The 57671-nt window shown below is 47.3% G+C and carries 41 protein-coding genes and 1 pseudogene (1 of these 42 running past the window's edge); 21 read left to right on the top strand and 21 right to left on the bottom strand.

Annotated elements, in window-relative coordinates; translation table 11 throughout:
- The 3 genes from RIC07_RS23525 to RIC07_RS23515 form a co-directional block, all read right to left on the bottom strand.
- Positions 1-334: the 5' portion of a Uma2 family endonuclease gene (locus RIC07_RS23525; protein WP_446396627.1), read on the bottom strand. The gene continues 242 nt to the left of window position 1, outside the view; the window shows 334 of its 576 coding nt (coding positions 1-334); the start codon lies at positions 332-334; its stop codon lies off the left edge, out of view.
- A gap of 125 nt (positions 335-459) precedes the next feature.
- Positions 460-1152: a potassium channel family protein gene (locus RIC07_RS23520; protein WP_446396647.1), complete on the bottom strand. Its 693-nt coding sequence runs from the start codon at positions 1150-1152 to the stop codon at positions 460-462.
- A gap of 52 nt (positions 1153-1204) precedes the next feature.
- Complete coding sequence (locus RIC07_RS23515; protein ID WP_446396626.1) at positions 1205-1402, bottom strand: hypothetical protein; 198 nt, start codon at positions 1400-1402, stop codon at positions 1205-1207.
- Positions 1403-1500: 98 nt separating this feature from the next.
- On the opposite strand from RIC07_RS23515, the gene glgA reads away from it, so the two are divergent.
- From glgA to RIC07_RS23490, 5 genes are all read left to right on the top strand, one after another.
- Positions 1501-2976: a glycogen synthase GlgA gene (gene glgA / locus RIC07_RS23510; protein ID WP_446396625.1), complete on the top strand. Its 1476-nt coding sequence runs from the start codon at positions 1501-1503 to the stop codon at positions 2974-2976.
- A gap of 637 nt (positions 2977-3613) precedes the next feature.
- Positions 3614-3781 (top strand): hypothetical protein, encoded by a 168-nt coding sequence (locus tag RIC07_RS23505; protein WP_446396624.1) that lies wholly within the window; start codon positions 3614-3616, stop codon positions 3779-3781.
- Between the two features lie 25 nt (positions 3782-3806).
- Positions 3807-6620 (top strand): tetratricopeptide repeat protein, encoded by a 2814-nt coding sequence (locus tag RIC07_RS23500; protein WP_446396623.1) that lies wholly within the window; start codon positions 3807-3809, stop codon positions 6618-6620.
- A 187-nt stretch (positions 6621-6807) separates the two neighbouring features.
- Entirely contained in the window at positions 6808-7200 is a 393-nt protein-coding gene (locus RIC07_RS23495) for a hypothetical protein (protein WP_446396622.1), read from the top strand.
- A gap of 33 nt (positions 7201-7233) precedes the next feature.
- Positions 7234-8655 carry a hypothetical protein gene (locus tag RIC07_RS23490; protein WP_446396621.1) on the top strand — a complete coding sequence of 474 codons (1422 nt, stop codon included), beginning with the start codon at positions 7234-7236 and terminating at the stop codon, positions 8653-8655.
- A gap of 99 nt (positions 8656-8754) precedes the next feature.
- On the opposite strand, the gene RIC07_RS23485 is transcribed toward RIC07_RS23490, so the two are convergent.
- Positions 8755-10389, bottom strand: a complete 1635-nt coding sequence (locus tag RIC07_RS23485; protein ID WP_446396620.1) for a ShlB/FhaC/HecB family hemolysin secretion/activation protein — start codon at positions 10387-10389, stop codon at positions 8755-8757.
- Positions 10390-10868: 479 nt separating this feature from the next.
- Here RIC07_RS23485 and RIC07_RS23480 point away from each other — a divergent pair, with 479 nt between their 5' ends.
- Positions 10869-13487, top strand: a complete 2619-nt coding sequence (locus RIC07_RS23480; protein WP_446396619.1) for a CHAT domain-containing protein — start codon at positions 10869-10871, stop codon at positions 13485-13487.
- A 203-nt stretch (positions 13488-13690) separates the two neighbouring features.
- On the opposite strand, the gene RIC07_RS23475 is transcribed toward RIC07_RS23480, so the two are convergent.
- The 5 genes from RIC07_RS23475 to RIC07_RS23455 all read right to left on the bottom strand — a co-directional run bounded on the left by RIC07_RS23475 (position 13691) and on the right by RIC07_RS23455 (position 20093).
- The gene (locus RIC07_RS23475) at positions 13691-13870 is read right to left on the bottom strand and encodes a hypothetical protein (RefSeq protein WP_446396618.1); all 180 of its coding nucleotides are present in this window, start codon (positions 13868-13870) and stop codon (positions 13691-13693) included.
- A gap of 103 nt (positions 13871-13973) precedes the next feature.
- Positions 13974-14834, bottom strand: a complete 861-nt coding sequence (locus RIC07_RS23470; protein ID WP_446396617.1) for a DUF928 domain-containing protein — start codon at positions 14832-14834, stop codon at positions 13974-13976.
- A 155-nt stretch (positions 14835-14989) separates the two neighbouring features.
- Positions 14990-16921 (bottom strand): CHASE2 domain-containing protein, encoded by a 1932-nt coding sequence (locus RIC07_RS23465; protein WP_446396616.1) that lies wholly within the window; start codon positions 16919-16921, stop codon positions 14990-14992.
- Positions 16922-17258: 337 nt separating this feature from the next.
- On the bottom strand, positions 17259-19757 hold the full coding sequence (locus RIC07_RS23460; RefSeq protein ID WP_446396615.1) for a two-partner secretion domain-containing protein: 2499 nt from the start codon (positions 19755-19757) through the stop codon (positions 17259-17261).
- 126 nt (positions 19758-19883) lie between these two features.
- Positions 19884-20093: a hypothetical protein gene (locus RIC07_RS23455; protein ID WP_446396614.1), complete on the bottom strand. Its 210-nt coding sequence runs from the start codon at positions 20091-20093 to the stop codon at positions 19884-19886.
- An 830-nt stretch (positions 20094-20923) separates the two neighbouring features.
- Between RIC07_RS23455 and RIC07_RS23450 the strand changes: the two genes are divergently transcribed.
- On the top strand, positions 20924-21124 hold the full coding sequence (locus tag RIC07_RS23450; protein ID WP_446365367.1) for a hypothetical protein: 201 nt from the start codon (positions 20924-20926) through the stop codon (positions 21122-21124).
- 218 nt (positions 21125-21342) lie between these two features.
- Here RIC07_RS23450 and RIC07_RS23445 read toward each other — a convergent pair whose 3' ends face one another.
- The 3 genes from RIC07_RS23445 to RIC07_RS23435 all read right to left on the bottom strand — a co-directional run bounded on the left by RIC07_RS23445 (position 21343) and on the right by RIC07_RS23435 (position 29377).
- Positions 21343-22338, bottom strand: a complete 996-nt coding sequence (locus tag RIC07_RS23445; protein ID WP_446396613.1) for a glycerophosphodiester phosphodiesterase — start codon at positions 22336-22338, stop codon at positions 21343-21345.
- 215 nt (positions 22339-22553) lie between these two features.
- On the bottom strand, positions 22554-23213 hold the full coding sequence (locus RIC07_RS23440) for an SDR family oxidoreductase (RefSeq protein ID WP_446396612.1): 660 nt from the start codon (positions 23211-23213) through the stop codon (positions 22554-22556).
- Positions 23214-23605: 392 nt separating this feature from the next.
- Positions 23606-29377, bottom strand: coding sequence for a translocation/assembly module TamB domain-containing protein (locus RIC07_RS23435; protein WP_446396611.1), 5772 nt, complete (start codon positions 29375-29377; stop codon positions 23606-23608).
- A 145-nt stretch (positions 29378-29522) separates the two neighbouring features.
- Here RIC07_RS23435 and RIC07_RS23430 point away from each other — a divergent pair, with 145 nt between their 5' ends.
- The 3 genes from RIC07_RS23430 to RIC07_RS23420 all read left to right on the top strand — a co-directional run bounded on the left by RIC07_RS23430 (position 29523) and on the right by RIC07_RS23420 (position 30397).
- Positions 29523-29684: a hypothetical protein gene (locus RIC07_RS23430; RefSeq protein WP_446396610.1), complete on the top strand. Its 162-nt coding sequence runs from the start codon at positions 29523-29525 to the stop codon at positions 29682-29684.
- Between the two features lie 255 nt (positions 29685-29939).
- The gene (locus RIC07_RS23425) at positions 29940-30170 is read left to right on the top strand and encodes a hypothetical protein (RefSeq protein ID WP_446396609.1); all 231 of its coding nucleotides are present in this window, start codon (positions 29940-29942) and stop codon (positions 30168-30170) included.
- A gap of 14 nt (positions 30171-30184) precedes the next feature.
- Positions 30185-30397: a hypothetical protein gene (locus RIC07_RS23420; RefSeq protein WP_446396608.1), complete on the top strand. Its 213-nt coding sequence runs from the start codon at positions 30185-30187 to the stop codon at positions 30395-30397.
- Here the strand turns inward: RIC07_RS23420 and RIC07_RS23415 are convergent, their stop codons facing one another.
- From RIC07_RS23415 to RIC07_RS23405, 3 genes are read right to left on the bottom strand one after another with little or no spacing between them, the layout of a single operon-like run.
- On the bottom strand, positions 30398-35044 hold the full coding sequence (locus tag RIC07_RS23415) for an nSTAND1 domain-containing NTPase (protein WP_446396607.1): 4647 nt from the start codon (positions 35042-35044) through the stop codon (positions 30398-30400). It lies immediately after the preceding gene.
- A 41-nt stretch (positions 35045-35085) separates the two neighbouring features.
- Positions 35086-35994: a DUF1822 family protein gene (locus RIC07_RS23410; protein WP_446396606.1), complete on the bottom strand. Its 909-nt coding sequence runs from the start codon at positions 35992-35994 to the stop codon at positions 35086-35088.
- Between the two features lie 16 nt (positions 35995-36010).
- Positions 36011-36742 carry a hypothetical protein gene (locus RIC07_RS23405; RefSeq protein WP_446396605.1) on the bottom strand — a complete coding sequence of 244 codons (732 nt, stop codon included), beginning with the start codon at positions 36740-36742 and terminating at the stop codon, positions 36011-36013.
- Between the two features lie 210 nt (positions 36743-36952).
- On the opposite strand from RIC07_RS23405, the gene RIC07_RS23400 reads away from it, so the two are divergent.
- A complete protein-coding gene (locus RIC07_RS23400) occupies positions 36953-37630 on the top strand; it encodes an actin-binding WH2 domain-containing protein (protein WP_446396604.1) in 678 nt (225 codons plus the stop codon).
- 176 nt (positions 37631-37806) lie between these two features.
- Entirely contained in the window at positions 37807-38505 is a 699-nt protein-coding gene (locus tag RIC07_RS23395) for a hypothetical protein (protein ID WP_446396603.1), read from the top strand.
- A 400-nt stretch (positions 38506-38905) separates the two neighbouring features.
- Here the strand turns inward: RIC07_RS23395 and RIC07_RS23390 are convergent, their stop codons facing one another.
- The gene (locus tag RIC07_RS23390) at positions 38906-39481 is read right to left on the bottom strand and encodes a Uma2 family endonuclease (RefSeq protein WP_446396602.1); all 576 of its coding nucleotides are present in this window, start codon (positions 39479-39481) and stop codon (positions 38906-38908) included.
- Between the two features lie 519 nt (positions 39482-40000).
- Between RIC07_RS23390 and RIC07_RS23385 the strand changes: the two genes are divergently transcribed.
- Both RIC07_RS23385 and RIC07_RS23380 read left to right on the top strand, forming a co-directional pair.
- Positions 40001-45109, top strand: a complete 5109-nt coding sequence (locus RIC07_RS23385) for a WD40 domain-containing protein (protein ID WP_446396601.1) — start codon at positions 40001-40003, stop codon at positions 45107-45109.
- A gap of 294 nt (positions 45110-45403) precedes the next feature.
- The gene (locus RIC07_RS23380; protein ID WP_446396600.1) at positions 45404-46489 is read left to right on the top strand and encodes a DUF3616 domain-containing protein; all 1086 of its coding nucleotides are present in this window, start codon (positions 45404-45406) and stop codon (positions 46487-46489) included.
- 81 nt (positions 46490-46570) lie between these two features.
- Here the strand turns inward: RIC07_RS23380 and RIC07_RS23375 are convergent, their stop codons facing one another.
- From RIC07_RS23375 to RIC07_RS23365, 3 genes are all read right to left on the bottom strand, one after another.
- Complete coding sequence (locus RIC07_RS23375) at positions 46571-46873, bottom strand: DUF1830 domain-containing protein (RefSeq protein WP_446396599.1); 303 nt, start codon at positions 46871-46873, stop codon at positions 46571-46573.
- 218 nt (positions 46874-47091) lie between these two features.
- The gene (locus tag RIC07_RS23370) at positions 47092-47481 is read right to left on the bottom strand and encodes a hypothetical protein (RefSeq protein WP_446396598.1); all 390 of its coding nucleotides are present in this window, start codon (positions 47479-47481) and stop codon (positions 47092-47094) included.
- Positions 47482-47688: 207 nt separating this feature from the next.
- Positions 47689-48366 (bottom strand): response regulator transcription factor, encoded by a 678-nt coding sequence (locus RIC07_RS23365; RefSeq protein ID WP_446380136.1) that lies wholly within the window; start codon positions 48364-48366, stop codon positions 47689-47691.
- Positions 48367-48580: 214 nt separating this feature from the next.
- On the opposite strand from RIC07_RS23365, the gene RIC07_RS23360 reads away from it, so the two are divergent.
- The 4 genes from RIC07_RS23360 (at position 48581) to RIC07_RS23345 (ending at position 54252) form a co-directional block, all read left to right on the top strand.
- A complete protein-coding gene (locus RIC07_RS23360; RefSeq protein ID WP_446396597.1) occupies positions 48581-49963 on the top strand; it encodes a PAS domain-containing sensor histidine kinase in 1383 nt (460 codons plus the stop codon).
- A gap of 479 nt (positions 49964-50442) precedes the next feature.
- The gene (locus tag RIC07_RS23355; protein ID WP_446396596.1) at positions 50443-50997 is read left to right on the top strand and encodes a GAF domain-containing protein; all 555 of its coding nucleotides are present in this window, start codon (positions 50443-50445) and stop codon (positions 50995-50997) included.
- Positions 50998-51121: 124 nt separating this feature from the next.
- Complete coding sequence (locus RIC07_RS23350) at positions 51122-53005, top strand: hypothetical protein (RefSeq protein WP_446396595.1); 1884 nt, start codon at positions 51122-51124, stop codon at positions 53003-53005.
- Positions 53006-53526: 521 nt separating this feature from the next.
- Entirely contained in the window at positions 53527-54252 is a 726-nt protein-coding gene (locus tag RIC07_RS23345; RefSeq protein ID WP_446396594.1) for a phosphate/phosphite/phosphonate ABC transporter substrate-binding protein, read from the top strand.
- Between the two features lie 144 nt (positions 54253-54396).
- On the opposite strand, the gene nrtS is transcribed toward RIC07_RS23345, so the two are convergent.
- Positions 54397-54627, bottom strand: coding sequence for a nitrate/nitrite transporter NrtS (gene nrtS / locus RIC07_RS23340; RefSeq protein ID WP_446396646.1), 231 nt, complete (start codon positions 54625-54627; stop codon positions 54397-54399).
- Positions 54628-54778: 151 nt separating this feature from the next.
- On the opposite strand from nrtS, the gene RIC07_RS23335 reads away from it, so the two are divergent.
- Both RIC07_RS23335 and hpf read left to right on the top strand, forming a co-directional pair.
- On the top strand, positions 54779-56248 hold the full coding sequence (locus RIC07_RS23335; RefSeq protein WP_446396593.1) for a glycoside hydrolase family 13 protein: 1470 nt from the start codon (positions 54779-54781) through the stop codon (positions 56246-56248).
- 233 nt (positions 56249-56481) lie between these two features.
- Positions 56482-57129, top strand: a complete 648-nt coding sequence (gene hpf, locus RIC07_RS23330) for a ribosome hibernation-promoting factor, HPF/YfiA family (RefSeq protein WP_446380128.1) — start codon at positions 56482-56484, stop codon at positions 57127-57129.
- Positions 57130-57220: 91 nt separating this feature from the next.
- On the opposite strand, the gene RIC07_RS23325 is transcribed toward hpf, so the two are convergent.
- The gene (locus RIC07_RS23325; RefSeq protein WP_446396592.1) at positions 57221-57421 is read right to left on the bottom strand and encodes a hypothetical protein; all 201 of its coding nucleotides are present in this window, start codon (positions 57419-57421) and stop codon (positions 57221-57223) included.
- 37 nt (positions 57422-57458) lie between these two features.
- Between RIC07_RS23325 and RIC07_RS23320 the strand changes: the two are divergent.
- A pseudogene (locus tag RIC07_RS23320) lies at positions 57459-57671 on the top strand (anhydro-N-acetylmuramic acid kinase); the annotation flags it as partial.

Genomic DNA, 57671 nt, shown 5'->3' with positions numbered 1-57671 from the left:
CTTCAATCACCAGCAGGGGAGGAAGCATAGATAGCCGGATTGTATTGCGGGGCTGTAGTTGGGGGATATGTTCGTCTCGAATAATCGTTAAATCTGGGTAGCGATTTCTGGGTTCTCCGCGCACTTCAAGTTCCAATCCATGACTTCTCAGCCGCAAGTAACCGACGATAGGAACAAACTGCAAGAGTAAAAAGGTGGCGATGCTAACGTTTTCTCCTGATTCTGGTGGCACTTCGATCAGCTTTCCGTTATACAATTCATATAGCTTGTCTGTCCCGTCACTATATGACAGATAGTCATCAAAGCTAGAAAATCTTACTTGAGCTTGAGTCATTTGTTCACTGTTGATTGTTCATGGTTCATTATTGATTGTTTATCTCCCCCATCTTCCTCATCTTCCCCATCTCCCTCATCTCCCTTCCCTGTTCCCTGTTCCCTGTTCCCTGTTCCCTCGATCAATTAGAGTGGTGCAAGTTTAAAACCAACGCCTAAAAAATCGATAACTTGGTGCAACAATTCTGCTTTTGTCACCACGAGTATCGTTGATCCGGGTTCAAGTACCGTATTGTCATTGGGAATCACTAAATCTGCATGGGGATGGTGTTGATAGCCAATGATTAAGGAACCCTCTGGAAACCGAGAATCCTGAATCACTTGAGCCACAGTACGCCCTGCAACATCTGATTCCCCCGGTACTCCCAGTTTAAACACTTCCACTTGACCCTGTTCATAGTGCATAATCGATTCCACTTCTGGATATTCGATCGCGTTGACCATGCGATTGACGGCTAGGTCAACCGTGCTAATAATATGATGAGCGCCAGCAATCCGTAGAGGCTCCTTAAAATCCCGTTGGCGGATGCGAGTAATAATATGGGGAACGCCATAGTGTTTAGCCAGGGTAACCATTGCCAGATTCAAGGCATCATCTCGCAGCACCGCCGCCATCGCATCGGCTTTGCGAATCCCGGCTTCGAGTAACACTTGGGTGGTGACAGCACTCCCTTCAAATGCCATAACTCCCACTTGTTCGCGAGCATACCGACAAGCCGCAGGGTCTTTATCAATAATCGCGATCGTATGTCCTAATTCCACTAACTGCTGGGCTAAACTTAACCCCACTAATCCCGCGCCGCCGATTAATACGTACATGATTCCTTGGTCATTTGTCATTGGTCATTGGTCATTTGTCATTTGTCATTGGTCATTTGTCATTTGTCATTTGCTCCCCCTGCTCCCCCAGCTTCCCCAGCTCCCAGACGTGCCATGGCACGTCTCTACATTGTTCCCCCATCTTCCCCATCTTCCCCAGCTCCCCCTGCTCCCCCAGCTTCCCCAGCTCCCTCAGCTCCCTCAGCTCCCTCTGCTCCCCCAGCTCCCTCAGCTCCCCCAGCTCCCTCATCTTCCCCAGCTTCCCCTGCCTAGCGGATGACAGAGGCTGACTAAAAATGGTACAACATCTTAGTTTAAATAAACGGGATAATTAAGTGAGGAAGCGGAATGTATATTATCCAGGTTGCCTCTGAATGCGCCCCTGTAATCAAAGCCGGCGGCTTAGGGGATGTGGTGTATGGTCTGAGTCGGGAGTTAGAGATTCAGGGGCATTGCGTCGAACTGATTCTGCCCAAATATGACAACATGCGCTATGACCACATCTGGGGACTCCATGATGCCTATATTAATCTATGGGTGCCCTGGTACGGTGCGGCGATTCACTGTTCTGTCTATTGTGGTTGGGTGCATGGACGAGTCTGTTTCTTTATCGAACCTCATTCCCAGGATAATTTCTTCAATCGGGGCTGCTACTACGGTTGTGATGACGATAACGTGCGGTTTGCTTTCTTCTGTAAAGCCACGTTAGAGTTTCTGCTTCAGAGTAATAAGCGTCCTGATGTGATCCACTGTCACGATTGGCAGACGGGTTTACTCCCAGTCATGCTGTTTGAGATCTACAAATATCATGGCATGGAAAGTCAACGGATATGCTACACCATCCACAACTTTAAACACCAAGGAATGGGGGGAAGTGAAATCCTGTGGGCAACCGGGTTGAATCGAGAAGGCTATTATTTTCAGGATGATCGCCTGAAAGATAATTTTAATCCCTTTGCCTTAAACTTTATGAAAGGCGGTATTGTTTACGCCAATGCGATAACGACGGTTTCGCCTCATCATGCCTGGGAAGCTCGGTTCACGCCCATCGGATGTGGGTTAGGTCATACATTACATTTACATCAGGATAAGTTTACCGGAATTCTCAACGGCATTAACGATGATTTTTGGAATCCAGAACAAGACCGCTATATTCCCTGTCACTACGCCCCGGATAGTTTTGAAGACAAAGCGAAAAATAAAAAAGCGTTGCGGGAACAGCTATTAATTCAGGATGTTGATAAACCAATTGTGGCGTTTATTGGTCGTTTAGATGATCAAAAAGGCGTGCATTTGGTTCATCATGCCATCTATTACTCCCTGCATAAGGGCGCTCAATTCGTTTTATTAGGATCAGCAACAGCGGCGGCAATTAATTCCTGGTTTTGGCACGAGAAATACTACTTAAATGATAATCCTGATGTTCACTTGGAACTGGGCTTTAATGAAGAGTTATCTCATTTGATTTATGCTGGAGCCGATTTTATGCTGGTTCCAAGTAATTACGAACCCTGCGGACTGACTCAGATCATTGGGTTAAAGTATGGAACCGTGCCAATTGTGCGGAGTGTGGGGGGACTGGTCAATACTGTATTTGACCGCGATCACCACCCGAATCACCCCATGGAAAAACGCAATGGCTATGTATTTAATCATACCGATTATTATGCGCTGGAATCTACCATGGATCGAGCGTTGGGATTGTGGTATGACTATCCAGAAGAGTTCCGGAAACTGGCGATTCAAGGTATGGCGTATGATTATTCGTGGAGTGCTTCGGCATCTAAGTATGTGAAAATCTATGACATGATCCGACATCAATAGGGGTTGCTGAATCAGTGGTGAGGTGAGGGGGAGATGAGGGAGATGGCAAAATATATTTTTTAGTTGGAGGGGATTTCAGCCTACAGTCGGCAACTATTTAAACAGGATTGAACAAACACAAGCCGACGATGCTGTAGGGGCGATTCGCCTGCATCAATGAACGCCACCCATCCACTCAATTGGATCGGGTCGCCCTTTACTAAAATGGCGTATGAATAGAAAACGCATCTGATGAGAAAGCGATTTAATTTAAACCGGATTGCCAATTAGTCTGGTAAAACTGGGGTGTGGCGTTGGATAAATTAAAAGAAAAAGAAAGCGCTATATCACCGATTGAATTGTCAAAAGACGCCAAGGGTGTTCGTGATATTGATGTTAACTAAAACCCCTCACCCCCAGCCCCTCTCCCACTCCGGGGAGAGGGGAGCAAGAGGTATGTAAGAGGAAGTAGTTTAGAGACTTATCATAGTATATTGAACAGTCTGGTTCCCCTTCTCCCTCGATGGGAGAAGGGGTTAGGGGATGAGGGTGACAAGTTCGAGAGACCCAATTAATCAATTATCAATTATCAATTATTAATTGTCCATTGATAAAATAACGATATACACTAAAACAATACCCCCTTTCCCACAAGCCAATGGTGAAGCAGTTTTGGCGGTGGCTAATCCGGCTAATTCAGCCCATATTACCCCCCTTCCCCAAACAGAAACGACACAGGCGGGTGAAACCTCAACGCCTCAGTGATGCAGACTATCAGCAGCTATTTCGGCAACTGCTAACTGGGGTAAGTCAGGGATGGAACTGATTTGACAGAAGGAGAACTTTGTTAAATGACACCACCAGAAGGACGGGATATCAATGAATATTTAGTGCAGCAATGGTTTAATCAGGGATGTGAATATTTTGAGTTAGGAAAATATGAATTAGCGATCGCATCTTGGAACAAAGCCATTCAAATCAAACCTGATTTCCACGAAGCTTGGAACAGTCGGGGCATGGCTCTGGATAACCTAGGGCAATATGAAGCAGCACTCACTTGCTATGATCAAGCCTTGAAAATCCAACCCGATTGCCACCAAATTTGGTGCAATCGCGGCTTACCCCTGTTTAACTTAGGACGATATGAAGAAGCGTTTGTCTCTTCTGAAAAAGCCCTTCACATTCAATCCGATTGTGTCAATGCTTGGAACACACGAGGTCAAGCACTAGCTAACTTAGGAAAGTATAAAGAGGCGATCGCATCTTTTGACAAAGTCCTTCAATTCAAACCTGATAAACACGTAGCTTGGCACAACCGGGGTGGGGTTCTGGCTGATTTAGGAGAATATGAAGAGGCGATCTCATCTTTTGACAAAGCCCTTCAAATTAAGCCTGATTTCCACTTAGCTTGGTACAACCGGGGTGTGGCGCTGGCTAATTTAGGAGAATATGAAAAAGCGATCGCATCTTTTGACAAAGTTCTTCAATTCAAACCTGATTCCCACGACACTTGGCACAACCGGGGTGGGGTGCTGGCTGATTTAGGAGAATATGAAAAGGCAATCGCATCTTTTGACAAAGCCCTTCAATTCAAACCTGATTCCCACAACGCTTGGAACAACCGGGGTACTTTACTTTCCAATAATTTACAACGACATGAAGAGGCAATCGCATCTTTTGATAAAGCCCTTCAATTCAAACCTGATTCCCACGAAACTTGGATAAACCGAGGGATTGCGGCTGGAAAAGCCCCACACTATAATCCCGAAGCGGCGACTTTTTTACAGTTCCAATTTCCCAATGTTTTCCCAATCTTGCCTAATCCTACTTTGACTCAACGGGGTTATCAAGGTCAGTTGTTATCGTATCAGGAAGGCTTAAAGCATTGTCCCCAAGACACTCATCCCGAAGGTTGGGGACTATTGCATCGAGAAATAGGATACGCCCACTATCAGCAAGGAAAGTACCAGCGCAATTACCGCGACTATTGGCATCAAGCCGTAACCGAATATCACCAAGCCTTGATTACCCTCACCCCAGACGCCTATCCTGAACAGCATTTACAGGTTCTCCAAAACCTGATTCGCGTTTTATTGGGCTTAAACCAAGACACAGAAGCCAAGCAATGGCGCAACCAAGGCTTAAAGGTATTCCAAAGGCTATTAAATAGTCAAAAATCCACGTTCCAGAAACGCCAACTCCTGGCTAAATTTATCTCCTTCTCTCAAATGCGGGTTGATGATTTAGTCAAAGAGGGTGAACCCATCTCGGCATTAGAAGCCGCCGAGATGAATAAAAATCTCTATCTCACCTGGATACTTGACGCCCGAAATGAAACCACGCTGAGTCCCGATTATCGCCAGATTCAATCCCTCACTAATCCTACAACCGCGATTGTTTATTGGTATCTGAGTTTGAATGCCCTGACGACATTTATTATTAAACACAATCGCGAAAATCCGATTATTATTGATGCGCCTCTCCCCGCGTCGGGGGAAGTCAGGGGGATTAAACCCTTAGAGGATTGGATTAAAACCTGGGATGAATATTATCAGGATTATCGGAAGAATCTCCCCCAGCCCCCCTTTGAAAGGGGGGAGCAAGAACAACGCTATTTGGAAAAGGGGAAGCAAGAATTGGGGCAATCTTGGCAGGATAATTTACCTAACTTACTCGAAGAATTACGGCATATCCTGGATATTCCCGCTATTTTAACTCAACTGAATCCCGAATCCATCACCAATCCCAGCACTCCCATTCAAAATCTAATTCTAATTCCCCACCGCGACTTACACCGCTTTCCTATCCATGCATTATTTCCCGATATATTCACGATTACCTATCTTCCCAGCGCCCAAATTGGACTCAATTTAAATAACCGTGAAGAGACACCACATATTTTGCCCCTACAGGTAGACTATCCGCCTCACAAAGACTGTGAACCGCTTCCCTACGCAGAAATTGAATCGGCAGCGATTGCTCAATTGTTCCCCAATTCTCAGCGCCTGTCGGGTAAAAAGGCGACTAAAACAGCCGTTACCGATGCGATTAACGGAAATTACACTATCTTCCACTTTACCGGACATGGAACATATAATAATGAGAGACCACAAAACTCAGCATTGCTGCTCAATGATCAGGATAAACTAACGATTAACGATATCCGTCAGCTTTGCTTAAATCACTATCAACTTGTCACCCTCGCCGCCTGTGAAACGGCGCTTACTGGAAGAGAAACCATCGAAAAGGATTATGTGGGATTAGTCAGTGCGTTTGTTTATCAAGGCGTTTCTCATGTTTTGAGTACCCTGTGGACGATTCCCGATAATATTAGTAGTTTCCTGTTCATGGTTTATTTTTACTGGCAACTGAAAAAGGGTAAACCGCCTGCGGTGGCGTTGGTGAAAGCGCAAAAGTGGTTAAGGAATCTCACGAATAAGAAGCTGGCGCGATATTATCAGGTTATTTTTCAACAATTACCAAGAGAGGAGAAGCCGCTGCGTCCTTTTATTAAAAATGAGTTATGGAAAATTGACAAAATGGAACGGGATCAATTACAAGAGAAAATCTTTGAGCATCCCTATTATTGGGCGGCGTTTACGATTACAGGTTCCCTCTTGCTCCCCTCTCCCAAGCTTGGGAGAGGGGCTGGGGGTGAGGGCTGATGGTGCGTTAGCGAAGCGTAACGCACCCTACAATTTTGCGGCAATTTGGTTATAATTTGTCTGGTTGAGCATTGTATTTTTCAACGCAGAGGACGCAGAGGTTAACGCAGAGGTTCGCAGAGGGAGTGGGTGGTTGGGAGTCTGATTTAATGGGAAAATAAGGTAAGGTGAATGGAGAGGTGTAGAGATGGATTCTAGTGACCAACGATTACTAACGGCTTGCTTGAATGCTTTGGCGCAGTTAGATAATCCTTTACCGCCGGATGTACAGTCTCAATTCAATGATTTGGCGGAAACGATGAAAGCCAATCCTGATACTATCGGGAATCTGGATATTATTGTTGAAGACTATCCTCCTTTAAATGAACTTTACCAAGCAGAACAGAGACGGCTAGATCAAAATGCAGGTATTCGCAACAAAGGATTACCACCACTCCCTTTATCGAATGAACCAACGCAAGAATTGACCAATTCGGCTATTGATACTTTTAACGCTTCGGATTCTGTCACCAAAGCGAAGACAAAAAATCAGCCCAATCTTCTCAAACGCCTTTGGCAAGGGATTCGGGGTAAAGACTGAACAATTTAGGTGGACAATGCCCACCCTACTAATATGTCTAATTTTATTATCTATCCTAGCATTAACCTTTTCCTCTATGACCTCAAAGAAGGATTAGGACAAAGTTCTGATAAAATTAACCAAAACCGCTACAACTTTTGGCATAAAGTTTACGGCAATTTAGATGAACATGATTTTAACGAAAAATACGCCCAACTTCCGCATCACCAAACCCCAGATACCGATCCGATTCAACTCCTCAATACTCAAAATGCCATTGAGAAATTCCCCTCACCCTTAGATGGCTGGTACTATCCTCTACAACTGGGTGACACTTACGCGCTTCAGGTGAATTATTCCGGTAAACTGAATGCCAATCATCAATTTAATGATGACCCCCAAAACCTTGATGATCAACCCTTCTATTCCCTAAAACAAGACCTAATTCAACGCCTATCCCAACAAACCGGAACCCTCGGACAAACCTGGTTACTCTGGGGTCAACTGACTACCCCAAAAACTGATACCGAGATTGAGGAAATCGCCCAAGATTGCTACACTCAACTCCTCAGCAATTATAACTGGACACGAGACATTATCGGCAAAGGACAGTTAAACGGTGCAACTCTATTTGAACTCTGGTATCGTCCCGCAAATCCCGGTTTATCCCCTGCCGAATTTTGGCAAGTCTATCGCCAAGAAAGCCATCACCTGTTAATCTGGCTTTTTCCCCACGACTCCACCCCCAACGCCATGCGAACCCAGGTACAAGCCAGCTATTATGACTGGTTGTGCTTGTTTCAATACCGCCATAAAATTGTCTGGTCGTATTACCAAAGCCAAGCCCAGAAATCTCGCCTTAAACGGGAATATGTGGAGATTCAACCCGCGATCCAAAAAATTAAACAGATGACTGAACAATGTGAAAAAAACCGGATCAGGTTGGGACATTTGCAACAAACGATGAAAGATCACTTGATTAATTTATCGGATTATGCTATTGCCTTAAACGCCCTACAAAACCAAAGCCGCACCCTAACCATTAACCTGGAAAACTATCAGTATCGGCTGCAAAGTATGCAGGAAGAGTATTCAGGGTGTGACTTAAAGGTTCTGGAAAAATTCAGCAGTGAACTCTACGCCCAAAAATACCAGCGTCAAGTTGCCTCCGACTGTGAGAACTTCCAACCGGGACTCACGTTACTAGAGAACCTGAATAGTACGCTACAAGGGATTATCGACGTTGAGCAAACCAAGAGCGATCGCGCTCTCGATAATACCATCGCCTTAGCTGGAATTGGACTGGCAATTAGCGGCTTAACCGCCACGGCGATTTCCGTACAACAACCCCAACCGAAATCCTACACCGATTTTTCGTTTTTATCCTCACCCATTTTCTTCTGGAGTCTGCTGTTTAGTTCACCCTTTCTCTTTGCTCTCCTCTATCGCCTCATCGCCCATTGGCGGCGACGTTAATGATACTAAATTCGGGTCACTTGCCCCCGTTTGAGTTGGGATAAGGCAGAAGGCAGAAGGCAGAAGGCAGAAGGGATAGCAGGAAAAAGTAGCTAAGGGTTAAAAGGGTTGAAAAATAATAGAAAAAGTAATCCCATTATCTTGTAGAGAACCGCCTTCATCCTCAACGCTATTCAGGGGAATTCCCCAATACAGTTGTGCGGACCACGAGGGATCACGTTGCCACAACAGTCCTAACCCAAGACTGGCTAAGGTGTTAGGGTTAGTCACCTCATCTTCGTGATTCCAAACGGTGCCAATATCGAAAAACGGAGCAATTTGCACAATTCCAATTCCCTCCGGTTGGCTGATAATCGGCAAACGAACTTCCACAGAACCAATAATTCCATTGTCAGCCACGCGCTGATTTTGGCGATACCCTCGCACGGTATCAATTCCGCCCATACTGAACTGTTCTAGCGGTAAGAGAGAATCATTCGATAATTGCGCTCCCGCACGAGCGATAATAATACTATCAGCCCCTAAAGCCTGCACCCACTGAAATTGTCCCACCCAACTCATAAACCGTCCATCCGTACCCGTGTCATTGAGGGTGGCGTCAAACGCATCCAAGCCAAAACTAAACTGCGATCGCGCGGCTAAGACGCGATCAGTAGAACGGTTAAGCCAGTCTTGACTAAACCGCACCACAGTTACTTTCGATTCCCCATCTTCGGGTCCCAGGGAAAAGGAAAAGGGGATATCATCTAGGACAAAGGTTTGGCTTTGACGCAAATCCAGGGACAAGGAAAGGGCAAAGTCACTCGTTGGCGTATGGACAATCGGTTGGCGAAACCCAACAGAAAAGGTTTCTGAGTTAGAGGTAATATCTAAGACCGAAAACGGATCTTCAACAATATCACTATCGCTACGGTTATAGCTGAGACTTAACGTACCATCCCTGGGATTCAGGGGAATTTCATAGCTCAGACTATACTGATCCACCCCTTCGGTTATGCCATAATCGGCACTGATGCGATCGCCTAATCCCAAGAGATTCCGATTCTCGACTCTCACGGTTCCCCCCAAGGAACCCACACTGGGAGAGTCTCGATTCTCGACAATTACCGCACTTGTCCAAGGTTTTGCTTCTTCTATCTCTAGGGTTAACACACTGGTTCCAGCCATCGTTCCCGCTGATAACTCGGCTTGAATTTGATCGAGTACCGGATCAAGTTGCAGCAGTTGCAACGCTTCCTCCAAGCGACGAATATTCACCGGGGTTTGCGTCGCTAACTGAATCCGCGATCGCACGTAATCATCCCGCAAACGCTCTAATCCTTGAATATCAATGCGTTCAATGCCCCCTTCAACCACCTGAATACTCACCACACCATCGGTAATATCCTGAGACGGCAGAAAAGCACCTGAGGTAGTGTAGCCATTGTCTGTATATAACTCGGTAATCGCCGTGCGAATTGCTAAGAGTTCTTCAAAGGAAGCATTTTGACCAATAAAGGGCGCAACAGCATCTTGCAATTCAGCCGGGGAAAAAACCGTACTCCCTAATACCTCAACTCGTTCAACCGTGACATTAACCTCCAAATCGGGTACTGGCGTCAGAAAGGGTTCTGGGGTAGGTGTGAGGGGGGGAAGTGATGGAGGCGTCTCTGGGGGCGTCGTCGGCAAAGAAGGCAGATTGGGACGAGTGGGTTCCAGGATACCCGGTGGAATCTCTGGAGTCGTTTGGCTCATCGATGGTAAACCCTGAGCGAAGGCGATACCACTCCAGCTCAAATACACCAAATTTAAAGCCCAAAGAAAGCATTTAAACATAAAACAGTAGCGCCCAGCTCATCAGTTGACAAGGATGCAGAGAAACCCCGGACTGTTGATCGCAAAAGGGAGAGGGTAAGCAGCAGAGAATAAACGGTTGATTCGAGTATCTCAGAGCCGTTAATCCTGTCCTAATTATTCTGACGATCGCTATCAAGCATTTAGTGAGCCAAAACCTCAATTGATCCCCCATAGCATTCATACTCGGTAATATTCTTTTATTTCTTGTTCTACTTTCAGCATCAGTGACCGGAAGAAATACAATATAGTAGCAGCTTAGGAGACGCTTTGTCCCCTGTTTTTATCCGTTGAGAAACCCAAAAACTCTCAAATTCAGATCACCCAGTTCAGATAAAAATTTTATAAAATAGAGTTAATTGTTATCATTGTTCCGAAAAATGTCCCACGGTTGGCAGTTTTGGCGTCGATTTATTGGATTATCTTTAGCCAGCCTTGTCTTTTGTATCAGCTTTCATCCCTGGTCCACTGGGCAAGCCGAACCCGCCACAGAAATTCAACAGCAGCAATTGCTCACACCGGCTTCTGAAAAACAGCTCGTGTCCAAGGGAATTGCATCCTATCAAATCGGAGAATTTTCCCAAGCCATTAACTTATGGGAACAAGCCTTACCTCAAATTACCGACGAAAATGATCGAGCAATTGTTCACAATAACCTGGCTTTAGCCTATCGGCAAACGGGGGAACTGGCTCAGGCGATCGCGCACTGGGAAAAGGCGATTCAAATTTACCAGGCTTCACCGGATGCCGAAAACCAGAAACGGATAGCTGGGCTATTAACGGAACAAGCCCAAGCTTACAATGATTTGGGACAACATCCGCGAGCGATTACTATCTTAGAGTCAGCCATTGAACTCGCCACTGAATACCAAGATTCCTTAGCAGAAGCTGCCGCTCAAGGTGCTTTAGGTAATGCCCACTGGAGTTTAGGCAACTATGATCAGGCGATTTCTGCCCACAAACAGAGCCTAAAAATTGCCCGCGCCTTGAATAATAACAGTTTTATCGCCACGGCTTTAAATAACGTGGGAAATGTTTATGTCAGCAGAGCCAGCCGATCCAGTTATCAGGCGCAGGTGGCTGAGTTAGAAGGAGATGTGCAACAGGCGACACGCTTAACCCAAGAGGCGCTTCAGGATTGGACGCAAGCCAGACTATTCTTTGAGCAAAGTCTGGAAACGGCGCAAGCTTTAGGCAGTTTGACCGAAATTAAAGCTTTAATGAATTTAAATCGCTGGGTGATTAGTCGTCATTCAGCCAATATTGCAGACAATTCAGCCCAACCCTTGAGTGATGCTGATCAGGAATTTCTCCAGAGCAATTGGCAACGAGTCAGAGAACTCCTCCCTGGAATACCTGATTCACGACAGAAAGCCTATACCTTGATTCACCTAGCCGAAAGTTTTCAACAGATCAAGTCAGAGGCTTCAATTCAGGAGTCGATCCAGCTTTTAACCCAAGCGTTAACAGTAGCCCAAAAAATAGGCGATGCCAAAGCCCAATCCTTTGCCCTAGGGAGCTTAGGACAGGTGTATGAATCAGCCGGAGACTACAGCACAGCGATGAATTTAACCCGCCAAGCTGAATTTAGCGCCCAGCAAATTCAATCCTCTGATAGTTTATATCGCTGGCAATGGCAAGCGGGGCGGATGCTGAAAGCCAGAGGTAACATCGCCTCCGCCATTTCTGCTTATGAAGGGGCGATCGCGACGTTGCAAAATATTCGCGGCGATTTAGTCACCAATAAAGAATTACAACTAGATTTCCGGGAACAGGTTGAACCCATTTATCGGGAATTAATTGATTTGCTCCTCAATGCTTCCAGTAGCGATTTGAGCGAAGTCAACTCCCAGGAAACGGTTAACCCTGAGCGAAGTCGAAGGGTTTCACCTCTCAAAGAGGTAATTGATATCGTCGAACTGCTCAAACTGGCAGAATTGGAAAACTTTTTCGGCGATGAATGCGTGCAAGTCGCCAAAGACAAAGCGCAAAATGAGGAAGGGTTAGCGGATGCCAATGCTGCTGTCATCTATTCCATCATTTTGAACGATCGCACCGAAATGATCCTGCGATCGCCTGATGGTTCCCTGCAAAACTATCCTATCCCGATCAGCAAGGAAGAGATGGAAGTTGAGATCGAGCAGCTCCGCTACTTTCTGGAACTACGCACCACAGAGCAGTATATCCCTCAAGCGCAGAAAATTTATAATCGGCTGATTCGTCCCATGGAAGCTGATTTAGCCATTATGCAACCCAAGACGTTAGTCTTCATCAACGATGGCGTCTTACGTCAGATACCCATGAGTGCGCTGCATGATGGTCAAACGTTTTTGATTGAGAAATATCCCATTGCGATTACTCCCAGTCTGTCATTAACCACCAGCCAACCGTTAGATCACAATCAGTTAAGAGCGCTGAGCCTGGGTTTAACCGTTGCCAAACCTCCCTTTGCCCCCCTGACGAATGTAGAAGCTGAGTTAAATGTGGTTGAAGAAATCTTAGGCGGGACAGAGTTAATTGATCAGGAATTTACATTCTCGAACTTGCAAGCCAAACTACGACGCAACAATTTTCCCGTGGTTCACATGGCAACCCATGGAAAATTTGGTGTTGATTCCCAGAGTACCTTTATACTGGGTTATGATCAACAAATTAGTATTGAAGAACTCGACAATCTATTGCGTTCTCGCGGTCGTCGAGAAGCGGTGAAATTGCTCACCTTGAGTGCTTGCCAAACGGCGACAGGGAACAATCGTTCCGCTTTAGGAATTGCGGGTGTCGCTGTTCGAGCAGGTGTAGAGAGTGCGGTAGCGACGCTGTGGTATATCAATGATGAAGCAACTGTACCGCTGATTGCCGAATTTTATCGCCAACTGCGCCAACCGGATATTACCCGGGCAGAAGCGTTAAGACAGGCGCAGCTAAAGATGATTTCTAATGTCAACTATAATCATCCAGGGGTTTGGTCGCCGTTTATTCTGATTGGGAATTGGAGTTAGTTAGGGGCTGCTGAATAAGTTTTATGGTGAGGGGAGGGAACAGGGAACAGGGAACAGGGAACAGTTTCAACCCTCTGTTGGGGGAAGATTTTGCAATCGCGGAGGTGAAAATCCAAGGATGCAAGAGCGTAAGGGTGTAAAAACGAAAGCACATGTTGGGTGAAAAAATGGCTTAAAACCCTTATCTGGTCTATCTTACACACTCATGCAGCAAGCCCTAGTGCAAGAAGGCAGAAATAACTGAACAGCTCCCTCAGCTCCCCCAGCTCCCTCAGCTCCCCCAGCTTCCCCAGCTCCCCCAGCTTCCCCAGCTTCCCCAGCTCCCCCAGCTCCCCCAGCTTCCCCAGCTCCCCCAGCTCCCCCAGCTCCCTACCCCACCACAAGACTTATTCAGCAGCCCCTAAAATAGGGAGCAGGGTTACATGGTGTATCCCTACTCCCGGTATTGCACTAATGTTCACGCTTTATCCGCTTTCTCTTCGACAGTCACGGTCTTTTGGCAATGTTAAGCCGTTCTTGCTGCGTCACTTGAGTCAAGCCAACTTGCTCCAGCAGAGCCAGAAAATCATCGTTGGTGGCTAGCTCATTAGAATTCGCGGTTTCAACTTTGGACATTGCGGCTAAAGCATCGTACCAAAGCCCAGCCTCAGCATAACTCCAAGCGCGATCGCGCCACACCTGTGTTGGCATATTATTCTTAGCCGGAGGAGTAGATAGCCGTTGTGGTTCTAAAGCGGTTGGTGTGGATACCCGCTCAATCCAGCTAATGAATACGGGATTAGCCGATGGATGCTTGGAATTACAAACCAGAGTGACTGACCATTTGTAGGTTCGTCCAGTTTGCAATTCGGGTCGGTCTTTCGGCACTTGCAACTGTATCATCCCGACTTTGGGAGAGTCTATCTGTTTCTCAAAGAGCGGTTCTGGAACTCCAGGTTCCACGAGAGCAAACCGCATCGGTACACCTTCAGGTACAGGCTGCGATAAGTACCAGAAAAAGGTAGGATGACCGGATGTGGTTTGTCCCGCATACTCTTCGGATGGAATCAACAATGTGACTAAATCGTTGGTTAACGATTGGCGACAGCCGCGTGAACCCGAGCCTATTGTCCGCCGTGGATTACTTGCCACGGGTGGTATATATTGTTTAGACGAACGATGGGTTGACGTTTTGTTTAACTCTGCGTTGGCAGGTAAATCGTTCCAAATCGAGGTCAGAATTTCTAAATTCTTCGATGACGAAAAAATCCGGGGTTCAGGTAGGTCTAAAAAGCCGAACATTTGCAGGGAAACAATTGAAGCTGTCCCGGCAATGATGGTTACTAATTTTTGCCGAGTGGTGTTCATGAGATTAAGTCCTTCGTTTCATAAGGGTCTTTTACAAAGGGTTGGGATGTGATGCACCTACTCCAGCTGTGGAAAAATTTTGCCTGAAGACTTTTGGACTCAATAGCGCTATTGGCTGACAAAATCTAAATCATTATACATGGCATTTTGAACAACTACAGCAAAATTTGATAAACGGCAGTTAACTGTTCGCGCCCTTTGAGTCTCACCTGACCGATTTGTTTTGTGGGGAATTGATTGTGTAGATGCTGGTATGTTTCTTCATTGATTAAAATCCGGCAAATTCCTCCATCGAGAGTTTTATCGTAACTTTCTAATCGAGCCGCTACATTTACGCTATCTCCTAGGGTGGTGTAGTCAAGCCGTTGAGCATTCCCCAAGCTACCTGTGACGACATCTCCGGTGGCAATTCCCACGCGCATTGCTGTTTGCGGATAGCCTTGACGTTGCCATTCTTGATTCAGGGTTTGCAGTTTTTGTGCCATGGCTAACGCACAGTTTACCGCCGCGATCGCATCCTGGTCAATTTCCTCGGATGTCGTGCGTTTAATCGGTACACCAAACACAGCCATAACTGCATCTCCGATAAACTTATCCACAACACCGCCATGATCTAGCACCGTTCCCGCCATGGCATCCATATATTGATTCAGCCAAGCCATCAGCACTTCCGAACCCATATTTTCTGCTACTGTACTAAACCCTTTCAGGTCTGAGAACAGAACCGTGGCAGTCATCTTCTGACCACGTAGACGTCCTTCTTTGAGAAGTTGTTCGCGATCGCGCCAAATTGCTTCGGCGATTTGCTTGGTGACATGGCGACCGAATAAATTCATAACGGTGTGTCGCTCTTCACGCTCGAAGTTACCGATGTACCCTGTCGTTGCTGTAGCGGCACCCAATAACGCCAAAGCTGGGGGAATCACAGGAATCCACCAACTGCTGATGATAAAGGCTAAGTAGCTGCTCCCGACCAGACCGACAAGTGCGAACAAAAGGCTAATTACTGTCCAACGAGGGAGTAATTTAGCTAAACCTCCTGCATCTCGCAACACCCAACACAGGGTTGCACCCGTCAAAGACCAGAGAAAAATCCAGATCCCTTCGATTGGTTCCGACCAAGTTTTCAGTCCAGAACGCCCTTCTAGGGCTGAACTCAGCAATTGACTAATCATGTTAGCCTGAACTTCTATCCCAGGTGTGCGCTCTTGGGTGGCAATTTTATCACCACTATAGGGGGTGTAGAAGAAATCATTCAGGCTAGTTGCCGTTGCCCCAATTAAAACGAGGCGATCGCGCATTAAGTCTGGTGGTATCCGGTCTTCGAGTACCTCTGTCAATGACACCCTGGGAAAGGTACGAGCCGGACCCTTATAGTTTAACAAAATCTGGTATCCCCCGTCATCAGCACTCACATAACCACCATCATTGGCTGAAAAAGGTTGAAACGTCCCCTTTCCTAAATGAATCATTAGGGGATTTGTTTGGGAGGGTTGAGATATGATGTCTTGCTCTGCTAAATACATCAATGCCAATCTCATACTAAAAGAGAAGCTGACTTGATCGTTGTCTAGCATATAAAGCAATGATCGACGCAGTTTACCATCCGCATCAATCACCACGTTATTAAACCCAACTTGTTCGCGTTGATCTAGCACGGGTGGAGGAGCTACACTAGCGCTAGGATCTTGCTGATTAATTTTTTCTATCCCGATTAAATTGGGAGTCGTTTCAAAAACATTGACTAATTCGTCATGACCGGGCAAAACCGGTAAATCTCGATACAGGTCAAGACCAATCACTCTCGGGTTTTGCGCTTTAATTTTTTTGAGGAGTTCAGCTAGCACATTATCCGGAATGGGCCACTGTCCGACCTTTTTTAGATCCGCCTCACTAATTCCCACAATCAGAATTCGTTCATCCACAGGTCCTTGAGGACGCCAACGAAAATATTGGTCAAGAGCTGCCCATTCCCAAGTCTGTAAAAAGCCGAGAAGTCGCAATAGAATAACGAGTCCAGCCACACCAGGAGCAACCGTCCAGACGCCTCGCCCTGCCCAAATTTTTTGTTTAAGGTCTTTCCACATCTTATTTTTTTAGCGCTCCTTGATGGTTAGAAAGCTAGCTCTCTCTACCTTATTCAAGGGCAAGTAATTGGAACCGAAAAATTAGGTTTAAAGGAATCAATTTTTACTAAAACTTTAAATTTGCGCTCTCTGGAATACCATTTTCGGAAAATTATCCCTGATCAAGGCGCATCGCTATCATTGGTGTCAACTTACGCTGAAAGCCGAGGGTGTAGGGGCAGGTTTTACCGATAACATTTTTTCACCAACCGATAACTTGACTAAACCCGCCCCGACTTCGGGAGCCTGTCAGTTTTGCCCATAAGTTCCAGTCGATTGGGTAAAACGATCGCGCAGCCTATTCCTCTTGTGATGCAGCCTGATAGCAGATTAAATCATCAGCATTCGCGATCGCTACCAGTTCCGGAGCCGTACCCACGACGACACGTCCATCAGACGTTACCATCATACCCTGAGCTTCTTGAATTGGGTCGCCCGGTTTCCAGAAACTGGGGGTTGAGGATGGGGAATTGACTGTTGGCGCAGTAGCTTGTTGTCCAGCATCGCCACTAATTCCCTGAACCTGAGTAACGGAATAGTTACCCTGTAACGGATCATAGGGGTTATTCGGTAAACCCCCCGTACCTGTAACGATAAAGCTACCTTGCTCCTTATTGCGGTGAGTGAGACAACTATCAGCAATCACTTGTTCTGGCGGCAGAAAATTGGTTGATAGTGGCGAGAGGGAATCTTGATTCAAATTCAGCGAGGATATAAATAAATTACCTGTATCACCGCTACCCAATGCCTCAACTGAAATATCCACTCGGTCATTACCCCGAAATGGCTCGAACGAACCTGGGTTGCGACCTACGGCTGTTCCTTGACCACTGGAGAAAAAGTCCGCCAGAAATACGGGAGAGATAATGGTGATATCACCGCCCCTGCCATCAACCGCATTTGCCAGAATATCACTATCTTCTAGAGCGATAAAAACATCGGAGTTAATGGTAATATTGCCACCGCCACCGACACTCTCAAAAACACTGGCACTAATCAAGCTACCGTCGCGTAGACGAATATCGTCGTCAGCCGTGATGTCAATGTTACCTCCCCCTGCTTGAGTTGAGGTCGCCCTGATCTCGCCTCCGTCTCGGAGTCTCAAGTTATTGGCAGTAATAGCTAAATTTCCTGCATCACCCGTTCCTTCACTGGAAACTTCCAATCGGCTAGGCAGAAGCTGACCATCTTCTCCTAAACCATTACCAAGAACTTCTACAGTATCTGAGGCGCTTACCGTTAACGTTCCACCCTGACCTGCACCAGAGGTAGCTGCTGATACCTTTCCTCCATCTCGGAGTCTCAAGTTATTGGTGGTAATTGTTAAGTTTCCTGCATCGCCTGTTCCTTGACTTGAAGCTTCTAAAGCACTGGAATTAATCTGATTCTCTCTACCAACACCTGTACCAATGATTTCTACCGAATCTGAGGCATTGACCGTTATCATTCCACCCTGACCTGCACCAGAGGTAGCTGCTGACACCTTCCCGCCGTCCTCAATAATCAGTCGTCCTGTAGTAATCTCTAAATTTCCAGCATCTCCATTGGTTTCGGTATCAACCCTTAATTCACTCGCATCAACGATTGGGGAACTGCCACTTATTTGTACCGATTCAGAGGCTGTTACAGTTAAGTTTCCACTGCGACCTGTATTAACCGGACCGATTCTGGATGGAAACGAACTAGTAGATATTCCTGCTCCATCCTGGAGAATTAATCGCCGAGTAGTAATTTTTATGTTTCCTGCATCTGCGTTATTGAACGTGATAGTGTTTATGTTACTAGACCTCTCACGCAAATCAGAAAATCCAATCAGTTCTACTGATTCTGAGCCAGTTACGACTATAGTGCCGGCTGAAACTGACCCAAACGTGACAGAAGAAATTTGTGAGCCATCAGTGAGTGTTATATGTCTGCCCTGTATCTGAATATCACCACTGCCAATATCTCCACTATTAAACAAAGGAAAAGGACCCAGATCCGTTACATCGATAATAGCTGCTTGAGATAGGTGAATATCTTGGAAATTCTCAACCTTCTCATAACTTAGAGCCAAACCTTGATTTGTTAGATTCAACTGAACCAGACTGTTGCCACCAACGCTTCCTACTTCAATCCGCCCACTTGGTGCTGTTAGATTCCCGCCTTCTAAGATAATTTCACCACCTACAAGTGCTAAACTTTTATCTGGATCTACTCTCAAACCCGCAGAAGTTAAACTACCATTCAATTGCTCCTGCGGCTCACCCCGACTTGCTTGAGAGCGGTTGATAATCCGTCCTGGAGAGTTTCCAAATTGTAGTCCGACAGGAACACTGACAGTAAGTACCGATGAGGCTGAAGGATTAGTGGCACTGAACTCTGTGCCATCGGCAAATTTGACGCTATTGGCTGTGCTAGCAATAAAAGAACCACCCAAATCTAGCGCTGCTTCAGTACCAAAGATAATGCCATTAGGATTGAGGAGAAATAAATTGGCATTACCTTGCGCTTTGAGTAAACCATCAATGTTCGAGATTGAATTTCCGGTCACACGGCTGATAATGTTTTGAACGGTAGAAGTGTTGTCAAACCAAGCCGCTCCACCTGTCGGCACAGAAAACTCATGAAAGCTATGGAAAAGGTTTTCTCCGGCTTGGCTGCCTCCAGTAATCGTGAATTGAAGATTGTCTGAACTATTAACATTTGTGGGTAATGTTCCATCTGGGACAACTTGCCCTTGAACAGAGCTGACTGAAATTAGAAAGCAATAGGGAAGAGTTGCCAAGAACCAGAATGGATAGCATCGTCGTTCCATATAATTACCTCAGGGGTCAATAGTAAGAGTCTAACAACTTACACCCCATTCAGGTTTGAATTACCTCTGCGCCTGAAGTATAATTATTCTCCAAAGAGGGTATTTCGTGAAGTTTAAATAGTTGTTTTATCCACAATAAGGAAACCAGAAGCGGAGCATAGGAGTACAATAACTACCATCAGCACTTGTCGCATCCTCTATCTGCTGTTGAGGACTCACAGGCTGGTCTTGCCTAACTCTATTCTCCATGCTGGCATTGGCGGAAACAGGAGCTGCGCCAACTTGAGTAGAAAATGTTAGACTGAGAGCGATCGCGGTAGATGCAACGAGTTTCATTTTTCTTTTCTCCGAGTAGATGTACGAACCTGTGAGCTTGGTGCTGATTCACCTAGCCCTAAAATTTGATTTTGAGAGATAAATTGCTCTTATTAGAGACTTTTTATTCAGTTGTTGGAGTTACCCTGTCAGTGACGCACCCGATTAGTAGAAGTTTTAGAGAAATCTTTTTCTGTCACTGCTCTATAATTAAACTATAGCAAGAGAAAATCCCAAATCAATGAACTTTACCAAAGCTTCATTTAGAGTTCATACACGCTTAATAAGCACATCTTATGCCTTAAGTTTTCTTTACAGAAGTTCTGGAGTAAGGAGTACACCGAAGTTACGGCGTTAGAGGCAATTAAACGTAATACCCAAAACTGTAGACTATAGGCTATGACTGTAGTTGAACCGAAATACATTTGAAATACATCCTGGGTTTAGTGGTGTTTGAGTTACGGTTATCCATTGAATGGGATTAAATTATTCGTCGAGCCGGATGGGACTTCTCTTTTCCGTCCAAGTGAGATATATCGATTCTTCGCTGGAGGGTTGCAACCGTGAAATCCTTATGGTACATGGGTTGCTTTTTATTCTTTTGTCAGAGTTTTTTAACAAAGTAAGTTTATGTTAAGAGTTGTAATGTAAGATTTGCTTATATTAAGGATTATGACGCAATAATTCGTAACTTTAAACTTACTATAGAATTACTGACATGGTTTCGCTTCACATCTCCCACCATACTGAGTTACAAGTAAGTAATTTTACTCAGCCTCCTGAAGATAGAACTCTTTCCCTCGCAGGTTGTTCCAGACATACCCCTCACATCTGTATAGCGGGAAATTCCCATGAATCTTGCCTTTAAGTTTATTTTGGGCGGAAAGATACTTAACTCCATTGCCTTGATTGAGCAACACGCTTACCTTGAACTCACATCCACCCGCATTAAAGATCTCAATCGTGAAAATTCGGTGAAAGGGAAGTCAACTCAGTCTCATCTGATCAAGTGGGCAGCCATCTCAAGAGACTATTTTCCCAATGAGCCTTGAACCATAAATCGCTACAATCCAACTCTAGTAAGCATTTCAGTTACAGCAGGTCGCGCTGGTCTATTTACAAATCAAAAGGCTGAATAACGGCTAAAAGCCCTATATAATCAGTATTTCTCCCCCCTATTGCCTATGACACACCGAGCGAAGCGTTCGACTGAACTTCGACAGGCTCAGGGGTCCGCGCTCACGCCGAAGTCCGAGGTGTTGCCTATTGCCTATTGCCCAGCGCGAAGCGCCGTGTCTGGGAAATCGCTGAAAAGTCCATCAATTCCCAGCCGATAGAATTGCTGATACTCCAATTCAGGATTACCTTGATAGTCGGGGGCGAGAAAAACCTCTTCATTGCGGAATGTCCAGCCATGAACCTGCAAACCCTGAGCATGAGCGTCATCGAGTAACGAGGTGGGGGGTAATAAGTAACCATCCGCCCCCGTGGGTACAATTAAACGTTTGTTAACTCCGATCGCATCTGCATAATCAGCAATTTCCCTTAACCCCTGAGGCGTTACCAGATCTCGATACGTCCGATTGCTATTGTCATGGTGTTGAGGATGAGCAATAAAATCGTAGGGTTGACCTGTGTTATTTAATAACTGTACCAAGGATACATCCGTTATCTGCTTGAGCGCTTTCAAGTTCGCCGTTTCAAAGGATTGGATGAACACAGGGGAAGTGCGATCGCACAATCCGTACTGGTTGAGGATATTTACCAACGGTTCTTCTAACGAGAGTCCGATCGCGGTAAAGTAGGTGGGATGCTTGGTTTCTGGATAAATGCCAATCATGCGTCCAGTTGCAGCACTTTGGCGTTGAACTAGCTCAATAATATCTACCAGAGTAGGGATATCAAACAACCCATCGAATTCTGGCGAACGCAGGTGAGGTAATCGTTCTTTGACTCGTAAGGTTTTTAGTTCTGCCAGAGTAAAGTCCTCAGTAAACCAACCCGTGACAGTTTGCCCATCAATCATTTTAGTGGTTTGGCGATCGCGAAATTCTGGACGAGTCGCCACATCGGTAGTACCCGAAATTTCGTTCTCGTGACGCGCCACCAATACCCCATCCTGTGTCATCACCAAATCGGGTTCAATGTAATCCGCCCCCATCTGAATCGCTAACTCATAAGCCGCGAGGGTATGTTCGGGACGATAGCCACTTGCGCCTCGGTGAGCAATCACCAAAGGACGGGATTTTTGGTCACGCGATCGCATCCTTATATATATGCCCCATATATATGCCCCTCTTTTTATTGTCTTCTCCCCAGACGCACCATGGCGCATTTGGAACATCCATCCCCTGCTCTCACAGAAGGGCGGGTTTAGTTCATTTAGAGGTTGTCTCCAAAATGCTATCGGTAAAACCCGCCCCTACAACCCGGCTCCTGGAGCGATCTCAACCGAAAACTTTTCGAGCGACTGAACTGAGCTTACCACGGTAATACTTCCCCCTTCGCGTGCCAAAACGTACCAGAATTTTCCAAGTTGAGCTGATCAATGCGGGCTAAAAGTCCCTGAACGGCTTCTTGGGGAGAAATACCATTATGACCTGTCATATCTGTACTCACCATACCCGGATGGAGAATAGCCACGGCAATTTGACGGGGTTTTAAATCAATCGACAGAGATTTACCCGCCATGGAAACGGCGACTTTCGACATACGGTAGCCGTAAGAATTACCTGAGGTGTTGTCTTCAATAGAACCCATGCGGCTAGTCATGATCGCAATCTTAGCACCCGCACCCAAATTGGGGAGTAACGCTTGGGTGACACGCAACGCGCCCAACGCATTGACCTCAAACTGCTGCCGGATAGCATCAAAGTCAAGCTGGGGGAGAGTATTTTTCCGCAAAATTCCGGCATTGTTAATCAATACATCGAGAGGAGTATTCTTTAAACGTGATGCTAAGTCAGCAACAGAGTCATCTGAGGTGATATCAATCCCCGTCTCCACCCGGATACCCAAGCTGTCGAGGGCTTCAGACGTTTTTCGACAAACTGCGATCGCGGTTTCTCCTCGTTCGGTTAGCTGTCGGCAATACTCTAAGCCGATACCTCGATTTGCGCCTGTTACTAAATAAGTTGCCATGCTATATTGATGTAAATTTAATCCCTACTGGTGTGGCACACCTTATTTGATGAATTAGAATTACGCCCGGAAACCGTAGGGGCGCATGGCGTGCGCCCAGTTTAAACGTCAAATCTATTCCACAATTTTAGCTGTGTCAGTCCACTACGCTATTGTGCCAGATACGGTTGAGATATTACAGCACTCTTTATACATCCCCTGCTCCCCCTGCTTCCCCTGCTCCCCCTGCTTCCCCTGCTCCCCCTGCTTCCCCTGCTCCCCCTGCTTCCCCTGCTTCCCCTGCTTCCCCTGCTTCCCCTGCTCCCCCTGCTCCCCCTGCTTCCCCTGCTCCCCCTGCTTCCCCTGCTTCCCCTGCTCCCCCCGCTCGTAAAACCCGCCCCTACACCCCCGCGCTAAAATCGCCGCCTGTATTCAATAATCGCCCGACTATCCCCAGAAAAATCAGTTCCCCCTCGCAATAAAACATTATCATTCAGCCGATAACGCAGATTGTATTGAAATGGTTCCCCAGTGGTTAACTCCTTCAACACCGACACCGAGAAATTTTGCGTGATATCAACCCCCGCCTCAGCCGCAAATCCCAAACTCGAAGCCCGTTCTTCATCATCAGGAATAATCGTCGGAAATAGGCGAAACTCACTCAACGGTAACGCATCCGCAATAAAATTACCCACCGGTCCCAACACCGCTGAACCCGCCAGATTCGCCAACCCCAACGTACTATCCCCTCGCCCTAAGGTATCCACAAATCCCCCACCCAACATCGCCACAATTTCCGCTTCGCTGCGTGCCGGTGTACTCGTCAATTCCAACCGATCCTCCAGTTGAGACGCTGGTCCTTCCACCTGGGCGACAACCCGAACCGTTTGCACTGCGCCCAACTCAAAATCAGGCACATCGGCAATTTCGGCGGACTCAGCGTCTGTAGGTAGTCGCCGTTGGGTGGCTTCGGCAACTGATGTGACTAAACGCACATCTAAATAAGGATCAAGTCCTTGACCGGAAATAAATTCCGCTGTATTTTCATACCCCCGCGCCAACCGGAATTGAGTGGTAAATAAATTCACCTGACCCCGGGTTAACTGAATCACCCCATTGGGTCTCAAATCTTCTAAGGTTCCATTCACTATTAGAGTCCCTTCGGCAAGGAAATTCAAAATCGGTGCCTTTCTAATTTGAATATCTTCCACCAGGGTAATTTTTAAGTCATTAAACTCGAAAACAATACCCTCCTCCGTATTACCCCCAGTTCCTACAGCAGTTCCCGCACCGCCATCTTGCTCAGGTAGTGGTACAGTACCATCAACTAAGTTAATTTCACCACCAATCGTGGGATTCAATGCTGTCCCAGTCAACACCACCTGACTTTGTTGAATCTGACCTCGATATAGGGCTTTCAGGTTAATTGCCAGTTGCCCAATATTCACAGTTAGTGGATTTGGCTGAGGAATGGGCTGAGAGATGGGCAGGGTTCCGGCTGCCGTAATTTGACCGCCACCATAGTTCGCCGTCAAGCTATTCACATCAACCCGGTCAAAGTTGAACTCAATTTCCCCCGTCACATCAGTCAGCGGTTCAGGTAGGGTTTGCGAGGCAATCGTCGCCCCTTCTACGATCGCAGTTCCCTGTGCCCTCACTCCTCTGGGACGACCTTCTTCTTGATCAAAGCTGCCTTGAATATCCAAATTCACGCTTCCGCTTCCCCCCCTCCAGACAACTTGCTGGCGGGTAAGGATATTTAATAAAGCCAACCCCTCGTCTTCCACATTCACACTCAGGCGGAGTACCTCACTCTCAGGGGCGATCGCGTCTGGAACAGGTAACTGGTAAGGGATACTCCCCTGAACCACCAATTGAGGTTCACCCTCGTCTGTGGGTATACTTTCGGCTAAGAACCGCAATCGGGCATCACTGTAACTGAAACTCCCCTGCAAGGTTTCAATCGCTTCTTGATTCAGCGTCGCATCGGTTACCGTCACTGATCCTCTGGCTTGGGGATTCTCTAAACTCCCCGAAAGCGTGGCCGTGGCGTCCAGATTGCCAGTAAAAAAGCCGATCGCAGGCGGTAAATCCACCACGTCTCGGATTAGGGCGATGGGGAAGTTTTCTAGGCGTAACTGACCCGATTGGGTTTCACCACCAATTGTCCCGGAAAATGTAGCAAAACTCTCTCCCGATCGCAAGGTAACCGGAAGCAGCGTCAGTACTCCGTTTTGGAAGCTGCCTTGAATTGTTGCTTGGTTAACCTGATAATCACCCCATTCCCAGTCTTGTCCCTCGATATCAAATTTGGCATTAATTCCCGATGCCAACGAGCCACTAATTCGTACCGTACCACTAAATGTGCCATCTAACTCCTCTAAATCAGGCAGAATCTCTGCTTCTTCCTCCGCCTGTTGCTGCTGTCGCAGCAGGGTTTCAATTTCCGAGAGACGGCGCAGCTGGGTGTGTAATTTGGCTTGGGGCATTCCCACTTGGGCGATATCCAAGGGTGCGGTGGGGGTGGTGGGTGGTGTTGTGGTCAAGTCGATTAACTGTAGGCCCCCCACCAGGGTTTCCAGTTGTCCCTGTTCAATATTCAGCGTCCCTTGAAACTGAGGTCCCGTGGGTGTTTGTTGAATTCGACCTGATAGGCTATACAGATTTTCCCCTGGTGTCGCTTCCCCGGGCAAACGACTGCCAAAAATTGGACCGGTTAATTCCACTTGGTCTAACGCCACGTCAAAGGTATTCAAATTAATTGCTACTTCCCCAGAAATATCACCCACCAAGGGTTGAGTCTGCAGGGCGGCAGGCACCGGGGCGATATCTTTAATCAAGGCGATGGGAATATTTTCTGTATTCACCCGTAGCACATTACCCTGGCGTGTCCCCGTTGCGATCGCATCCCCGCGACGAATGTTAAAGGAAACAGGAAGATAATCCGATCCCAGGGCTACTTCAATCTGATCGGTCTCACCTTGGAGATCGAGTTCCACACCCTCTCCGGGTATCACCCTAACTGGACCAGCGAGTTCCTCTTCAAACGTCAACCCACTGACGGCAAAGTCCTCCAGTTCCAAATTCCCCTGAACACGAGGATTTGTCACTGTCCCGGCAATTGTACCCGTAAAATCTGCCAATCCCGCCACATCCACATCCGCTGCGGCTGGGGGTAAATACGCCGAGAGTTCGGTTAACTCTAAGTTATTTGCTGCCACATCCAGGTTAAAATTCCCCACCGCCCCAATTCCTTGATCCAACTGGGCAGGATTCACGCCAATAAACCCACTAGCAGAGAGTCCCTCGGCGGTTAACTGTTGTAGGTCTATCCCTTGACCTGTCCAGCGAAATGTGGTATTGACAGGACGGTCGATCAGGGCAAATCCTTGACTAAATCGCAGTTGACCCGCCGCCGTTAGCGATCGCGCGATCGCTTCTGGGGTTAATGTCTCTAAACTGGTGGAGACATCCACATTGCCGCTTAAGGTTCCTGTCAACTGTTCCCCAAACCTTGCCAATGCAATCCCTTCCGGGTTTAACTGGGCTTGTAGCGTCCCATTATTTAACTGTACCCCCGTCGCCCTCACCGTACCTCCCGCCACGGCTAATCTGCCCTGACCTTGGGCTTGAATCTGATCCAGTGCCACCTTCTCAAGAGACCCCGACAGGTCAAAATTCCCGGCAAACACCCCAGCAAACTGCGGCGGTAATTCCGGCGCTAACCTCGCCAACTCCAGCCCCGCCGCTTGCACATCTGCCTGCCAACGTCCGGCGGCGAGATTAATCTCCCTTGCCCGGACAACACCCCCTGCCAGGTTAATTAAAGCATTTCCATCCCCCCGAATCCTTTCCAGCGCTAACTGATCCAGACTCCCGGACAGATTCATAATTCCGGTTAAATTCCCCGACAATTGCGACGGTAGCTGAGGCACAACCCCCGCCAATCCCACCCGATTCGCCGCCACCGTAGCTTGCCAACGACCAGCATTTACATCCAAATTCGACACTTGAACGGTTCCCCCACCCACATTCAGTTGTCCCTCACCGGCTACATTAATCGCTGATGGGGAAAACTCATCCAAGGAACCCGACGCCACAAACGTACCACTAAACGGCGACTCCAATTGAGGCGGTAATTGAGGCACAAATTCTGCCAACTGAATCCGATTCGCGTCTATTCGGGCTTGCCAACGCCCCTTGTCTAGAGTCACCTCCTCCAGATTAATCCGTCCCCCAGCCGCTGTCAGCGTCACTTGACCAATGCCGCTAATCCCGGAAACCGAGGGATCTGCCAGAGAACCAGACAGGGCAAACGTGGCGTTGATCGGTTCTTGTAGGGCGTCCGGAATTTGCGGGGCTAACTCTCCCAACTGCACCCCATTGGCATCAACATTAGCCCGCCAGCGCCCTTGGGACAGTTGGATATTCTCGACGCCAATCGTTCCTCCTGCCAGATTTAGGCGTCCCCTACCCTGGGCGCGAATCTGGGATAAGGCAAACTGATCCAAAGGGGTTGATAGGGTAAACTGACCGGCTACCGTCCCCTGAAATTGCGATGGCACATCAGCCAGTTGAGACAGTTCCACCCCTTGGGCTTGGACTAAGGCGGTGAGACGATTATCCAGAACTTGCAGATTTGTCGCCGTGACTGTACCCCCAGCCGCTTGCACCGTTGCCCTTCCCGTGGCGCGGATGTTTTGGGGATTATCCAAGGGACCGAAAATTCGGGCAGTTCCGGAGAGATTACCGACGGGAATCGGTAGGGTGGTGTTGTAGGTTTTTGCCAGTGCCGTGGTTGGCAGGTTATTAGCTTGCAAGTTAAATTGTAATCCTCCCTTTTCCCCCAGTTCAATGACACCTTCTCCAGTAATTTTGCCACCGATGGCGGGTTGGGCTTGCAGGTTGCGAACGGCGAGGCGGGTGGGATCTTGCGGTTGGGCGGGTGTGGTGAGGGTAAAATCGGTACTGATCGTGCTGAAGGTGACGCGATCAATCTGAGTCGGTTTCGTGGTGACGGCTTCTCCCTTAACCACAGGTTGAGTCAAAGATCCCGTTACTAGCAGGGCGGCTTTGACTTCTCCGGACAGGGGAACGGGCGTGTCTTCCAGATTAAAGGTTTGCAAAACAGGCTTAATCTGTATCGCTTGGATTTGGGCGGTGAGATTAAATCCTGTCTCTAGATCAACGCTACCATTGGCAGTGGCGGGAATTTGCCCGAATTGGGTGGTTACATCTTCTAAGCGAATGGTTGTTTCTTTGAAGCGTAGTCGTCCATTGGTATTGGCAAAGGCTTGGGGAAGTTGGGGAACTTGGGCGGTTACGTTGTTGAGGGTGGCGTTTCCCAGAAACTGGAGGGGTTGATCGGGTTTAACCGTGATTTCTAAGTCCCCGCCGACGTTACCTGCTTTTACGTCTAGAGGGAGGGGAATTAGGCGATTTAAGGTACTGGCATTGACATTCTGCCCATTAACCTGTAAATGAGTGGTGCTAGTCGGGAAAAGCTGTTCCCCTTTCAGGTTAAAGGTTCCGCCACTAGCGATTTCACCTTGGACATCGAAGCGAATAATCTCATTATCCTGTAAGAATTGACTACTTCCTTGGGGAATTGCGATCGCGACGGGGGATTGCTGTTTGCCTTCCGTGGATCGAGGCACAAGCTGTACATCAGCATTCCGTACCCCTAACTGTTGCAAATCTACCTCAATTGGACCCGGTTCTCCTTGCTCTTTAAGTTCCAAGGGCATCCATGATCCATCGACGGCTTGTTCGATATAGACATCAGGTTCAATTAGGGTAACCTTTAATTCTAACCGACGGTCGAATATCAGGGGGAGTAAATCATACTGAACTTCCACCGCTTCAATCGAGGCGCGATCGGGTTCGGTATCCGTAGGGGGTAAGGCGGCGCTATCAAAGCGCAACCCATTCAGGGAAAAGCGTTCAACCTCGCCAATTTCCACGGGGCGTTGTAGAAGTTGGGTGAGGTTTCTTGCCACCAAGGGTGCCAACATCTGTTGGATAAAATACCACGCAAAACCCATCCCCCCAGCGATTCCCACCAGCAGGATGATACTGATCCCAATTAACCAACGCCGACGTCGCGATCGCCTGGGAGGTGGAGATTCTGGTTGTTCATTGGAATTGGATTCCGGTTCGTTATTGGGAGGGGGTACATTGGTCATAGTCCTTAATTCACGCCGGGAAAGAGAAGGCGGTTAGGTTGCTGGGTGAGTGCGATCGCTAGCTAATTTCAGTCAGGGAAGGCTTAGTTTTTTACTTTTACTATAGACGGATACTAGAATACGCCAATTCCCCCCATAGGGGTAGATGACTAAGTTCGTTTGGTCAAGGGAAGCTGGGGAAGCTGGGGAAGCTGGGGGAGCTGGGGGAGCTGGGGGAGCTGGGGAAGCTGGGGGAGCTGGGGAAGCTGGGGGAGCTGGGGGAGCTGGGGGAGCTGGGGGAGCTGGGGGAGCTGGGGGAGCAATATAGAAACGTAACAGGCTACGTCTGGAAGATGGGGGAGATGTTAGCTGTTGGCGTTATTTCTGCCTTACGTCAGTTCTGCTGTCTTGTCATCAAAACCTGATAATGTCAGGATTTGTAAATTTATTCCTCCAGAAATAGACTAGCATTACCGCAAAAAAGTATCATTAGCTACAGAAATAGAATCTACCTGAGAGTTTTGACTCAGATCAGTGCAGTGGATCGGTGGGTAGGTTGCGGTAATCACATTGATATAATCTTATGGATGTCGAGACAGCGATCGATTGGGATGAAGCCTTTGAATATCTACCGGGTTCTCTGGTGGAATTGAAAGCACAACCAGGAACCACACATTGTATTGACTTTTATGAACCCATGATGGTTCCCCCGATTTGGTTAGTGGATGATCCACGTCCCCGCTATCCCCACGAGTTAAGGATCGTATCACGCCTGAATGAGCGGGTTTGTTCATTAGAGTCTCAAGCCGTTTAAGCGCCTGTTGGGGATTGGCAAGCACGACGGCGTTGGTGGAAATGCGGGGGAATTTTGTGCAGAATGTGTCGCGGATGGTGCAACGTCATGATTTACTGAGACTCACGGCAAGTACCCATCCCAGTTACCTTTTGGCGATTCCCACCTTGGGGGGAGAACCAGAGGCGATCGCCCGAACCCAGCAAGACACCTCTATCATTGTCGTACATTTTCCCAGCAGTAGCTGATCAATCCAATTTAACCGAGGAATTGAGGGGGCAAACCCGGCGATCGCTTGGAGTTAAGGTAGAGTTAGTCCACAGATAGTCTTGACTCCAAACACAACCTTGTTCGAGTAACTCATCTAAATTCAGATTCCAGAGAATAGCGGTGCGATCACGACTCGCAGACGCTAAGGTTTGCCCATCCGGGTGATAATCTAGACTCAAGACCTGATTATCATGTCCTTTCAGGGTTTGCAATAGCGTTCCCTGGAGACTCCAAAACTTGATCGTGCGATCGCTACTGGCAGAGGCGAGGGTTTGACCATCGGGACTAAAGGCTACCTGCTTGACTTGGTCTCGATGTCCCGTTAACGTTGCCTGTAACCTGCCATCCCGTCGCCACAGTTTCACACGACTGTCAGCACTAGCCGAAGCCAACAGTTGACCATTGGGACTGAAGCTGACACTATCGATCCAACTGGAGTGTCCTGTGAGGGTTTGCTCAAGATGCCAACTCGGATTCTCCCCGTTGTCCCATCGCCACAACTTCACCGTTTCATCCTTGCCACCCGATGCTAAACGTTGACCATCCGGACTAAACGCCACCGATAAAACTTGCCCCTGATGTTCTCGGAGAAAGTGGTGAACCGTAAACTGACCCGTCGGACGTTGACGCCAGAGTCCAATCCGGGCATCATCCCCAGCCGTGGCTAACCATTGTCCATCCGGACTAAACGCCACATCCCGCACCCCAGCGTGATGGGGCAGCGTTTGCTGAAGTTGTCCCTGAATCGTCCAGAGTTTAACCGTACCATCCGCGCTGGCTGTAGCGATCAGCCGACCATCTAAGCTAAACTCCAGGCGGTGAATCGATTGCTGATGACCCCTTAGAGTTGCCAAATGTTTGCCATGCCTACGCCATAGCCTCAAGGTGCGGTCATCGCTAACGGTCGCCAGGATCTCTCCATCCGGGCTAAAGCGAATATGATTCACTGCCGCTAAATGCCCCTGTAAATGAGGGCGCTGGCGCTGATGAGTATACCACAGGCGAATGGTTGTATCTGCACTCGCCGAGGCGAGAATTTGACTATCTGGGCTAAAACTCACATCATAGACTGAAGCGGTATGCCCGTCCAACGTCGTCACCAACGTCCCATCGCGACGCCATAGCTTCACAGACCTATCCGCACCAGCCGAAGCCAAGAACTGACCATCAGGACTAAAACGCACCCGCCAAACTCTTTTGCGGTGTCCGGTGAGAACCTGGGGGGAACTAAACTTACCCTGGTGATTCCGTTGCCACAGGACTATTTCACCTTGGTTGGTGGCGGCGGCTAAAGACTGACCATCAGGGCTAAAGCTAATACTACGAATCGAACCCTGTTGTGCCTGCAAAACATCAACAGGTGTACCATCCCGTTGCCATAACCTCACCGTGCCATCACTCCCTGCCGAAGCCAGAATTTGGCTATCGGGGCTAAAGCTGACGGCTAACACCCAACTGGGATGAGCGTTCAGGGCGATCGCCCCCGACTGAGGAATACCATTGACATCGGTTTGCCATACCCTCACCGTGCGGTCAGCACTCGCAGAGGCAAACAGTTGTCCATCGGGACTGAAGCTAACACTATTCACTTTGTCAGTATGTCCCGTCAGCACCGCCACAGGCGTCCCATCCGGTTGCCAGAGGCGAATCGTGTGGTCATAGCTAGCCGATGCCAGAATTTTACCATTAGGACTGAAACTGACACTTCTGACCAAATCCTCATGTCCCCTAAGCGTTGCCAAGAGTTCACCATCACGCCGCCACAGCCTTACAGTCCGGTCATCGCTAGCCGATGCCAGCATTTGCCCATCGGGACTAAAGCAGGTGGCAATTACTGTGCGGGTATGACCATCGAGGCGGTTAAATTCGCGACTCTCATAAAGCAATTGCTGTAACGAAGTAATCACTTGGGTACGGGTATGAGGATGAGCCGCGAGTAACTGTTTAAGCTGCCAACCCGTGTGGATACTAGCAACCAGGGCTTCTAACTCTAAACCCACAGCCGATAGTTCTGCCACCGATGTACTCGCTGCATCCAGTTGGGCATTGACTTGGGCGAACTGAATCCGTTGCCACTGCCAGATGGCTAGGCTTGCTAACACCACAACAGTGACACAACCGCTGGTGAGACTCGCCACAGAGCGACGACGTTGGCGATCGCGCTGGCGACGGATTTGGGTTTGGTGGGTGAAACTGGCGTGAATAAAGTCCTGTTCCTGCCGACTCAGTGAGGATTGCCGTTGCTCATACCAATGCTGTGCTTCTAACAGCAGTACCCCTTGCCACAGGGCATCAGGAGAGCGATGATTGGCGTGCCATTGGCGCATCGCCACCCGCAATCGTTCCTGCCATAGGCGAAAGCTGCGATCGGCGGCTAGCCATTGCTGTAATCTTCCCCAGTGTTGGATCAGGGCTTCATGGACGATTTCTACGACGGCTGATTCTCTACCGTCAGCTTGGCGAATCACAATTAACCGGGCAGCCACTAAGTCGCAGACAACCTGCCAATTCGCCGCCCCGATTTCTGTGGCTGTGGCAAAGCGGCGGGTATCAGCCGTACCCTCTCCCAAATGCACCAGTTGAGTAAAGATGTGCTGGGTGCGGTTTTGGGCATCGGCGTCCAGTTTACCATACACCTGCTCGGCATACTGAGCTAACGCCTGCTCGACGCCCCCCAGATGATCATAAGCCTCATGGGTGAGACTGCCATCGTTTTGCTGTTCCCAGAGTCGGGTTAGGGTAAATTCCAGTAACGGCAGATTCCCCGTTGCCACACCGACGGCATCCAGGAGTCGTTCAGTTAAACCGTCAGCCATTTGCAAACCTGAGTGCTGTGCCGGTTGGGTAATTGCCGCCGCCAGTTCGGTGCGGCTCATCGGAGTGAGCAATTCGGGTGGGTTGGCGCTCAAGGCGTCTGCCATGGGACGGTAGGAGAGGGCAGATTCCAGGAAATCAGCTCGGAGAGTGGCGACTAGGGTAAAGTTGGTGTGGGAGTGCAGGGCGGCGAGTAGGGTATCTTGAAACTGTTGGCGTTCTGCGGTTGAGGGACACAGGGTATACAACTCCTCCAGTTGATCCACGACCAGTAGGAGTTGGCAAGGGGCTGGGGATCTCGACTGGATACGGTCAATAATATCAGCGAGGATAATGTCTCCCTGGTGTAGGGCTGTCGCTAGCTTCTGCGTTTCGACAAGCTGGTCAGTCGTTCCCCCACAGGGTTCGAGCCAAGGGAGCAAGGCAGCCGCCAAGCGCCAGAAAGGGCGATCGCCGGGACGTAAGCTGGCAATCAGCCAGTTGCCCTGTTGCCGTAGCTGGGGAATTAATCCGGCAAAGACTAGGGAGGATTTGCCACTACCAGAGGCACCGATTAGCGTGACTAGGGGACGCTGCTGTACCGCTTGGTGCAGTTTGGCAGTGACGGTTTCCCGCCCAAAGAAAAAGGGGGCGTCGGCTTCCTGGAAAGCCGCTAATCCGCGATAGGGACAAGGGTGTTGGCGTAGGGCAGTTGGGATGAACTGTGCAGTCTGCCAAAAATCGGGATGGGCGGTGGGATTTTGACACAGGATCGGTAGCCACGTTGCGCCGGGACAGTGGGTTTCTAAACTCTGCAACTGTTCTCTGGCTTGCCGCACCGCTAAATAGAGGGCTTCTCCTCTTGCCAAAGCGGTCAAAAAATGCTGAAGAAATGCCTGGGCAACGGTGTCGGGTACAGGTTCGCGCATGACAATGGTTTGCGGCAGATGCAGGCGTTCTAATGACCGGGCTAACCCCAGACCATCACAGGAATTGAAGATTGCCAAACGCAGTCCTCGGGCGATCGCTTGTTTGAGGGCATAGCTGAGGGATTCTAACCCGATGCACTGGTGGGAGTTCAGGGCAATTTGTCCCGTTGTGCCGTCGGCGTGGCTGGCACTATGTCCGGCAAAAAAGAAAATATCCCAGCCTTGGGGTTGCCACAGATACTGGGTTAACTGTTGCGGGGAGGGTTCGACCAGAAATACCGTCTCTATGGGGTGGGGAAGGCTCTCGAACAGGCGGCGATCGCCATCGACATCAATGTCGGCACGGTGACCAAAAACGGCTAAAACTCTGAGCTGTTGTCGGGAAGAAACGATAGGTTCAATACGATCATAAATCGGGGGACTCAAGGCAACTTCGGCTTGAGGATAGGGGGCTAAAACCTCCCACAAATGCCAAGGCAATCGGCGTAAGGTGTCATTTGGCACTTGCAGCAGCAACCAAACGGGTTCCCTGGGGTCTAGTTCGGCTAACAGTTGCTCACGCAGGGGACGGAAGGGTTCAGCTTGCAGCCAATGGTTAAAGGTTTGGGTTAAGAGTTGGGCTTCCTGCTGGCAAGTGGTAACGGCGGTAGTGCGTGAACCATTGGTGACGGGGTTGGCACGCTCTTCTAAGCGATACAGCAGCAGTAATTGGCGATAGAGGGTTTGCCAGTGACGATACTGTTGACTCAGTTGGGGACAAGGGGGTAACTTACCTTGGCGGCGAGTTTTCAACAATAACCCAGCGCGATCGCGTCTCGTCTCCCAGGCTGAACGAATTTCCAGCGTCACGTTTACGCCTTGGTCTAAGTCGCCGTCGAGGTCAAAGATGACAAGCTGTCCCATGTCCCTGATGCTGATTTATTGTTAATCATAAACAAACCGGATTAGATAGTAAACAGTTCTGTGATATAGGCATCTTGCCAAACCAGTTCCACTTGAAATTGCTCTCCCAACTCCCCGGTAAACTCAAACTGGATAAAGGTGTCGGCGTCTTTGGCTGTCACCTGGCGAAATAGGCTTCCGGTTCCGGTTAGCACTCTTAATTGCAGATTGGGTGGTAATGAGGTTTGAGCCTCTAGGGGACAAACTTGCAGGTGAATCCCCAGTTGCGTTTCACTAGCGGGTATCAGGGTGACAATTAAGGCGACGGATTCAGTGCTGACGGCAGTTTTCAGCCGCATTGGTTTGGCACGTCTGACCAAAAATTGCCGTACCGATAAGCTGGGAGATGTCCCCAAAACTTGGGCGACGGTTTGCCAACTCGAGTCAAAGACTTGTTGCCGCCAGCGACTCAGATGCACAGGAGTAGTCGTCTGAGTTTCCCGGTTGCTGATAGATTCCAGGAGTGTTTCTAAGGGGCGCAATGCGGTTAAGGGTAGGTTTTCTGATGCAACGTTCCTAACCGGAATAAAGCCGACAAGTTTCACGTCCGATAGATCATTGTCAAACTGCACAGCCACGTAGCCGATTAAGTCTGAGTAAGGGGTTGGCGGCACAGTAATTTCAGTGTCTTTTGCCATGACAGGACGACATTCGAGACGCCCTAACTGGGGTAGGACTAAATCTGCCACATCCATTAACGCCCGCATTCCGGGATGCCAACTATTACTCTGTTCCCAGTCTGTGGGAATTTGAAGCCAGTTTAACCATTGCTGTACTGCCCAAACCGCCAGGGTATTCACATAGACTTGTTTCGCTTTGGCTGGGGTTGTCTGTTCTAAAGCAAATTGTCGCGCCCGATGATGGGCGGTGGTGGTGAGGGGGACGCTGAGATGGGCAGCAGTGGGATTCATGGGCGTTTTGTCTCAATCATTCTGGTTCAGCTTCGGACGAATAACCAAAGTTGTGAGCAATTTTTTGCAACAGTGGTAGCCCTTTGCGCTTCCAGTGCCAGTAAAGCGCGTGATAATCGATGTTAAATTCCCGGGCAATTTCGGCAATTCGGTCAGGGGGTTGCTTGAGTAACAATCGTTGACTCAGCAGTTGGCAATGACAGTGGGGAAACGCTTGGGGATGACACTGGCGCAGTCGTCCTTCTGGGTCTTGATTGATGTAATGTTGCAGTTTCATGCCCACGGTAGACCGTTTTTGCTGGTTGATTTGGTCGGTGAGGACGGCGTCTAGTTCCTCTAGTGTACTGGGAGTGCGATCGCCGATTTTTTCGCTCAAGGTGATATGACTTTCTCCCAGAGGCGCATCTAAAGACAGGGGCGGTGGTTGGGGTGAGGAATGTAAGTCAAGAATTTTGTAGCGCAATCGCAGTTTCAGGTTGATCCAGTTGGTCAAGCTGTCGGTTATGGAAGCAGATTGAGGGTGAAAGTCCCTGATTTGTTCAGCGATGTGTTTGAGTGTATCATTCAAAACTTCACCATAGTCGGGATGATTGGATTTGGCTAGTCTTGGAAGCTGTTGAATTTCCCGGAGTAGCCGATACATCGCCAGACGCCAAGCCAGACTCTCTTGGGGGTGTTGCTGCACGATGGTAATAAGCTGGCGAAGTTGCTCATCCTGATTATTGCTTGAAAATGCTGGGTCAGCCATGGACGTTCAATACTGTGCGCTTTTGTGCCTTCGCTAGGGGGATAAATTCCTGGGAACCTTTTGCCATCACGTTGAAGCCTTGCTGCGGTCAACTTGAGTTTTCGTTCAGTTTTGTAAAGTTTTGTAAAAATTACGCCCCGATTTCCCCAAAATTTTAGCCCGATTGTCGAGAGGGGAGTAGAGGTTCTACGTGCATACCTGGAGGATAGGATGAATCACCTTTCCAGTTTGATGTATTTTTTACGCGATCGCAAGGCATTTCTGATCGAGGTTGATAAGGGAATCGGACTCGATAGCAAAATTGTTGCATTATTAGTGTGTAGCGCTTCCTTTCTGGCTTTATACGGATTAGTGATTGGCGCGTCTAGTAGTTGGCTTCAGGCGATTAGTTCAGCGATTAAGTTACCGGGTCTTTATTTAATTACGCTGCTGGTTTGTCTGCCCAGTTTATATATTTTTGAGGTGGTAACGGGTTCAACGCGCAACTTTCGCCAATACTTAGTGTTACTTTTAGCTGCCACTTCAGTTATCAGTGTCATGCTGTTGGCGTTCGTTCCCGTGGTTTTGTTTTTTCTACTGTCGGTCAATGATTACGAGTTTTTCAAATTACTCAATGTGGTCATTTTTGCCTTGACCGGAATTATCGGCATCCAGTTTTTCTACCACGGCATGAAATCTCTACACAGCCAAGATACGGAGAAAGCGCGTAATCTCAAGGTTGTGCAAGCCTGGTTATTTCTATACGGCTTTGTTGGCAGTCAGTTGGGTTGGTCACTGCGACCCTTTTTTGGCACACCCGGAAAAGAGTTTTCTCTATTTCGTCCCTTAGAGAGTAATTTTTATGTGCATATTGTTAAAACAGTGATTCAAGCGCTAGGACTCAACTAAGTAGGTAGCGCAGTTTTAACAGAACGGTTGGGATTGTCCTTTGTCATTGGTTTTGATTACCAGTCCGTCTAAACCAATCATTATCCCCTTTTGCCCTCTGGCTTCTAAAGGGAGAATTAACCCGGATTTCATGACCCACTCAAGCCGCAATAATTAATCATCAAGGAAATAATTTCATGCTAAATTATGTAGCAAAATTGCCGATTACGCCAGCCGAATTAGAGCAAAGTGCAGGCTTAGATATGAGTACAGGGCTAGCCATTACCGTTTACCGTGCCTTAATTTGGCGAAACCCGCAACAGATGCGATCGCTGCTGCTAATTGAGGCATTTATTTTTTGCTTAATTTTGATTTTTATGATGCCTTTGGGATTTTTGGCAATGAAAAGGTCGGGGTTTTTGCCGAGTAATGAAGCAGGAATTGCCAAGTTTATTTTATTATTTCTTGCTGGATCATTCTTAATTTTAGCAATCTGGAATTTTTGGGTGATGAATCAGGCAAAGCGCTGGAAATCAGTCGCCAAGTTATTGCGGCAAGTAGACAAGTACAATCGCGCTGTTCAATCTCTAGTCATGCTAGGTAAACTGAGTCGGACTGAAAGAAATCGGCAAGGAGATAACTCGTTAGCATATGAAAAAGTTATAACGGCTTTGCGGGTGACTAAAAACAGTTTGCTGCAAGCGATTAAGATAGAAATTATTCACACAAAACAAGGGAGAATGGTAAGACCGGATGAATTGATAGTTACACTAGAAAATAATTTAACCAGTTTAGTAGCGGGAGAACTTGAACCACCAACAGATCAGTATGGTTATTTGCTCGATGAAGCGCTGCAAATTGCGATAAGTGTGGAACAACAAATGCGAGATTTATAAGTTTATATCAAATCTGCCTTTATTACTTATCCGTAGGGGAAGCCAAAGGAACTTCGATATAAAGCTGGTTTGCCCGAAGTATTACGGGACATTTTAACACCAGAGGATTGGGAACGGATTGCAGTAACGGCGGGAAACTATGTGCGCGAAAAAGTAATTGAGAGAGTGCAAAGGGTGAAGACGGCTTGAGCCGCGTTATGATAATCAAATGAACTTGTAGGGGCGGGTTTTACCGTTACCTGGGGCGACAAAACCCTTAATTCAATAAACCCGCCCTGCTCCCAACCATTAATGTTTATAATCCAGTTGTTGTAGGCTCTAGGTGAGTGGGTCGAGTTCCGTGAATTCTCTTCGCCTAGGCTTGTTGAGGGCTAAAGCCCTTACTACGAACTACGAATTTTCACCAAAGAGGGCGTAAATCCAGGGTAAATCCGGGTAACACCTCTTCTCCCGAAAGAGTATCTGGAGCCTCTAAAATTTCAACAGCTTGCTGGGGACGATAAATTTCTACTCGTCTCTGTTCCGGCGCAATTAACCAGCCCAAACGGACGCCATTTTCCCTATATTCCTTCATTTTATCTTGGGTGGCTTTTAACGTATCGGAAGGAGACATCAGTTCCACAACAAAATCGGGGCAAATTGGCGGAAACTTGGTGCGTTGTTCTGGAGACAAAGCATCCCACCGTTCCTGTCTCACCCAAGCCAGATCAGGAGAACGATTGGCACCATTAGGAAGTTTAAAACAGGTAGAGGAGTCAAACCCAACCCCTAATCGAGTTTGGCGATTCCATAACCCAAAATCAATGACAAGTTCAAAGTTTTGATTCCCGGTTTCTCCGCCAGTGGGGGGCATAATAATTAATTCTCCGTGGGAATTGCGTTCAAATTTCAGATCAGGATTAGCCCGACATAACTGATAAAATTGGTCATCAGTTAACTGAATAACTGGGTTAAAATCTATGGTATAAGCCGTCATTTTAGTTTTACCTGTTAACTCCACTTAATTGGATTCATCCCCTATCTTCGGTCATTCTCTGACACCGCCTACATTTAGATTGGGGCGAGTCGAGTTAGGTTAATTCTCATACCTCCACATTTAAGCAGCGACTCGCCCCTACAATTGTGATCATGTCAATTTCTCTGATCATCCGTTTGGTCAAATTAATAATCGGTAGTGGCGACGTCCTTGCATTACTTAATAATACCCGTCTATTCAATTTACTCGGGTCGCCCTTACTCAGGTCGCCCATTGCACATTTGCATATATTTTAAATGGGTTAGGTTATAGTCGCCCAAGGAACCTCGATCGCACCTTTACCCTCAATACATCTAACGCCAAGATATCCCCTATTCGGATAACCCACCGAAGCAAACGTTGTTCTTTCCGGTCGTGATGTATCACACTAAAAAAAGAAAGTCAAGTTCACTGCTGTTTTACCCTGTCGTCCAGTTGCCATCAATCCCACGCAGGACGAACCAGGAACAACGTTTCCCAATGATTGAAACCAAACAACCCGAAGACGTAGCCGACTATAACCAGAGTTCATTGAACGCCCTCGATCGCGCGATCGCCTTTTCTCAGGGTGAGTTCTCCCTTGTCTTAGTGCGCTGTAATTACAAGCGTTTGCAAAAGCGTATATTACACCAACTGCACGAACGCGCTCAAGGTCGATATCAAATTCAGGAATTAGTTCTCCCCGAATCCGTCACCACCCTTTACACCACGATTCAGAATTATGTGGACAGGAATCATAGAGAAGCAGGGGGAGCTGGGGGAGCAGAGGGAGCAGAGGGAGCAGAGGGAGCTGGGGGAGCTGGGGGAGCTGGGGAAGCAGAGGGAGCTGGGGAAGCAGAGGAAGCTGGGGGAGCAGAAATTAAAATTAGAGCTGATTCGAGCCGTATTGATCCCCCTCCCGCTCTAATTATCCTGGGACTTGAATCCGTGGAAGCACTGGATGATGTACTCACCTCCACCAATCAAGTGCGGGATGAATTTCGCAAACGCTTACCCTTCCCCCTAGTCTTATGGGTGAATGACGAAGTATTGCACAAACTCGTCCGCTCTGCTCCCGATTTTAGCAGTTGGGCGGCAACTCCAATTAAGTTTGAAATTGCTACCGATGAACTCCTCGATTTGCTGCAACAAAAAGCAGACTCTCTATTTAAAACTGTATTAAAAGGAACTCCGGGACGATATGCGCCGTGGCGTATCTGTACCCACCATGCCCATCTCAATTTAGCCACAGGATGTCGCTCCCGCGCCGAACTTGACTGCGCCCTCCATGACTTAGAACAGCGCCAAGAAACGATTACTCCGGAACTAGAAGCGAGTCTGCAATTTGTTTTAGGGCAATATGATTATGCTAATGATTATATCGATGCCGCCGTTATCCGTTATCAAAAAAGCCTTTGGTATTGGCGCGTCACCAATAACTTAGAACGTCAAGGTGTTCTCCTATTTCATTTAGGCTTATGTTATTGCCGGAATGCAGACTTGCATCGGGCGCAACGACACCGCAACTGGGAAGAAGCTTGGCCCTATCTTCAGCAAGCGGTTGAGGCGTTTGAACGGGCGGAACGTCCGGATTTAGTGGCGCAGTTTATTACCCAACAGGCGGAAGTGTTGCAACATTTGGAAGGTTGGGACTCCCTGCAACACGTCGCCCAACAGTGCTTACGAGTCCATCAACACTATGGTTCTCCCGTTCAACTGGCGCAAGATTACGGCTTTTTAGCTGAAGTCGCCCTCGTGAAACGGCGCTGGAATGATGCCAATCACTGGGCGAGACAAGCCCTCTCTCGGTTAGAGTCGGTCTCGGATCAACTTCAAAACTACCAAGGCTTACATCCCTATTTATTGACTCAACTCTATCAACTCATCGTTGTCAAATCCTATCATCAGTTGCGTCAATCAGCAGAAGCCACCCAGCACCTGAAACGGGCGAGTCAAGACTTAACGGATGCGATTGCCAAAAGCGATTATCGCTACGAACCCCAACGTTACTTATATCTCCTGGAAAGCTTACGGCGGCTGTACTTCGAGCAACACCGTTACTTAGAAGCCTTTCAGATTAAGCAAGAACAAGGGGCAGTCGAACAACTCTATGGATTTCGTGCCTTCATTGGTGCGGCTCGTCTCCAGCCTCGACGAGCCGTATCTAATCCTACCTTAAGCCCAGTCGAACAGCAAGAAATTGTGGCACAAGAAATAGCCACATCCGGGCGTCAACAGGATGTACAACGTTTAATTGAACGGTTAAGCCGGGCGGATTGCCAATTAACGGTGATTCATGGACCTTCTGGCGTCGGTAAGAGTTCCATCGTTTCCGCTGGCTTAGTTCCTGCCCTAAAGCATAGAGCATTAGGCGATCGCTTAGTGTTACCTGTGGTACTGCAAGTGTATACCGATTGGATTAAGGAACTGGATAAAGGCGTCAGAACCGCCCTATCTGGGTTAACCCCGCCTAAATCTGAGGCTTATACCCCCTCAGAATCCCTAGGTGACGACGGTTCTGATGCAGCTATTCTCAATCAACTGCTGGCACTGTTACGAGATAACGCCGATCGCAATATCTTAACCGTGTTAATCTTTGACCAATTTGAGGAATTTTTCCTGGGACATGCTTCTGCCCAGCAAACGCGCTTATTTCATCAGTTTTTCCAAACCTGTTTAGATCTCTCCTTTGTCAAAGTTATTATTTCCATTCGCGAAGACTTCTTACACTACTTATTAGACTTCGAGAAACTGAATCTAGAGGCAATCGACAATAACATATTAGATCGCAAAAATCGCTATCCCTTAGGTAACTTTTCCCGTCCCGATGCCCGGGCGGTAATCCAAAGCCTCACCGAACGCGCCCATTTTTACCTAGAACCCGCATTAATTGATGCCTTAGTTCAAGATTTAGGTCGAGAACTGGGAGAAGTTCGTCCGATTGAATTACAAGTGGTTGGGGCGCAGTTACAAGCTGAAAATATCACCACGCTGGCACAATATCGACAACGGGGTCCGGTGGAAAAGCTGGCGGAACGTTTCCTGGAAAAAGCCCTAAAAGACTGTGGCGCAGAAAACGAACAGGCGGCTTGGCTGGTGTTGCAACTTCTCACCGATGAAAATAATAATCGTCCCTTAAAAACTCGTGCTGAATTAGTCATTGAATCAGATATTGAAGCCCAGCCTCTGGATTTAATCTTAGAAATATTAGAGAAATCCGGCTTGGTCTTCCTGTTACCCGAAATTCCCACTCATCGCTATCAACTGGTTCATGATTACCTGGTAGAATTTATCCGCCAAAACGAACAAAACAGCCTGCGTAAAGAACTGGAAGAACTGCGCCAAAAAGATAAAGAGAGTCAAACTAAAATCCAACAACTGATTCGGGAAAAAAGCCTGCGGTCTAAATTATCAGCGGCGACGAAAAAACATGCCGCTGCTGTGGAAAAACAACAGCAAGCCGAGGGAAAATTGAATCAAGTTCTACGACGCCGTTTGCAAGAAGCCCGGATTGCGGGGGTGACGTTAGCAACATTGGCAGTGATTGCCGTCGGACTGGTATTTCGGGCAGTATTTAGTGAAACCAATGCCCGATTAATTGCCCTAAATGCTTCAGCCGAAGCCTTGGTTGCGTCCAACCGTAAATTTGACGCTTTACTGAAAAGTTTATCCGCCGCTAAAGAATTAAAACAGGCCCTAGGAGTGACGCAAGAAACCCGGATGCGGGTGATTTCTACATTGCAACAGGTGGTATATGGCGTGAAAGAACGCAACCGTTTAACCAAACATAATGATTGGGTGAGTAGCGTTAGCTTTAGTCCCAATGGGAAGTTAATTGCATCGGCGTCTAGGGATAAAACGATTCAACTGTGGAGTCAGCAAGGGGAATGGTTGAACGAAGTAGGGAGACATAATCAGGGGGTGTATGCGGTTCGCTTCAGTCCCCAAGGTAACATATTAGCCTCTGCGAGTGAGGATAATACGATTAAACTTTGGAGTCGAGAGGGTCGATTATTAAGAACCTTAATTGGACATCGCGATCGCGTCCACAGTATCAGCTTTAGTCCCGATGGTCAACGGCTTGTCTCAGCGAGTGAGGATAATACGATTAAACTCTGGCGTATCGATGACGGAAAGCTGCTGAAAACCCTTTCCGGTCATAATCATTGGGTGTTAGATGTAAGTTTTTCTGCCAATGGTCAGTTGATTGCTTCAGCCAGTCGTGATAAAACGATTAAACTGTGGCAATCGGATGGTACATTACTCAAAACCTTAACCGCCCACAATCAACCTGTACTCGACATCAGTTTTAGTCCCGATGGACAATATCTAGTCTCTGCTAGTGCAGATAAAACTGTCAAACTGTGGCGAACTGATGGCAGATTACTCAACACCCTATCCGGACATCAAGATGCTGTAATTGCCGTTACTTATAGTCCAGATGGTCAGATGATAGCGTCTGGAAGTGACGACAATACGATTAAACTCTGGCGTCCCGATGGTACATTAATTGACACATTACAAGGACATGGTAAAGCGATTCTGGGATTAGGATTCAGTCCCAACGGCAAAATATTAGCCTCTGCCAGTGCCGATAATACGATCAAACTCTGGCAAGTTGAGGGGGGAATGTTGCAACCGATTCCTGGACATAGCCAACCCATCAGCAGTGTCAGTTTTTCCGCCAATGGTCAGAGAATTGCTACCGCTAGCTGGGATAATACAGTGAAACTTTGGACTCGTCAGGGGCAATTGTTAAAAACAATTGCCGCACATCAAGATTCGGTCAATAGTGTTAGTTTTTCAGATAACGGTGAGACCCTAGCCACAGGCAGTGACGATAAGACAATTAAACTCTGGAATCAAGATGGAACCTGGCAGAAAACCTTATCCGGACATAAGGATGGGGTAACCAGTGTTAATTTTAGTCCCGATAGTCAGCGACTCGTATCCAGTAGCGCGGATCAAACAGTCAAACTATGGCAAATTGATGGCAAATTGGAGAAAACCTTAAGCGGTCATCAGGGAACAGTGTGGGGCGTAAGTTTTAGTCCTGATGGGTCTTTAATTGCTTCAGCCTCTGACGATAAAACGGTGAAACTTTGGAGTCGTAACGGCAGGTTTATCAAAACATTGAGGGGGCATACAGATTCCGTTAATTGGGTAAGCTTTAGTCCCGATGGCGAGTTTATTGCCTCAGCTAGCAATGATGGAACGGTGAATCTCTGGAATCGAGAGGGAAAGTTAGTGCGTCCCTTGAAGGGACATAATGGCTCAGTTAATTGGGTAAGCTTTAGTCCCGATGGCAACTTCATTGCTTCAGGAAGTGATGACAAAACCGTTAATCTTTGGAGTCGGCAAACAGGTCATTTAATTAACTCCTTTGTCGGTCATCAGGATGCTGTGTTTGGCGTCAGTTTCAGTCCTGATGGTAATATTTTGGCATCAGCGTCTCAAGACACGACGGTTATTTTGTGGAATTTGGATTTAGGGGATTTAGTCGAACGCAGTTGTTATTGGTTGGAGGATTATTTACAAAATCATTCAGAGTCGCCAACGATTAATGATGCCAATCCCCAGGATTTTCGCGCATTGTGTGAGGGGAGATAAGTAGGGGGGCTGAATAAGTCTTGTGGGGGTGTAGGGAGCAGGGGAAGCTGGGGAAGCTGGGGAAGCTGGGGGAGCAAGGGTACATTTTCGGTGATAGTGTTGCAAGGGTTTTGATGAGTTTTATTCTCTTTCCTGGAAAATGAGCCAATGTCATTCTTGTAAAACAAGGAGATTAAATCATGATCTTAATTTCGCCCAATAAAAGTTTAGGATTGGACTCCGATGTAGTAAAATATAGTCTGTAGAGATGTTGCTGGCAATGTTTCTACAGTCCCCAATTACCAACCCTTAATTATGTCCAACCCTTTTTTACTCAGCCGCGTCCTTTTACAGTTTAATTCGTCAGATGAAGACTTAATTAATGAACTCTCAGCCGCCACATTTACACCGGATGGTAGTTTGTGGCTGGGTGCTGATGAAGGGATAAATGTGGAACGCCTCTCGCTGATCGAACCTTGTGTTTTTGGCAATCACCAATCCTATTGTCTAGCCGATTTCATTGAATTGTTTAATCAAGATGATGAAATTGATATCGAAGGAATTGATCATGCCGATAATTATCTGTGGATAACCGGATCTCACAGCACAAAACGCGGCAAACCCAAGGGAAAAAACGTAGAAAAAGACATCCAACGCCTTGCCACAATTAAAACCGATGTGAATCGATATTTACTTACTCGTATTCCCATCGTGAATGGCGAATTATTAAAGGTATCGTCTCTCCCAGATAATCCGGAAGAAAAATTGACCGCCGCCTGCTTACAAAAGACAGACGCGAGTAATAGTCTCATCGATGCCTTAATCGAGGATATTCACTTAGGTCCCTTTGTCACCCATCCCTTACCCAGTAAGGATAATGGCTTAGATATCGAAGGATTAGCCGTGCGCGGCGATCGCGTGTTTTTGGGCTGTCGGGGTCCCGTCTTACGGGGCTGGGCAGTTATCATCGAAATTAAAGTGGCTGAATCTGCACCCGGTATCTTAACCCTACAGGACATTGGGGACAACGGGAAACGCTATCTCAAGCACTTTATCGATCTTAATGGTTTAGGCGTGCGGGAACTCTGTTGGCAAGGAGACGATTTGCTGATTCTGGCTGGACCAACAATGGACTTAGAAGGCGCGATCCGAGTATTCCGCCTCACGTCTATTTTAGACCGTTCAGCCGATAGTATCACCGGGCAAGCCAAAGGAGAGTTAGAACGCCTGTTTGACTTACCCTTTATTCCAGGATACGATCGCGCCGAAGGTTTAGCCTTGTTTCCCTGCTTAGGAGAATCGGATGCGCTGTTAATGGTTTACGATTCCCCTAATCCCATTCGCCAAATTGAACCCAGTGCGATTTACGGAGACGTTTTTAGTGGAAAAATTTTCGGCTAATCGGGCTAAATACGTTAAGATACTCGCTAATTCAAGATAGTTTAGGTCAAAGCTAGTTATAGAATTAGCATTTTCAGGCAATCAAGCAATTTGATGCCATAACGTTTCCTGAACTTGCCTCTTCTCTTCTCGGACTTTTAGATAACTACAGGGAATACTATCGATTAACGTCATTGCGGTTTCCCCATTACGATGAAGTTCGAGTTGAGCTTGGGGAGGGGCTTCAAAGAATAAACGTTCTTGGGGAAAGATAATTCGTTCAAATCTCCAATTTGAAATATTAGTAATCCTAGCAATTAAAGTTTTGCCCGTTCCATTGATATAGTAACAAAGCATGAGATTACGACTGTCATTGAGCCGAGAGTATAATAGTTGAGTCATCATCAATAACCTCAGTAACGTTATCAGTTGGTCACAATTCTTACTCAGAAGCAGGATAAAGGATTAACAAAACGCTTTATCCCCAAGTTTGACTTAAGAAGACTAGCGCAGCGCGGTTTAATTATGATGTCCGGCAAATTACCCATAATAAAAAAGCCTAAAACTCTTACTGTTACAGCATTGCTATTATGGGCAATTAACAGGACTTGATCCAGCTTATCTTATGAAAAGGCTGGGGCAAAAAGATGGGTAGAGTTCCACGGCAAGGTATAGAATTGAACATTGGTCAAGGACGAGGAAGGATGCCAGTCCGATTGAGTGTGTAGAATATATTCTATTCCCCAATGAGCATACGTTTCAACCCGCAAACGCAGTTCTAAAGAATGGTAAGGGATTTTCGTTGGCACAGAACCGTTCGCCGTTGTGTTTACCTGAGTATAGGTTTCAGGAATAGCCGCCATCACGTAGTCAACCAGTCGTTGACGTACATCGGGCTGGGCAAATAGTTCGTTATAGGGTTCATCACCATAAACTGCCAACGCATTGTCAATTTCTTCATTCACCAATTGCAGTCCCAAGTCTACAACCGCTTTAGACAGTGATTTAGACATCGTTTATTTCCTCAACTTGATGGCTTACCTGCTGAGATCAGAATGGATCTGTCGTCCACGGAAACACTGAATTTCAAGGACATCGAGTCAAAAAGGGAAATACCCCTGTGGGTCATTGCTCGATGAACATTACTGACTTTACAGGTTAAACGTAAAAAAATTGGGGAATGACACTCAAGGTAACTTAGTGCTTTCTTAAAGAAAAGATTAAGAAAAGGGTTTCAACCGATAACCAACGCTATGAACCGTCTCAATCAAATCATCGGGCGCTCCCACCGCTTTGAGTTTGTGACGCAAGCTCTTAATGTGGGCTTTAACGGTATCTTCAAAAGGGGTTGCTTCTGATGTCCACAAATGCTCAATGATGAACTCACGGTTGATGATCCGCTGACTATTTCGCAAAAACAACTCTAGGCAGGAATACTCTTTCGGGGTTAAATGTACAGGCTGTTGATTATAGGTTACTTCGTGACAACTTGGATCAAGCTGTAATCGCTCCCACTCTAGCACTGGCGGTACTGAACATCCTCCCCGTCGCAACAGCGCTCGAATGCGAGCTAATAGTTCTGGCAAATCAACGGGTTTGACCACATAGTCATCAGCGCCTGCATCTAAACTGTTCACCTTATCCGTGCTGGTGTCAAGGGCTGTGATCATTAGGATTGAGCCGTGATAGCCGCTAGAACGCAGACGCCGACACAAACTGATACCATCTAACTTAGGGAGCATGACATCTAGCAAAATTAAGTCATAATAGAAACTTGTAATTTGTCGCCATCCGGCTTCCCCATCATTGACAACATCAACATCATAATTTTGATCGACCAGCGCCTCTGTGAGCGCTTCTGCGAGCGCGATATCGTCTTCTACCAACAAGATTTTCATAGCCAATTGATTGAATAAATCGGTAAGCCAACTCAAGTAGATATAGCCGATGCGCTATATCTTAATTTCTACTTTACCAGCCTTAACATTGGCTCTACTCATCCTCTAAAGCATCGATTCAGTAATCACAGTTAACTAATCGGACGAGTGACGTAGCTTGCTTCTTGTCGGGAGCGAGTATAACCAATGAAAAATGATCAATGAAAAGTAACAAATGACACATTCTATCCAATCCAAAAATCTGCTTGCTGGTTTGGGTTTAGCATTACTGATTCTCAGTAGTCCGATCGCTGTTTATGTATGGCGGTTAATGGGATTTGCTCCCCCGGCGGTTCCGGCGCATCCTCTATTGTTAATCACCATCACTAACGGTTTCAGCATACTGCTACTAATTGGCATCTACTATCGCTTCTGGGTGCGACTGAGCCAACTGGAACAAGACAATGACAACAGCAGATTATTGTCTCCAGAGATTCGCGATCGCCAACAAGCTGAGTTGCAAGAACAGAATTTTGTTTCCGTCATTCTCGATACCGCTAATGCCTTAATTACCGTTCTGGATAAACAGGGACGAATTATTCGATTTAATCAAACCTGTGAGCGACTAACTGGCTATTCCTTTGAGGAGGTCAAGGGAAAGTATATTTGGGATTTGTTTTTAATTCCAGAAGATATTGAATGCGTAAAAACCATTATTAAAGAACTCCAAGCCTGTCACTTTCCCAACGAGCATGAAAATTACTGGATCGCACGAGATGGCACTCGGCGTCTAATTTCCTGGTACAATACAGTCCTGCTTGATGACAACAGTGCAGTCAAGCATCTGATTGGGATTGGTATTGATATCACAGAACGCCAGCAAGCCGAACAAATGCGTCGCCAACTCGAACACCAGCAAGAATTGAGTCAACTCCAGCTACGCTTTTTTTCATTAGTGTCCCATGAATTTCGCACCCCCTTGAGTACGATTCTAGCCTCCGTTCAACTCCTACAACTTTGCCCGGATAAATTTTCTCCAGATAAAAAACTCAGAAATCTGCAACGGATTGAAGCCGCAACTCAACGCCTGCGGCAAATGTTAGATAATATTCTTATCATCAATCGAGCTGAAACGGGACAATTAGATTTCCAGCCAACGCGGGTGAATCTTGAACAGTTTTGTCAAGGAATTTTAGTGGAGATACCGCGTAATCCTGACAATCCGTATGATCTAAAGTTGGTTAGGCAGACAGACTGTAGCCGTGCCTGTTTGGATGAACAGCTATTGCGTTCTATTTTGATCAATTTACTAACGAATGCGATTAAATATTCTCCGCCAGGTAGCACTATTATTTTACGGCTAACTTGTACAACAACTGAGGTAATTTTTCAAGTTTGCGATCAGGGGATTGGCATTCTACATGATGATATTATTCATATATTTGAAGCCTTTTACCGAGGAAAAAATATTGATAGTATTCCGGGTTCAGGATTAGGGTTAACGGTTGCCAAAACTTGTGTTATCGTACATGGTGGCAATATTAGCGTGACCAGTGAACCGGGAGTTGGCACAACGTTTACGGTAACAATTCCTTGTGAAGTCATAAGTCAAGTGTAGGGGCAAGTTTAGCCACTGTAGGGGTAAGTTTAGCCACTGTAGGGGCGGGTTTAGACATTCAAGTAAGCTTGTCACCGATAACGGTTCAACAAAACCCGCCCTTATTCATAAGTCAATAAATAGAAAAATGGCAGCGTTGCTAATCAATTATCTGCGATCGCGCTCTGATTCACGCTGATGTTGAGTGGATGTGCAGAGGGAGCAGGGGAAGCAGAGGGCGGGTTTATTAACATCAGGGTGACAACGAAAGATAATAGTGAAACCAGCCCCTAAACATCGGTCAGGGCGGGTTTTGAACAAACATTAGTCATCAATAGCGAAAAGAAAATCCCTAAACCCGCCCCTACACAAAACCAGACCCCTTGAGCCAAGCGAAGGGTTAAAACCAGGTTCCCGACGAACGAAGTGAAGGATCAAAACTTCACCAATTCCCCGCAAACGATAAAATAGCAAGTGTAACCAATAATTTGGGGCGTGCTATGAATCAGCCAGTGCCAGGGAATCCCAAAGCCAACTCTGATTCTGACCAATCGATGACCACGGGTGATCCAGGTTTACGATCCTTTGCTGACCGTCTTGCTAAGAATTTGGCACGGGATACACTAATTCAAGGAACGACTGACTATCTGCGAAACGTGTTAGCCGTCGATCGGGTGGTTCTCTATTATTTCTATTACGAGTGGAAAGGTCAAGTCACCTTCGAGTCATTGAGTTCTCCCAACTACTCCATCTTCGGCTCGACTGGCGGCGATGAATGCTTTAATGACGAGTATGCCGAGTTGTATTATGCAGGACGAGTGAGAGCGATCGCAGATATTCAAGCCGAACCCATCGATCCCTGTCACCGCGACTTTTTGCTTAGCCTTAAAGTACGTGCCAATTTAGTCGTACCGATCCTTACACCGCGACGGTTATGGGGATTACTCGCGGCTCATCATTGTCAAGATACCCATCCTTGGTCCCCGTCTGACATTGAAGCCATGAAAAAAGCCGCCCAAATCCTAGCGACGGTTCCAGCAATTCGAGATAGCTAGATATAGCACTACGCACTCTAGTTAGGACATAAAAGAAAAGATCAAATCGATCAATCCCTTGTCAGGTAAGGGTTTTTCTTCCCTATTGCCCATTGCCCATTGCCCAGCGCGTAGCGCTATATCGATGAAAGTCAAAATTCTAATTCTAGCGCTAACAACTCTTACCGCACTCGTCGGTACGGCGGATTGGGCGGCAGATTTTCCCCTGAGTCGCTCCCTGTTGTCACAGTGGCAATGGGGCGGATCGGGGCAGTCACAAACCCTGCTCAAAGACCGTATTTTAGATGAAGGGGAAACAGAAGCCGCATTTCGGGCGCGGAGTTTGGCGATTCGGGAAAAGGTGGCGGCGGCGGATTTAGAAGGATTGGATACCTGGTGGCGTACTCGCACCATTAGTGATCCTCATAAATACTTACTTCCAGTTATTCTTGCCCGCCTCAGCTTAGGGGAACAATACGATCGCCAACAAATCTGGGATATACTCTTGGGTTTAGATGAGGGAAAACCGGATCTCTATCACTTTCGCAGCCCCTACGATATTCGCATCTTCTTCTTATTCCGAGATACCATGCCCAAAGCGGTACAAGACTCTTACCGTAGTATGGTGGATTCGCCGCGTGTACGAGAGTGGCTGGAACAGGGTACAGAAAATCATATGTTCATGCAGCGTATTTCCGGTTTAGCGCTGATGGATGGAAGTGGTTTCCCTACGCCTCTCCCAGCGACGGCGGCGACAAATGAGGCTTGGTTAAGGGCAGAATTAAATAAGTTCCTGACAATTGGACAGGGAGAGTTTCATTCTTCGACCTATTATGGGTATGCGATCGCAGGTTTGCTGAATCTCTATGATTTTGCTGATACTCCCGAATTGCGCCAGTTGGCGAAAGCCGCATTAGACTGGTACGCCGTCAATATGGCGGTGCGCTTCAGTTGGGGAACCGCAGGTGGTGCGGAAAGTCGCGGGTTTGATCGGGGGACGTGGGATGATAGTGGTTTGAGTGGCGTGGCTTGGGTATGGTGGGGGGATAGTTTGACACCTGTTGAGCGTATGGATCGCGGTGTGACTAGGGTAGCATTACCTGCCGCGTTAAGTGATTATCGTCCGCCGCCTCAATTGAAAGCCATTGCCCTTAAGCAAATTGAATTACCCTTTCAACTGAAAGCTAGTCACCCTGGTTACTATAGTTATCACCAAGATAACCGATTTTGGGAAACCTTTTATGTGACTCAAGATTATAGTTTGGGTACATTAATTGACCGAAGTCGTTCCTATCAAGTCAAAGGCACCATTAATGCCCAAAATGCTACCTATAAATTAGTCATCCGCGATCCCAAAGGGCAAAATAATGCTGTTGTTAGTTTAGGTGGAACCTATCATTCAGACATGGCGACAGGGCGTTCTCCAGGTGATCAATACGTCCAAGAAAAGGGCGCGGTGATTTATCAGTTACGCTTAAATTCACGAGATAAAGCCGCCGATGTACCGGGGCGTTCTCACCTAGTTTTACCGACTCGATATGGGAAACCCCAGCGCTATGGAGATTGGTACATTTGGCGCATTGAAAATACCTTCCTTTGCGCCCGTCCTTGGGGTGAACAGATAGACTGGCAAAATCAGGTATCGGAGAAATATTCTGATTACCAGGCGTTAGCAGCAATCGGCAGGAATACCGCTTGGATTACCGATATAGCCAGTGTTGATGATTATCCCACAGTAGAGGCTTTACAGCAAGCCCTTGACCAAACCGAGATCCGCGATACGTCCTGGGAGACAATGGGTCAGATTACCTATACCAGTTTAGCGGGCGATCGCTTACAGATGACCTATCAACCCAATCGAGGAGCGGGTTTAGCACAAATTAATAGGAAAGAGCGCGTTCTCGACGATTGGGCGGTGTTGGATAGTCCTTATGTTCAGCAAGAATTAAATAGTGGTCTTTTAGAGGTGTTTTCTCCCCCAGGAAACTGGCGTCTGCGAGGCACATTGACAGGTCCAGAATGGGAGTAGGTAATCAGTAATAATTAGAGACTGCTGAATAAGTTTTGTGGTGGGGAGAGGGAATAGGGAACAGGCAATAGTTTCAACCCTCTGTTAAGGTAAGATGCGGGTTGAGCCACACACAATCGTAGGGGCGGATTTAGGGATAATTGTAGGGGCGGGTTTAGGGATAATTGTAGGGGCGGGTTTAGGGATAATTGTAGGGGCGGGTTTAGGGACTAAATTCAGCTAGTCACCGATAACTGTTCAACAAAACCCGCCCTCCCCACCGATAACTGTTTGTCATTTAAATCTTATTGTCAAGAATTGCGAAATCTATAGAGTGTGACAAGCGTCCCGCTACTTCTCCTCTATTTAACGCCATGAAAGCTTAATTCATCAGTTCATATATCTCACTCTATCATCTGATAAAATTCCATGCATAAAAACCATACTTACCATTCCTGATTGCGTCAAATTTCCATGAAGAAATGAATAAGAGGAAGACAACAATCGTCTTCCACCAATGCACGTAAAAAATAGACCCCTCCATGAACAAGTTAACCCTGATGATCTGTCCCCACGATACAGCTAAGAAACCAGATCGATGGTTTCGCTTCATCCAGTATTTGAATAATCAGCTTGATGTCAACGTACATATAGAGGTTTCCCTGGATTTCGAGGATTTTCATCAACATCTCGATCAAGCTGATATCGTCTACGCTAACCCGGCTGATAGTATCCGTCTGCGGGAACAAGGCTTTTCTTCGGTGGTTCGTCCGCTCAACCTTTATGATGAAGTGGTGTATATTGCCAATCAGGATATCGCCAATCCAACCTTAGATTTGCTGCACGGGGAAACTCTTGCCACTGTTAAAAGTATGCTACCGAGTAAGGTGGCTTTACATAGCCTCAAAGAAAAAGGAATTGCACCTGCACAAATCTTGGATAAATCCTCTTGGTTAGGAGTGATCAATAGTGTGTCCAAAAAAGAAGCCCCTTTTGGAATGGTTTATAAAGACACCTACCAGGAACTCTCATCCAGTACCAAGGCGAGGATTAATGCTTTTGCTGAATCGCAGGAAAAGGTCATCTTTCATAGTATCCATATTAGTCCCAATGCTATCGAACATAAGAGTGAATTAGAGCGTGTTCTCTTAGAGATGAATGCGACTCCAGCCGGAAAAGACGTGCTGCAAGAACTCAATATTGAAGGATGGTGTAAAACGTCATCCGAGGAAATTAGCACGGCTAAGGAAATTATGATGGCGGCTTAAACCATTCGATTCATCCCCAACCAACTTTTTAGTAGAGTCGGGGATGAATCGCCAAATTCGATAAATATACCACTTAGGACAGATGACATTTAGATAATATCTGCATTATAGGTTTCCTGTTGTCTGTTCCCTGACAAAATTCCATCATCGTTTTCGAGAACGACTGATATATTGCCCATGAATATTCACTCCATAAGGAACCAGGTAGGTAAGTAATTCAGAAATCCAGCGATCGCGCGTCATCTTGCCCTGTACTACGGCAGAACCGTGATTAATCAGAAATAGAAGAGAACCAACCATGGCAGCTACCTTAAGTGCTGTTGGCATAAGATTTTCGTCAACCAGTGCCGCACAGTAATCCTTGAGTGGTTTCATCATTGGCACAATTGAGACATCATTGAATTTCGTTACAAATCTTTTTCTTTGGCTTAAAGACAGTTTTCGGGTAAAATATTAACTTCATAACATAAATCGTATTTAGCGAACCAGACTTGTACTCTAGTAGAGAAGAGTTAGACCATTATCAATGGAGATTCAGACCCCCGATTGGGTGAAGCACGCCGTCTTTTATCAAATATTTCCCGATCGCTTTGCCAAAGGCAATCCACCCCATTCGCAAGTGGCTAAAACCCTTCCCCTAGAACCCTGGGATGCCCTGCCCACTTTACAAGGCTATAAGGGCGGAGATCTTTGGGGCGTAATGGAAAAACTTGATTATTTGCAAGATTTAGGCATTAATGCCATTTACTTTACTCCCATCTTTCAATCTGCCAGTAACCACCGTTACCATACTCACGATTATTATCAGATCGACCCCCTATTAGGGGGGAATGGTACATTCATGAAACTCTTGGAAGAATGTCATCGGCGGGAGATGAAAGTCGTCCTGGATGGTGTATTTAACCATGCCAGTCGCGGCTTCTTCTTCTTCAATGACATTCTCGAAAATGGTCCGTATTCCCCATGGTTAGATTGGTTTAAGATTGAGCGCTGGCCCCTGTCAGCCTACGATGGCGACAAACCCGCTAACTATATCGGTTGGGAAGGAAATCGGGCGTTACCTGAATTCAACCACGATAATCCCGACGTGCGGGAATATATTATGCAGGTTGCCGAACATTGGATTAAACTCGGCATCGATGGCTGGCGCTTAGATGTAGCGTATGAGATTGAAACGCCAGGATTTTGGCAAGAATTTCGCGATCGCGTCAAAGCCATCAACCCGGAGGCTTATATTGTTGGCGAAGTGTGGATGGACTCGCGTCAGTGGTTGGATGGGACGCAATTTGACGGGGTAATGAACTACCTGTTCACCGGACCCACCATCGCCTTTGCTGCTGGCGATCGCGTGATTCGGGACTACGTCGAACAACCCTCTTACCAACCCTATCCTCCCCTAGATGCACCCGGTTATGCGGCTAAAATTGAGCATCTGTTACAGTTATACCCCTGGGAAATTCAACTCACCCAACTCAACCTGCTAGCCAGTCATGATACAGCCCGACTGCTATCTATTGCTGAAGGAGGGAAGAAAAATCCATCCGCCGAAGCGATCGAAAGCGTTAAACTGGCTACGCTATTACTGTTTACCTTTCTCGGTGCCCCCAGCATCTATTATGGCGATGAAGTGGGGTTACCTGGCGCATTAGATCCAGACTCCCGACGGGGTTTTCCCTTAGAATCTCAATGGAATCCAGAGATTATCGATTGTCACCGTCAGCTTATTGCCCTGCGTCATAATCGCCCCGCGCTGCGTACAGGTAGCTACAAGGTGCTGTTGGCAGAGGGAATGACGTATATCTTTGCCCGCCAACTGGAGGCAGATGAATTAATTATTGCCGTTAATGCCGGAACCACAACCGCCCAAGTTCAGGTGGAAGTGCCGCCAGAGGTATCACCACGCCATCAAATCGTGTACGGTGACGCCAGCTTCACCTGGAAACAAAACCATTTGGCGATCGACTTACCGCCTCGGACAGGGTGTATTTTGGGTTAAAACATCCGTTCAGGCACAGGTATAGGGGGAGTTGTCAGATCACTCCCCCATTTCCCTTGTCTGCTGTTTTTAGCGGATTTCCTGAGTGAAAGTTGCAGTTTTGTAAAGTATTGCTGCTTACATCCGGAAGTCACCACAGTCAGTCCTACAATAGGAGTATCCTCCAAGAGCAACTAAGACCAGCCCTAGCTCTGCTCTATTACGACACAATAGTACAGGACGGAGTAGTCAGTATGAAGCTTGTTATCCAGGGCAAGAACATTGAAATCACTGATGCAATTCGAGAATATGTTAATCAAAAAATAGAAAAAGCGGTCAATCACTTTCAAAATATGACGACTGAGGTGGACGTGCATCTCTCTGTTGCCCGTAATCCTCGGATCAACACGAAGCAAACTGCCGAAGTTACCATTTATGCCAATAAAACCGTAATTCGTGCCCAGGAGAGTAGCGAAGACTTGTATGCCAGTATCGATCTGGTTGCCGATAAGATCCAACGTCAACTGCGTAAATACAAAGAAAAGCAGCAAAAGAAAACTCAGACCCAACCGAAAACTGGTGCTGTGATTCATGAAGCCCCTGTGGTTGACGATCTAATTGGCGATCGCACTCCCGAACTGCCCACAGAAGTCGTGCGGATGAAATATTTTGCCATGCCGCCGATGACGATTGAAGAAGCCATGGAACAGCTTCAACTGGTCGATCATGACTTCTATATGTTCCGGAATGCGAAAACTAACGAGATTAACGTTCTCTATGAACGCAATCACGGCGGATATGGTGTGATTCAGCCTCGCAATGGCAATGGTCATACCAATCATACCAATGGCAAGACTGCCCAAAATGCTGCGGCGGTAACTGATACATCAACAGTTTCATAGCATCTGTTATCAAACTTGGTGTCCTCTCTTGATTCTCCCCCGAGTGACAGGCGGGGGATTCTGTCATTTGTCACTCGTCATTTGTCATTCGTCATTTGTCAGGCAATAGGCAATAGGCAACACCTCGGACTTCGGCGTGAGCGCTCAGTCGAACGCTTCGCTCGGTGTGGAATAGGCAATAGGTAAGGTAGAGTTTTGAGTTAACTTCCCCAGCTTCCCCAGCTTCCCCAGCTCCCTCTGCTTCCCCAGCTTCCCCAGCTCCCGCTGCTCCCTCTGGTCCCCCCGCTACCACAGCTTACCCCCCTCCCCCCGCTCCCTCAGCAAAAACTATGACGCGCGTCGTTGGATTAATCAGGGGTACGTCCGTTGATGGAATTGATGCGGCTTTCGTGGAGATTGCTGTTCCGAATCCGATTTAACTGTGGAGTTATTGGCGGGAGCGACGTATCCCTACCCCGAAAAACTGCGATCGCAAATCCTTAATCTCTGTGCTGGTGGTTCTATATCGATGGCAGAATTCGCTGGATTAGATGATGCGATCG

Source organism: Coleofasciculus sp. E1-EBD-02, from assembly GCF_040218245.1.
Classification (GTDB): domain Bacteria; phylum Cyanobacteriota; class Cyanobacteriia; order Cyanobacteriales; family Coleofasciculaceae; genus Coleofasciculus.
The sequence above is the reverse complement of the archived record's forward strand: the minus strand, read 5'-3'. Positions and strand labels throughout refer to the sequence as shown.

What these genes read in the sequence shown, in the direction of transcription:
- RIC07_RS23520 (WP_446396647.1), bottom strand. Translation starts at nt 1,152, where the DNA reads ATGTACGTATTAATCGGCGGCGCGGGATTAGTGGGGTTAAGTTTAGCC.
- RIC07_RS23515 (WP_446396626.1), bottom strand. Translation starts at nt 1,402, where the DNA reads ATGAGGGAGCTGGGGGAGCTGAGGGAGCTGGGGGAGCAGAGGGAGCTG.
- glgA (WP_446396625.1), top strand. Translation starts at nt 1,501, where the DNA reads ATGTATATTATCCAGGTTGCCTCTGAATGCGCCCCTGTAATCAAAGCC.
- RIC07_RS23505 (WP_446396624.1), top strand. Translation starts at nt 3,614, where the DNA reads ATGGTGAAGCAGTTTTGGCGGTGGCTAATCCGGCTAATTCAGCCCATA.
- RIC07_RS23500 (WP_446396623.1), top strand. Translation starts at nt 3,807, where the DNA reads ATGACACCACCAGAAGGACGGGATATCAATGAATATTTAGTGCAGCAA.
- RIC07_RS23495 (WP_446396622.1), top strand. Translation starts at nt 6,808, where the DNA reads ATGGATTCTAGTGACCAACGATTACTAACGGCTTGCTTGAATGCTTTG.
- RIC07_RS23490 (WP_446396621.1), top strand. Translation starts at nt 7,234, where the DNA reads ATGTCTAATTTTATTATCTATCCTAGCATTAACCTTTTCCTCTATGAC.
- RIC07_RS23485 (WP_446396620.1), bottom strand. Translation starts at nt 10,389, where the DNA reads ATGAGCCAAACGACTCCAGAGATTCCACCGGGTATCCTGGAACCCACT.
- RIC07_RS23480 (WP_446396619.1), top strand. Translation starts at nt 10,869, where the DNA reads ATGTCCCACGGTTGGCAGTTTTGGCGTCGATTTATTGGATTATCTTTA.
- RIC07_RS23470 (WP_446396617.1), bottom strand. Translation starts at nt 14,834, where the DNA reads ATGAACACCACTCGGCAAAAATTAGTAACCATCATTGCCGGGACAGCT.
- RIC07_RS23465 (WP_446396616.1), bottom strand. Translation starts at nt 16,921, where the DNA reads ATGTGGAAAGACCTTAAACAAAAAATTTGGGCAGGGCGAGGCGTCTGG.
- RIC07_RS23460 (WP_446396615.1), bottom strand. Translation starts at nt 19,757, where the DNA reads ATGGAACGACGATGCTATCCATTCTGGTTCTTGGCAACTCTTCCCTAT.
- RIC07_RS23455 (WP_446396614.1), bottom strand. Translation starts at nt 20,093, where the DNA reads ATGAAACTCGTTGCATCTACCGCGATCGCTCTCAGTCTAACATTTTCT.
- RIC07_RS23450 (WP_446365367.1), top strand. Translation starts at nt 20,924, where the DNA reads ATGAATCTTGCCTTTAAGTTTATTTTGGGCGGAAAGATACTTAACTCC.
- RIC07_RS23445 (WP_446396613.1), bottom strand. Translation starts at nt 22,338, where the DNA reads ATGCGATCGCGTGACCAAAAATCCCGTCCTTTGGTGATTGCTCACCGA.
- RIC07_RS23440 (WP_446396612.1), bottom strand. Translation starts at nt 23,213, where the DNA reads ATGGCAACTTATTTAGTAACAGGCGCAAATCGAGGTATCGGCTTAGAG.
- RIC07_RS23435 (WP_446396611.1), bottom strand. Translation starts at nt 29,377, where the DNA reads ATGACCAATGTACCCCCTCCCAATAACGAACCGGAATCCAATTCCAAT.
- RIC07_RS23430 (WP_446396610.1), top strand. Translation starts at nt 29,523, where the DNA reads ATGACTAAGTTCGTTTGGTCAAGGGAAGCTGGGGAAGCTGGGGAAGCT.
- RIC07_RS23425 (WP_446396609.1), top strand. Translation starts at nt 29,940, where the DNA reads ATGGATGTCGAGACAGCGATCGATTGGGATGAAGCCTTTGAATATCTA.
- RIC07_RS23415 (WP_446396607.1), bottom strand. Translation starts at nt 35,044, where the DNA reads ATGGGACAGCTTGTCATCTTTGACCTCGACGGCGACTTAGACCAAGGC.
- RIC07_RS23410 (WP_446396606.1), bottom strand. Translation starts at nt 35,994, where the DNA reads ATGAATCCCACTGCTGCCCATCTCAGCGTCCCCCTCACCACCACCGCC.
- RIC07_RS23405 (WP_446396605.1), bottom strand. Translation starts at nt 36,742, where the DNA reads ATGGCTGACCCAGCATTTTCAAGCAATAATCAGGATGAGCAACTTCGC.
- RIC07_RS23400 (WP_446396604.1), top strand. Translation starts at nt 36,953, where the DNA reads ATGAATCACCTTTCCAGTTTGATGTATTTTTTACGCGATCGCAAGGCA.
- RIC07_RS23395 (WP_446396603.1), top strand. Translation starts at nt 37,807, where the DNA reads ATGCTAAATTATGTAGCAAAATTGCCGATTACGCCAGCCGAATTAGAG.
- RIC07_RS23390 (WP_446396602.1), bottom strand. Translation starts at nt 39,481, where the DNA reads ATGACGGCTTATACCATAGATTTTAACCCAGTTATTCAGTTAACTGAT.
- RIC07_RS23385 (WP_446396601.1), top strand. Translation starts at nt 40,001, where the DNA reads ATGATTGAAACCAAACAACCCGAAGACGTAGCCGACTATAACCAGAGT.
- RIC07_RS23380 (WP_446396600.1), top strand. Translation starts at nt 45,404, where the DNA reads ATGTCCAACCCTTTTTTACTCAGCCGCGTCCTTTTACAGTTTAATTCG.
- RIC07_RS23375 (WP_446396599.1), bottom strand. Translation starts at nt 46,873, where the DNA reads ATGATGACTCAACTATTATACTCTCGGCTCAATGACAGTCGTAATCTC.
- RIC07_RS23370 (WP_446396598.1), bottom strand. Translation starts at nt 47,481, where the DNA reads ATGTCTAAATCACTGTCTAAAGCGGTTGTAGACTTGGGACTGCAATTG.
- RIC07_RS23365 (WP_446380136.1), bottom strand. Translation starts at nt 48,366, where the DNA reads ATGAAAATCTTGTTGGTAGAAGACGATATCGCGCTCGCAGAAGCGCTC.
- RIC07_RS23360 (WP_446396597.1), top strand. Translation starts at nt 48,581, where the DNA reads ATGACACATTCTATCCAATCCAAAAATCTGCTTGCTGGTTTGGGTTTA.
- RIC07_RS23355 (WP_446396596.1), top strand. Translation starts at nt 50,443, where the DNA reads ATGAATCAGCCAGTGCCAGGGAATCCCAAAGCCAACTCTGATTCTGAC.
- RIC07_RS23350 (WP_446396595.1), top strand. Translation starts at nt 51,122, where the DNA reads ATGAAAGTCAAAATTCTAATTCTAGCGCTAACAACTCTTACCGCACTC.
- RIC07_RS23345 (WP_446396594.1), top strand. Translation starts at nt 53,527, where the DNA reads ATGAACAAGTTAACCCTGATGATCTGTCCCCACGATACAGCTAAGAAA.
- nrtS (WP_446396646.1), bottom strand. Translation starts at nt 54,627, where the DNA reads ATGAAACCACTCAAGGATTACTGTGCGGCACTGGTTGACGAAAATCTT.
- RIC07_RS23335 (WP_446396593.1), top strand. Translation starts at nt 54,779, where the DNA reads ATGGAGATTCAGACCCCCGATTGGGTGAAGCACGCCGTCTTTTATCAA.
- hpf (WP_446380128.1), top strand. Translation starts at nt 56,482, where the DNA reads ATGAAGCTTGTTATCCAGGGCAAGAACATTGAAATCACTGATGCAATT.